Genomic DNA, 57,671 nt, shown 5'->3' on the forward strand with positions numbered 1-57,671 from the left:
TTACACGTAAATACAGAGGATGCCTTTGTAAAATGTAATGGAGAAAGTTCAGCGCGTATTACCTTCTCGGCAACGGGCGCATTGGGTAACTATCAGTACAAATTGTACAAATCAGGCGTACACTCAACTACGGCTAGTGCTACCCAAGTAAACGCGACCGACTGGGCATTTACAGGCTTGAATAAAGGTAGTTACCAAGTAGAGGTCATCAGCGTAGACTGTACTGTATCTAGAACAGTAGATGTAGATGAATCACCAGCCTTTACAGTAGCAACAGCTACAACCGATATCACTTGTAACGCAATGCGTGATGGTACCATCTCAATGACGGTAACTGGAGGTGCAGGCGATGTACAATATGCTATCAGTCCTCGATTAGATCGATTTGTATCCGAAGGTTACTTCACGAATTTAGGTAGAGGACAGTATGTAGTAAGAGCACAAGATAAGAATGGCTGTTTTGTAGATGAAGTATTTACCATCCACGAACCCGATGTATTGAATGCAGTAATCCACAAACAAACCGATGAGGTATGTTATGGAGCAGGAGATGGTACAGTATCGATTACCATTACAGGAGGAACACAGTCTTATAGCACTTCAATTGATGGAGGCGCTTGGACAGTAGATAAGACCTTGTATACAGGTTTATCGGTAGGAGTTCACACCATTACGGTAAAAGATGCACGTTCTTGTACAACAGAAGTGCCAGTAACTATCAAAGAAGGAGTAGACTTGCAAGCTACAGCAACGGTAAGCTACGGTTGTGGTAACAATACAGTAGTGAACACCATTAATGCAACGGTGAATGCTAGCTACACAGGAGCGGTAAGCTTCAGTTTAGATGGTGGAGCGCCACAAAACTCAGGTAAATTTACAGGAGTAACAGCAGGGGTTCACAGCATCACCTTTACCCACCTCAATGGATGTACCACTACCCTTACAGTCAATGTAACGGCTTACAATAGTCTTACAGCCACCACAGCAACGAAAACCGATATGAGTTGTTATGGAATAAATGATGGTACGATAACCTTTGCGGTAAGTGGAGCAACTAATAGTTACACTTATACCATTACCCCAGAGGCAGGTACGTTCGATGGAGTAAGCAAGTATACCGGTTTATCGGCAGGTATCTATACGGTGAAAGTGAGATCTAATGGCGAGATAAACTGTGAATTAGAACAAAGCTTCACAATAGAGGAACCAGAGTTGTTGAAAGCAACAGCCTCAACAGTATCCGAAACTTGTTACCAAGCCAATGATGGTAGCTTGAGCTTTAGTATCCGAGGCGGTAGAGCACCGTATAACTTTACGATTAAAACAGCCTCAGGCACCACAGTAACCAATGGTACTTTAGCTACAGCAGGAGCGGTATATACACAAACCAATGTAGCAGGAGTTTATCTCTTAGAGTACAACGATGGTAACTGTTCACAAACCTTAGAGATAACAGTGCCAAAAGCACCAAATCTCGAGATGAATGTCAAGACGATGTTCAACTGTTCAACAGTATCGACTACTTATACTACAAGTTACTTGCGCATAGAGTTCCCATACGCTGATGAAAATCAGATAAGGAATATGCAGTACTCATTAGGTGGATCACCAATGATAGCCTTTGATAGATATGAAGGTAAGTATGCTTATACGAGAACTATTCCAACGGGACAATACACCCTTACGGTACAATATCAATCTTATCCAGGAGCGCCATATTGTACAAAAGTATATGGAGAAACAGTAAGCTTGACCCGTTATCCAGGATTAGAATTAGAAGATAAGAGTGATCCACGATCTATCAATACGATAAAGGTACAAGCTAAGGGCGGAAACTCAACGCAGTACATTTATTACTTCAATGGCTTTACCAATGGTACTAACGAGTATATGTTGCGTTCAACCGATCCAACCACACGAGTGGTAGGTAATAGAGTGTACAAAACAGTAGTAGTAGAGGTAACCGATGCTAATGGCTGTAGTTCAACGCTCACTATAGAGAAAGAGTATATGAAGTCAGTACCACCAGACTTCTTCACGCCAAACGGCGACGGACAGAACGATGGTTGGGATCCAGATAGATACCGCAGTTATCCAAATCTAACGGTAGACATCTACGATCGTTACGGACGTTATATCACCACTTTGCGTTCAGGACAAACTTGGGACGGTCGTTATAACGGCAAGGAATTACCAACAGGCGACTATTGGTATATCCTCAAAACCCACGAAGAAGGCGAAGACGACCACGAATATATGGGTCACTTCAACCTCTATAGAGCCGCTGATTAACAAATAAACAAATTCCGCGAGGCACACGCCTCGCGGAATTTGTTTATTTACTAATTTGCTAATTTGCTAATTTATCTTTACCTTTGCACAACTAAAAACTAAAAAACTGATGAAATATCTAATAACTTCTATGCTATTAGTAGCTACTGCTACGCTATTTGCTCAACAGCAAAACCCCACTGATTGGGAAATCTCTGGACTTAAAGGTAAGGTCAAAACATTGCGCTCTATCCCTTATCAGATAACCGCTCAAGGAAAATCTTTCGCCAAAGGTGCGGTAGACCTCGATTTAGATACAGTAAATAAAATCGCTAACCTCGAAAACCTCCAAAAAGAGTTTAACGCTAAAGGTTATCTCAGCCAAACGCGTTTCTTCTACAAAAATGGCGACTTGTACAGCCGTATGGAATATTATTACAATCCACAAGGGCAGTTGTTTGAAACTCGCTATAATTCCGATAAAACCCTCTATGCTTATAGCCCTGAAGGTTATCTTATCAAAGATGCAACCTATTCACCTGGGGGCTTTCTCAAATCGCATTACACCTATCAAGTAAATGCTGAAGGACAAATACTTAAAGAAGAAACCTACCGAGCCAATGAATTAGAATCTGCTGTTACTTATACTTACAATAAACAAGGCGATCCCGTGGAAATGCGTTATTATGATGCTCAAAATAATTTATTGCAAATAGTAAAAAATAAGCTAAATAAACAGCATCAACTCGTGAGCAATCGCGTGTATGATAAAGATAATAACTTAGTGAGTACCACTACCAAAAAATACAACGCCAAAGGGGATTGTGTAAAACTACAAGCAGAAACTAAACTGCCTAAAAAACAAAAAAATGTAGCGACTTATGAGTATAAATATGATGCTCAAGGTAACTGGATTTCCAAAACAACTTTCATCAATGGCGAGCCTCGTCAGATTATAGAACGCACCTTCACTTATTATGAATAACCTTCACTTTTTTGGTGTACGACACTTGTCACCCTCGGCTGCCTATCACCTCTTAGACTTCTTAGAAAAGCACAAACCTAAATGCATTCTTATAGAAGGACCTGCCGATGCTACTCCTCTGATGTCTCAAATCGCTCAGAAAGGGGTAAAACCTCCCATTGCGATGTTGGGCTATACCACCGAGCTACCTATAGAAACAGTGCTCTATCCGTTTGCGTCCTATTCTCCCGAATATCAAGCAATATGCTGGGGAGTAAAGAAAAAAGCAACGCTTAGGTTTATAGATTTGCCTACCGAAAATATGCTCAAACTTCGTCAGGAACAACCCTCTGATGAAGAAGGTGAAAAAGCACGTGAGTTCTACAAGTACCACAATGCTCTCTACAAACAACTTGCTGAGCAGGTTGATGAAACCGATTACGAAAACTATTGGGAACGCCATTACGAACACAATCTCAACACCGATACTTTTGCGCCTACACTTGCCTTACAATCAGGTGAAATGCGCCAAATGGTCATAGATAAGGAATATGAAGAAGCACCTTTTGATTTCTCGTACAACCTCATTCGTGAGGCGTATATGAAACGCGAAATCGCCAAGGCTTGCACCGAGTTTAAACCTGAGGAAATAGTAGTGATTGTAGGTGCTTACCATTTGTTGGGCATCCAAAATAGCCTACCTGCAATGACCGACGACGAGCTTAAAAAGCTCCCCAAAGCTACAGCTCAGCTTACCCTGATGCCTTATTCGTATTTGCGCCTCAGCAGTCGTACGGGTTACGGAGCAGGCAATATGGCGCCTTACTACTTTGAACTGATGTGGCGTGCAATGCAAACCAATACAATGGATAAACTTGCCGCTACCTATCTCACCAAAATAGCCAAAATACTTCGCGACCAAGGGCAAAATGCCTCTTCTGCTAGTGTAATTGAAGCTGTCCGACTTGCCAATGTGCTCTCCGCGATGAAAGGCGGTACTTATCCCGTACTCGAAGATTTGCACGATGCTGTAGTAACTTGCTTTGGCGGTGGCGGACTATCCTCGGTAGCCGAAGCTATCAACAAAGTAGATATAGGTACAGCTATTGGAGCATTGCCCGAAGGGGTGAGCCAAACGCCCGTGCAGGAGGATATGAATCAGGAGCTGAAACGCTTGAAACTCACCAATTACAAATCGGCAATAGCACAAGACCTCTCTCTTGACCTCCGCGAAAACCTCAAAGTAAAAACCAAAGAAGCTGCTTTCATAGACCTGAATCGCTCTACTTTCCTCCACCGTTTGGAAGTCTTAGGCATTCACTTTGCCACTCAACAACGCGTACAGCAAGACAAAGCCTCGTGGGCTGAAAAATGGGTCTTGCAATGGAGTCCTGAAGTAGAAATAGAAATCGTTGAAGCTAATCTTAAAGGTGAAACGCTTGAAATTGCAGCTGCCTTTATACTCAAAGAACAACTGAGTGAAGCAACCGACCTTTCTGTAGTAGCCAAAATCATCAGGCAGGCTTGCGAATGTCAGCTTACACATATTTTTGGCAATGCACTCAGCACCTTGCAAAGCCTTTTGGTAGACAGTAATAACTTTGCCGAAACTGCTTTTGCTGCTCACGAACTTTCAATGCTCATTCAGTACGGTGACCTCCGCCAGTTCAACCTCGAACCGCTGAAACCTATCTTGCAACAACTCTTTTTGCGTGCCTCTTTATTGTTGATTGATGCCTCATCTTGTGATGATAAAGCCTCAAAACCAATTGTAGATGCGATGAATACAATGGAGTTCATCTCCGAACAGCAATACGAACTCGTAGATACCGAAACGTGGCAAAAAGAACTCACTCACCTTGCGTGGCGCGATGATGTAAATACCAAATTATCAGGGGTAGCCTTTGCGATATTGTTAGAACACAATTTAGCAACTGAAGAAGAATGTGCACGCGAGGTATCACGCCGCCTTTCAGCAGGTGTTCCCGCCGATTTAGGAGCTTCGTGGTTTGAAGGATTTTCTGGAAGAAATAGATACGCATTGTTATCGCGTACAATTATATGGCAAGAATTAGATAATTATGTACGCCAATTAGACGAAGAACAGTTTATGCGTTCAGTAGTGTTCTTGCGCCGTGCTTTTGCCGATTTTGAGCCTAACCAAAAGAATAGCATAGCCGAACTTTTAGGAGACCTTTGGGGTACTGGCAAAGAAGCAACAGCCGAACTTTTACAAGAAGTGCTTACGGAAGAAGAAAGTACCAAATTAGACGAACTTAACGACTTTGATTTTGATTTTTAAATATATGAAAGAAGTATTTACCTTATACCGAAAATTGCGTGAGCGACAACTCAAATTGCTCAATAGTTTCACCCCCGAAGAATTGGCAATCATTCCTGCGGGCTTTAAAAATAATATCTTGTGGAATCTTGCTCATTGTGTAGTTACCCAGCAAAATTATTGTTATGCTAATAGCGATCTGCCTACTTATCTCACCCCCGAATTTATAGAGCGTTATCGCAAAGGCTCCATCCCCGATGGACATATCCCTACTGCTGCCGAGATAGAAGAACTACAGCAACTCCTCATCCGCACAGTCGATTTACTTGAAACTGATTACCAAAAAGGAATTTTCAAACAATACAATCATTATGTAACAGGTATAGAGTATGAACTCAATACCATTGAAGAAGCGATTTATTTCAATATCTCACACGAAGGAGTGCATTTAGGAAGCGTATTGGCTTTAAAATGTGCTATCAACGCAATGAAAAACAAATAGAATTAGCTTGTGCGGCTCGCACAAAAAAACTTTGTCAAAGTCCTTAATTGCCTTTGCGGCTCGCACTTTGACAAAGTCTATAAAAATTTCTAATTGTTTGTCGTACTACTACTGAAATAAAGCATTGCTTACTTCATTGAGACTACATTCTTTTTGAGTGCCCTCTAACATATTTTTTAGTACAAAAGTACCTTTAGCGAGTTCACTTTCACCTATAATCACCACATAAGGGATATTGCGCTTGTTAGCATAATCCATTTGTTTTTTAATTTTAGCAGCATCAGGGTAGAGTTCTGCAGTTTTGCCAAGCTGACGCAAGGCTTTGAGTAGTTTCATACTCTGTAGCGCTTCAGCATCGCCAAAGTTGATACAAAGCACCTCTACAGTACTATTGAGCGATTCAGGGAAAAGATTCAATTCTTCCATCACCAGCCCGATACGGTCTAACCCAAAAGAAATACCTATGCCACTCATCCCTTTGAGTCCAAAGATACTAGTGAGGTCGTCGTAGCGTCCACCGCCTCCTATAGAGCCCATTTGTACGCCTGCTGGGGCAGCAATCTCAAAGATAGCTCCCGTGTAGTAATTGAGTCCGCGAGCAAGGGTAACATCGAGGTCTAAGATAGCCGTTTGCAAACCAAGCTGATTGATTTGTTGGGCTATAAATTCTAATTCCTCCACACCTTTCAATCCTGTTTCCGAGTTTTTGAGAATTTCTTTTAGGGCAGAAAGTTTTTCAGCGAAAGAACCTTTGAGTGCGAAGATAGGTTGCAATTTAGCAATTGCCTCCTCACTAATACCTCTTTCTTTCATTTCTTTGATTACACCCTCTTCACCTATCTTGTCTAATTTATCGAGTGCTACCGTAAAATCAGTGAGTTTATCGCTTTCGCCTATCATTTCGGCAAAGCCACTGAGGATTTTTCGGTTGTTTATTTTAATAGTTACCCCTTTGAGATTGAGGGCTGTAAACACACTGTCATAAAGTTGTACGAACTCCACTTCCTGCCACAAACTGGTGCTACCTACAACATCAGCATCACATTGATAGAACTCTCTAAATCTACCTTTTTGCGGACGATCAGCACGCCATACAGGTTGTATTTGATAGCGTTTGAAAGGGAAGGTTAGTTCGCTTTGGTGTTGCACTACATAGCGAGCAAAAGGAACTGTAAGATCATAGCGAAGGGCTTTTTCGGAGAGTTGAGGAGTGAGTTTTTGAGGGTTTTTAGCTTCCCAATCTTCTTGTTTTACTCCTTGTGTAAAGTCGCCTGAATTGAGTATCTTGAAGATAAGGCGGTCGCCTTCTTCACCGTATTTGCCCATTAGGGTATTGTAGTTTTCAAAACTTGGCGTTTCTATAGGTTGAAATCCAAAGGTATTGAAAGCATTTTTGATAGTGTTGATAATGAAGTTGCGTTTAGCTACTTCAGTAGGTGAAAAGTCACGAGTACCTTTCGGTATACTTGGTTTTTGTATTGCCATTGTTTTTTAGGTATTTTTTATATTAATATATGCATCTATATATTTCTATATGACCAAAGTCTTGATTAAGATGTCTAAATCTGTGGTCATAGTTTTATTGTTTTATAGGTTTTTGGCTTCTTGCCAATAGGTCTCCATTTCTTGTAAGGTCATATCTTTGAGTGATTTGCCTTGTGCCGTAGCTTTTTCTTCTAAGTACTGAAAGCGAGCGATGAATTTGCGATTAGTGCGCTCTAAGGCATCTTCGGGGTTTACCTTTAAAAAACGAGCATAGTTGATGAGACTAAACAGCACATCGCCAAACTCACTTTCTATATTGCTTTGCTTTTGAGCTTTTACTTCGGCGTGTAGTTCATCTATTTCTTCTTTTATTTTTGCAAAAACATCGTCGATATTGTCCCAATCAAAACCTACACCAGCAGCTTTATCTTGTATGCGAGTGGCTTTCACTAAGGCAGGCAGACTCTTGGGTACACCACCCAAAACGCTTTTGTTGCCCTCTTTGAGTTTTATTTTTTCCCAATTGCGCTTTACATCTTCCTCGTTGTTTACCTGCACATCACCGTAGATGTGGGGGTGTCGCTCAATGAGTTTTTCGCATACGCCATTGGCTACATCAGCGATGTTAAAACTATTGGTTTCACTGCCTATTTTGGCATAGAAAACAATGTGTAAGAGTAGGTCGCCTAATTCTTTTTTTACTTCTTGAAGGTCGTTGCTAAGGATAGCATCGCCTAATTCGTAAGTTTCTTCAATGGTGAGATGGCGCAAACTCTGCATTGTTTGCTTTTTGTCCCACGGACATTTGGCGCGCAGGTCGTCCATTATGTTGAGGAGTCGCTCGAAAGCTACTAATCGTTCGTCTTTCATATCAATCCGATGAATTTACTGCGAGCGAGGAGGCTAGCCCCTAAAAGACCTGCTTTTTCGCCCAATTTAGATACTTTAATTGTGGAATCTTTACTTACTAAGTTCAATGAATATTTTCTAATAGCACTTCGCAAGGGGAGCATTAGGTAGTCGCCTGCATAGGCAAGAGTTCCTCCAATAACAACCAATTCGGGGTTGAAAAGATTGATGAGCCCTGCGATGTGTTTGCCTAAAGAATTGCCTATTTCCTCGATGAGTTCGATGGCGAGCATATCTTCTTGTAAGGCAACCTCTATAATGTCGTTCAAGCTAATAGGATCATTGGGGTTGTATCCGCTTTTTTGGGTGAGCAGAGAGGAGTGTCCGCTATGTAGTTTTTCCAAGAATTTGCGGTGTAAGGCTAAGCCAGAAGCCTCTGTTTCGAGGCAACCTTTTTTGCCACAATGGCAGAGTATTTCGTTGCCAAAGGCAGGAATATGACCAAATTCTCCTGAAAATCCTGATTTGCCATAGTACAATTGTCCGCCTACGATAATCCCGAGACCTAAGCCCCAGCTAACATTCACGTACAATACGTTTTTTTCACCATTTACGCATCCTTTGATGTATTCACCATAGGTCATTGCACGGGAATCATTATCAATAGAAACATTGATGTTCAGTTCGTTTTCGAACATTTCGGTAAGGGGGCGTTCATCAAAATAGAAGCTGCTATAGCTATGTCCAGTAAGAGTATTTACACGTCCGGAAATATTGATACCCATACTGAGGATTTTGTGTTTGGGTACTTTTGAGTTATGTATAAATTGAGTGATAATTTCGCAAAGTCTTTGAAATCTTTCTTGAGGTTGAGATTCAATAAAGGGAATGGAGAGTTCATCACTGATGAGTTCACCTTTAAAGTCGGTGATGCCTATATTCACGTGAGAATGGCAGATATCTACGCCAATGAAGTAGCCAGAATTTTGGTTAAGCCCATAGATATTAGGGCGGCGACCACCTGGGGTTTCTATTTTTCCAAAATCCATTACAATGCCATCATCAATGAGTTCACCTACCATTTTGGTAACAGTAGGCACACTCAAATCTAATTCTTTACCAAGGTCGGCAAGGGTATTGTCGCCATTGTTGATGTAGTAGCAAATGATATCTTTTTTAAGCGAAGCACTGCGAATGCCCGCTTTTATATCATCTAAAAATTTAAGTCCCATAATTCGCTATTTTATTATAAATTAATTACGATGGCAAAGTTAAGTATTTTTTTTTGAATTGAAGCAAGAATTAAAGATTATTTTTTTGTGTTGAGAATAGATTATAAGTTAATTTTACTTTTTGGAAGTTAAAGTGTTTTTAAAAAGTTTTCAGCAATGATATAGCCTCCCGTCCAAGCGTTTTGAAAGTTGAATCCTCCAGTAATGGCATCGATATCAAGTACTTCACCAGCTAAGTAGAGGTGAGGGTGCAGCTTGCTCTCGTAGGTTTTGAAGTTGATTTCGGAGAGTTTTACGCCTCCAGCTGTTACAAATTCATCTTTGAAAGTAGCTTTGCCTTCTATAGGAAAACGGCATTGGGTAAGGATTTCGGCAAGGTGTCGCAATTGCGATTTGTTGAGTTCTGCCCACGACTGAGCAGGGGCAATTCCGGCGCTATCTAAAAGGGCATTCCACAAGCGTTTAGGAAGGTCAAAAAGCGCGAGATTTTGCATAGATTTGCGTCCGTTGTGTTGTTTGTAATCTTGCAAGAGTAGAAGCGTTTCGTCATAAGTAAGTGCTTCGTTGTTGTGAGCGGTGAAGTTCACTTCCATTAGGCATTGGTAGTTACATTCGGCTAACACACGAGCCCCCCAAGCCGAAGCACGCAACACCGCAGGACCACTAAAACCATTGTGAGTGAAGAGTATAGGAGCAGTTTCGGCAATTTTGAGCGATTTTCCATCTTGACTGAGTAAGCGTACAGAGGCATTTACCGCAATACCCGATAGCTCTTTTGCCCATTGGGTAGAAGTGTTGAAAGTGAAAAGTGAAGGGACAGGAGAAATAATTGTATGTCCTAAATTGGCTAATAGCTGCCATATTTTAGGGTTACTTCCGGTAGCAATTACTACATTATGAGCCTTATAGGTTGAGTTAGGTGTAGTGATTTCCCAACCTTCGGGAGTAGGGGAGAGGGCTTGCACATTTTGCTGGGTGAAGAGCTCAATGTGGTGTTTTTTGATTTCGTTGAGGAAGCAATTTACAACGCTTTCTGAAGAATTAGAAGCGGGAAATACACGACCATCGGGTTCTGTTTTGAGAGAGACGCCGTGCGCTTCAAACCATTCCATTGTATCGCCACACATAAAGCGGTGAAACGGACTGAGGAGTTCCTTACTGCCTCGTGGATAGTTCTTTACGAGTTCTTGAGGGGTGAAAGTAGCATTAGTGAGATTACAACGTCCCCCACCCGAAATTTGCACTTTGTGAAGTACTTCTTTGCTCTTTTCGAGGATAGCGATTTTGAAATCAGGACGGTTTTCGGCGGTATTAATAGCGGTGAAGAAGCCTGCAGCTCCTCCACCGATAATGATTAGGTCGTACATTCAATTAACAATTAACGGGAGGTTACTTTACCCCAATAAAATTGAAGTTTTCGTCGAATTTGAGTTCTTGATCGTCAGTAAGTTCAGCTTTATATCTCTTTTTGGTGAGATTGCGTGATACTTCTTTGATAGATTCAAAAGGGAAAGTAGCGCTTACGTGAGCCAATATTTTTTCGGGAACTACGTGATCAGGCACTTTGCCGTGACGAGCTTTGAGCTCTTTCCAATCGCCGTTGCCATTGAATTCTATTTCAAGTCCGTCGCGGAAGATAACGGTGTACTCTTCGTCGTTGTAATCGGTGTCTTTCCAAACCGAAGCAATATGATCTACCAAGAAATGCTGACGCACGAAGTTGATAGCATCGGCAGGAAGGTCGTTGAAAGTTACTTTAGAGTCTTGAGCTGAGGCTGCGCTGAAGGTAAGTGTAGCAGCAATGAGTAATAAAAAACGTTTCATATTAGTCGTCTATTTTTAAGAATTTACCATTTAAGTTAAAGATGAGTTCTACGCCATTACTAAGGTCTACTTCGTGTTTAGCGCGCCCTTTTTTGATTTCTTTAATCATCGCTTTAGGGAACTTTTTTTGTACGTACTTAGCTATTTTAGCAGGAACGATTTTAGGCGATACTTGTCCGTTGCGCGCTTTTACTTCTTTCCAGTTGCCATCTGCGAGAAATTCTACTTCAGTGCCATCGGCAAAGAGAACGGTGTAATCTTCCACTCTGCCTTTTTCAGTATCTTGCCATACTGAAACAATGCTGTTAGCCGAAAAATGCTGATTGATAAAAGTTTGTGCATTAGCGGGTAGAGCACTCGCAGGCACAAGACCATCTTCTTCTTGAGCAGTAGCTACTCCAAAAGCAAATAGAGAAAAAGCTACAGTTGATAGTGTTTTAAGTGTATTCATTTTTTATAATTAAAATATTTAGAACGACAAAGATAAGTAAAAATAGAAACAGTACAAAATGAATTACAATTTTTATTTGATATTTGATAAAAAGTTGTACATTTGCACGCAAATTTATAATGTTTTTTACACAATGAAAAAAGTAATTTTATCAGCTTTGTTTTTAACAACAATGGCAATGGAAGCTCAGCAATCGTTTGCGGGGCTTAGAGAGAGTTATTACTCGGGGGTGATACAAACCACTGCGAATCCCGCTTATATGATTAGCAGCAAGCGCTCTTGGGATGCCAACTTGTTTTTGGTAAATTTTGATTTGGCGAATAATGCTATCAAAATGGATACTGGTCTAATGAACAGTTTTAATGATTATACTCGTAGTGATGCTAATAACCCTCTACTTAATCATCGCATTAATGCTAAATTAAATATAGATGTGTTGGGTCCATCACTCTATATGAAAATTAATAACCAACACACAGTGGGTATTTTTTCTCGTGTGCGCGCTTTGGGTAACGTGAGAAATTTTGATGCGAAACTCTTACAATCAATATTTGCTGATGGAAAAGATTTAGATTTGACTCAGCCTTATAACTTGACTTTGAACGACCAAGATGTGGCAGCACATATCTTTTCGGAGATAGGTTTTTCTTGGGCAGGAGTACTCTATTTTGATGGGCATAATGCTATCAAAGGGGGGGCAAGTTTGAAAGTGATACAAGGTTCAGGAAATGTGTATGCAGGATTTAGAAATTTTGAAGGAGCAACCGCTTCACTTACAATAGATAACTCTACTAAAAGTACCATACTTAATATACAGTCTCAAAATGGGGTAGTGGAAGTACTCAATGGAGGAGCTTCTTTGGTGAGTTTTGATAACCTTAATGCAAATGATTTATACTTCAAATCAAATGCATCTACTCTAGGTTTTGATATAGGAGCTGTATATGAATATAATAAAGATGGCTGTCCTCATTGCTATAATAATTCTCACGATTTGAGAGTAGGTTTCTCTATAATGGATATAGGTAGATTGAAATATACGCCTACTAAGGATTCACAACGTTATCGTATGCCTGCTTCTGGTGTTGCTAGTCTTACTATGGATGATTTATCAGAAGAAAAATTAAAAAGTACTTTTGTTGATAGTAGAGCTGCTACCGAGAAGATAAAAGTATCTTTGCCTACTACTTTGAACTTGAGTGTAGATTATCGCGTAGCACGACCTTTCTTTGTGAATTTAGCGACTCGTTTTAACCTTACTAATAAGAGCAATGCTTATACAGCGGCTTATGCTAATGAGATTTCACTTACACCACGACTAGAATCAGAGTTTTTAGGAGCTTATTTACCTCTTACATACAATCAAATTTCTAAAACAAATGTAGGTCTTGCTTTGCGTTTAGGTCCTTTTGTAGTAGGATCTAATACTATATTGAGCAACCTTACTAAATCGGCTAAAGAATTTAATTTCTTCTTTGGGGTAAGATTTGGTCATAGAGCTTATCAAAGTATGTAATTAAAATTATTATTGAAATAAATTGGGGAGAGTTTCTCGTGAAACTCTCCCCAATTTTTATATTTAAAAATATGAATAATGTTATGAATTTACGATTACATCATTCCTGGCATTCCACCACCCATTGGAGGCATAGCCATTGCTTTGTCGTCTTTGATATCAACCAAAGCGCATTCGGTAGTGAGGATCATACCAGCTACTGAAGCAGCGTTTTCAAGGGCAACACGAGTTACCTTTTTAGGGTCGATGATACCAGCTTTAAACATATCGGTATAAGTACCTGTTTTGGCATTGTATCCGTAAGCATCTCTTGAAGCATCGAGTACACGAGCTACGATTACAGAACCTTCAACACCAGCGTTTTCTACGATAGTGCGCAAAGGAGCTTCCAATGCTTTAAGGATAATTTTAATACCAGTTTCTTCATCGGCGTTAGCAGGTTTAAGTTTTGCTAAAGCGTTTTTAGCACGGAGAAGAGCAATACCACCCCCTGCTACGATACCTTCTTCAACAGCGGCACGAGTAGCGTGAAGCGCATCGTCTACGCGGTCTTTTTTCTCTTTCATTTCTACTTCTGAAGCAGCACCTATATATAATACAGCTACTCCGCCAGAAAGTTTAGCCAAACGTTCTTGTAGTTTTTCGCGATCGTAATCGGAAGTTGTATTTTCGATTTGAGCTTTGATTTGGGCTGCGCGTGCTTTGATGTCTTCAGATTTACCTGCACCATTTACGATAGTAGTGTTATCCTTGTCGATGCTTACTCTTTCGGCAGTACCGAGCATATCTACAGTAGCGTTTTCGAGAGTAAAGCCTCTTTCTTCAGCGATTACAGTACCACCGGTTAGGATAGCGATATCTTCGAGCATTGCTTTACGACGGTCACCAAAACCAGGTGCTTTTACAGCAGCGATGCGAAGGGTACCACGCAATTTGTTTACTACTAAGGTAGCTAAGGCTTCCCCATCGATATCTTCAGCGATAATCAAAAGTGGTTTACCAGATTGAGCTACAGGCTCTAATACTGGAAGCAAATCCTTCATAGTAGAGATTTTCTTGTCGTACAACAAGATGTAAGGACGATCGAGTTCAGCTACCATTTTTTCTGAATCGGTAACGAAGTAAGGAGAAAGGTAACCGCGATCAAATTGCATACCTTCTACTACATCTACGTAAGTATCAGTACCTTTGGCTTCTTCTACGGTGATAACACCTTCTTTACCAACTTTCTCGAATGCTTGAGCGATAAGTTCACCGATAGTATCATCGTTGTTAGCTGAGATAGAAGCTACTTGTCTGATTTTTTCAGAAGAAGAACCTACTTCTTTAGCTTGTTTAGCCAAGTGTTCTACGATTTTTACAACAGCTTTGTCGATACCGCGTTTCAAATCCATTGGGTTAGCACCAGAAGCTACGTTTTTCAAACCTTCTTTTACGATAGCTTGAGCCAAAACGGTAGCGGTAGTAGTACCATCACCAGCGAGGTCGTTAGTTTTAGAAGCTACTTCTTTTACCATTTGAGCGCCCATATTTTCGAGAGCGTCTTCTAATTCAATTTCTTTAGCAACGCTCACCCCATCTTTAGTTACTTGAGGAGAACCGAATGATTTGCTAATAATTACATTACGTCCTTTAGGACCTAAGGTTACTTTTACTGCATTAGCTAATGCATCAACGCCGCGTTTAAGACCTTCGCGAGCGTCTATATCAAATTTAATGTCTTTTGCCATTTTTTTAAATTTTTAATGTTTAGATTAGATAACTGCTAACACGTCGTTTTCACGCATAATGAGGTAGTCTTTACCTTCTAATTTGAGTTCAGTACCAGCATATTTGCCATAGAGTACAGTATCACCTACTTTTAGGGTAACAGGGTTATCTTTAGTACCTGCACCTACGGCTACAACGGTACCTTTTTGAGGTTTTTCTTTTGCAGTATCAGGGATGATAATACCTGATGCAGTAGTAGTTTCTGCCACTGCGGGCTCAATCACTACTCTATCAGCTAAAGGTTTGATATTCAATTTTGCCATTATTGTTTAGTTTTTAATTATTTGTTTACTTAGAAAGTTATGGGAAAGAAGTTAGGTGTTAGAAAACTTTGACAAAGTCCTAAAACTTTGTCAAAGTTCTATTTTCAACCTTTCATTTAGTATTTAATTCCTTTTATAAAAAATCGAAGAGGATATTTCAGAAAGTGTGCCAATCTGAAATAACTGACTTTTTGTCAGTTTAGTTTCCTGTATTAGAAGATGTGGCAGGAGTAGCAGGCACTTGTTGAGTAGCGTTGTTGTTAGCGGGTGCTTGCTGATTGAGTTGGTTTATTGGAGCAGCGGGAGTACTACCGTCTAATAATTTAGAGTCGCCAGTTACACCATTACTGTTGTTGGCTATTAAGGTGTTGGCAATAAGGATAAGCACAGCTAAAGCAGTAGCAAATGTCCAAGTACTGCGTTCGAGGAAGTCGCCAGTTTTCTTTACCCCTCCTACTACTTGAGTGTTACCTCCGAAAGTAGAAGAGAGTCCACCTCCTTTAGGATTTTGAACCATAATTACCAAAGCGAGTAGCAAACATACTACCACGATGAGCACTAAAAAGATGTTAAATGTTGTCATTTTTCTTATAAATTATTTTGCTGTAGTTTTTTAATTTTTTCTATTTGGGCTGCAAAGTAAGCACTTTTTTCTGGATTTTTCAAAATTAATATTTCATAAGCTTGAATGGCTTGCTTGAATTTGCGCTGATTTACATATACTTGCGCCAATGTTTCGGTCATTAATTGTTTAGGGTCTGACTTTACTTCATCGGCTAAATTCACGTTAGAAACGTAGTCTCTTGAGGCTTCAATTTTAGGATTGTTTTCTAAAAACTTATCAATGAGTTTGAATTTCTCAGCTACTTTATCGTCTTTGTAAGCGACTTCGGCGTGTTCTTCCGAGATATTTTCCAGCCATTGAGAGATGTTGTCAGCATCGGTTTTAGGTTTTTCTTCAGGTTCTTTGGCTATAAAAACATCGGCTAACTCTTGGTGATTTACCAAATCTTCAGGAAAGATAGGATCTTCAAAAATTGATTTATTGGGTAAATCGGGGCGGTAAGGATGTGGTTCGTGGTCGATATAACTTACTTTAGGCGGTGTGTTTTCTGTTTCTTCAGCTTCTTTGCGTTCACGAGCTTTGCGAATGCGCTCAAAATCACGGCGCAGTGCTGAAAAATCAGGAATGATGCTTTTAGAGTTGATAAAATCGAACAATACTGAACGATCGGTTACATGTACCGCAGCTAATTTTAGAGCCTTGTTGTATTTGTAATTTCCTTCGGAATGTAATATTTTGAGTTGTAACACCCTTGCTGCTTGAAAATAAGGATATTCCTTCACTATCTCGTCGAGTTCATATACTTGATCATCGTTAATAGTGTAGGGATGCCTAATAATTTCTATGAATTCCTTTACAGTCAATGTGTTATTTTGTCGATTTGCTGATTTGTGGATTTACCAATCGGCGAGTGAGGCATTGAAAATATCTTGGGTGATACGTTCGAATATCTGTGGAATAGCCTCTCCTTTTACTGAACTTAACTGACTTGCAGCGGGGTAATCGTAGTAAAAAGAAAAGCGTTTTTCAAAGTCTTTTTTCTCTTCGGTATGATTGGTAAAACGTACATTTACACTTATGGTAAGGCGGTTTTGTGCAGCGGTTTGTCCTGCGGTAGCGGTCATAGGAGTAATGTTGAACTCTACAATTTCACCTTCGTATACAAGGTCGCCATTGCGGTCGGTAAGGCTGAGGTTAGTTTGGTTGTTGATTAAATCTTGCAAGGCGATGGTAAAATCGCGGTCGAGCCCTGGTTCTACTAAAGGTGCATCATTGCGGAAGAAGTTGACTTGAAAGGTTTTAGCATCGCCGGTACTACCCCCCGTAAAGTTGTAGATACCACAACTTACAGCAGTGAAAGCCAATAGTATATATAAGAGATATTTCATTCTATCAATCAATTAGCGGGCAAAGATACGAAAATAATTACGAATGACAAATTACGAATGACAAAATAGCGGTAAAAGTATTATTTTTTGTAAATTCTTTGTTTGAGTTCTTCGAGTGTTATAAAAAAATGTCCATACCCTTTTGCGGTAAGTCCTTTTTTGAGTTTCTTATCACCTGACCATATTTTGTGTTTGTATTGCAAATGAAAAGCTATAAAAGGAGCATCATCAATATCTATGTCAGCTACTATCTCTTGAGCCTGTTTGTCATTCTCTTTTGAAATATTTTTCATTGAAAGGATTTTTATCCCTTCTAAAAGATTAGCCAACTCTTTTTTAACCTCTTTCTTTGTTTTATTCAAAAATTTTGAGAGTCGAGGCAAGTGTTCTTCTACTTCATCTAATAAATATTCTGGCACTAAGAATTGTATCTTTTTCTTTTCATTAAGAACTTTTGCTACGACTCCATCAGGAGAAATAAGTGCGCTAAAAAATATATTGCTATCAGTTATTACTATCATTTTTCAGCATATTTTTTCTTCATAGTCTTGAAATATCGTTTGGCAAAACCTTTTTTCACATCTTGTGATAGTTCCATTATAAAATCACGATGTGTAATGGGCATACCATCTTCATCTTCTTCTAATATTTCTATAGAAGAAGCAGATGTTTTTTTCTTGCCCTTAGACACTTCTACTTTCACAAAAGGCAAAGACTTTACATATTCCAAAAAGGCTAAAGCCATTTCACTGCTATTGTCTACTTTGAGAATGGTTGTATTCATAGTTTTTACTGTTAAATTTACAAACGTTTGAGGGCTTGCTTGATAATTTCTTCTACTGAAAGCTCTTCATTGTTCAATTTGACAATGGTATCGACCACTTTTTCAGCTTGTTTGCGTACAAAACCTAATACCTCTAAGGCAGCAAGCGCTTCTTCTTTGTTAGTGTTTAGAGTATTGATAGAAACCTCTTCAAAATCTTGTAGTTTGAGCATTTTATCTTTTAGGTCAAGTACTACGCGCTGCGCTGTTTTAGCACCTATGCCTTTTACGGCTTGAATGGTAGCCACATCGCCATTGATAATTGCACTGCGCACGTGGGCAGCAGTGAGCGATGAGAGCATAGTGCGGGCAGTACTAGCCCCTACTCCCGATACTGAGAGTAGCAATACAAACACTTCGCGTTCGGCTTTGGTGAGGAAACCATAAAGCGTGTGGGCATCTTCTTTGATTTGCAGATAGGTATATAGTTTGATAGCTTCCCCTTCGGGTAGTGCTGAGTAAGTATTTAAGCTGATATTTACAAAATAACCTACCCCGTGGCAATCGATTACCACGTGAGTAGGGTTCTTTTCAATGAGTTTTCCTTGTAATTGTGTAATCATTAGTTTAATTTGCTAATTTGTCGATTTGCAAAAGTACAAATAATTAGAGAATTAGCAAGGTTTTTATGACTACCTGCACATCACACTAATAGCTCTTTCTTCGCCTTTTTCGTTGATGATGCGCAAGATATGGTCGCCTTTGGAGGCAAAGATATTCATTTCGTGAAAGGTTTCGGTAGTGCCGAGAAAAGCATCATCTAAATACCAAAAAACCTTGCCTTCGCGATTGGCAGCCTTCGCTGTAAAGGGTTGTTGCTCGCCTCCAAAAGTTTTAGTGGTGTAGAGTACGCTTTGGTGTTTGGGGTAAACGAAATCTAAACCTCTTTGCAGATTGCCTTGTGTGCAATCGGGACGTAGGGAGGGGAGTGGCTTGTAGTGAATATGTTGCTGTTTGTAATACCATTCCATTACGGGAGGTAATACGAACCACGCTTTGTTTACAATGTTTTGTGGAGACTCGCACGAGGTGTTTACTTGGTACTGCTCATTAAGGTCGAGATGTACGAGCTTATGATAAGGGCATTGTCCCACTTCCTTAGGAGCGAGATTGCTGAGTACTACTTGTTTAGGGCATTCGGGTTTGGCAAGGAAACCAGAATTGGCACAAACGGTTACCTCACGCAGGTCGTCTAAGGGCTGTGAAAACCAAGAAGTAGGAGGGAGGGCGTTGAAGATACTGAACATCACCGGAGCGGCGTAGGTAGCCCCTGTGAGGGTGGGACGTCCTTCGCCTGTGGCATTACCTACCCACACAGCCACCACATATTCAGGTGTAGCACCAATAGCCCACGCATCTTTGTTGCCAAAGCTAGTCCCCGTTTTCCACGCTATCTTGCGTGACGACTCGTAGTAGCGCCACGCTATATCATCGGTAGGGCGGTTCACTTCCTTCATTGCACTGAACATCTTGTAGAGCGCTCCCGCCCTGAAGGTAGGTAGTTCGCGAGTGTTTTTTCCGAAATCTAAGGGGGCAGTATCGGTATAACGCAAGTGCTGAAATTCTTGAGTACGATAGTGCTGAGTGCGCGCAAAAACTTCCGTTTCCGAAGCTAAATTGGTATACGCCTGTGCCAAATCCCACAGATTGCTCTCCGCACCTCCGAGGATAATGGAAAGACCATAATGGTCGGGGTGGCGGTTGATGTTTTTCAGTTGTAAGTGTTGTAACACATCGTAAAAACGATAGGTAGTAAATTGCTTTAAAAGCCATACAAACGGAATGTTTAGTGATTTAGCTAAAGCCATATCGGCAGCAACGGCTCCTTCAAAACTATTGCTAAAATTCTGAGGTGAATAGCCTCCTATTTGAGTAGGGATATCGGGGATTAATTGGGTAGGCAAGAGTTCTCCCTCGTGCAACATCGCTGCATAGAGAAAAGGTTTGAGCACACTACCCGTGCTGCGAGGTGCGTGAATGATATCCACATCTTTTTGATGATCGCTATCAGTAGGGGTATTGCCTACGTAGGCGAGCACTTTACGCGTTTTCACCTCTACCACCAAGGCTGCCATATTGTAGATTTCGGACTGTGAGTAGTGAGAGTAATAGCCTGCTATAAGTCTGTTAGCCTTCTCTTGCAACTCTATCGATATTGTAGAGGTTATTCGTTGCCCTTCTTGTGTTTTAGAAGCAAAAGTAAGCAGGTGAGGTGCGAGTTGAGGGATAGGGTGAGGTTCGGCAGGAAGAGGCTCGAGAAGTGCCAAATCATAAGTTTCTTTATTGATGATATTTTTGAGTAAGAGTTTGTGTAGTAACGCATTGCGTTTTTGCAAGAGGCGTTCTTGGTTCTTACCAGGGAAGATAAGACTGGGAGCATTAGGCAAGACTGCCAATGTGGCCGATTGTGCCCACGAGAGTTGGTAAGAAGCAACACCAAAGTAACGCCACGCTGCCATATCAAGTCCCACCACATTGCCACCAAAGGGTGCGTGAGAGGCGTAGAGCTTGAGGATGCTCTCCTTAGAATAGCGGAACTCCAAACGGGTAGCCCATATCATTTCAATAAGTTTCTCAAAATAAGTGCGTTGTTGGTGCTCGCGAGCGATGCGTATCACCTGCTGGGTGAGCGTACTACCCCCCCTTGTAATCTTTCCGTTGGTAATATTGCGATAGAGAGCCTTGGCTACCGATATAGGATTTACCCCCCAATGATGGTAGAAATGAGCATCTTCAAACTGCAATACCGACATTTTAAAACGGTAGGGCACACTGTCTACTTCAGGAAAACGCCACTGTCCGTCGCCCGCAATTTTAGCTCCTAACAACTTGCCCTCGCTACTTTCCAACACTGTGGCATAAGGTTGTGGGAAGAGTACGCTTGGCAAACAGAATATATACCACACGAGGCAGCATACCAATATTGCTGTTTTAATAGGGTGCTTGCGGACTTTTTGTTTTAGAAAATGAAAGGTATGTAAAAGACGTTTTTTCATAAAATCGCGCAAATATACGGAAAAGTTTTTATATTTTGCCTAAAGAGAGCACCATTGAGTGTCCGCCACCTACCACTCGCTGTGCGTTTTTAATATATCTAAAAGGAAGTATATGGTCGTTATCGCCGTGGTAGTGAACAAAATTCGTAGGGATTGCAGTGTTTTGCCACCCTATGATGGCGCTTATCGCCCAACGCAAAAAAGGAGTAGATGTCTCCTCTAAAATGCTTTTTAGAAGGGCTTTATCTTCAGAGGTGTCTACTCCAAACAGCCAATAAGTGAATGCATTAGCTCTCTTCATTAGTGAATAAGGCAAAAATTTGTGTAAGCGCAGTTTTCCTAAAAAACGGTACGATGGAGGCAATTCATCACGTGTTTTTGCTGAGGAAATCAAAATCACCTTTTCCACAGGTAATATTTTAGCGATTTCTACAGCAACCATCCCTCCGAAAGAGAGTCCCACAAGCACAGGATGAGGAGCCGTAATTCGCTGAGCGATGCGCTGGGCGTATTGAGCAAGTGTTTCAGTAGCCAAAGGCGGTATCCAGTGGATATGTTCTACTTCAGCCTCGCCAAACGATAGGTTTTTAAAAACCCTTTCATCAGCACCCAAACCACTGAAAACATAATATTTTTGAGCCATAGAAAAATGATTTAGATAGGCAAAGGTAAAGAAAAGTTTGGTAATATGCAGCCATTTATACAGATGTTTTTTGCTAATTCCTCATTATTCCCTACCTTTGCCCTCACAAAATAAACTCTTATCTCTTACCTCTTATCTAAACGAAAATGTATTTAATATTCGATACTGAAACCACGGGTTTACCCCGCCGTTGGGATGCCCCTCTTACCGATAGTGACAACTGGCCTCGCGCCGTGCAGATTGCTTGGCAATTGCACGATGAGTGGGGCGCACTCATAGAACATCAGGACTTTTTGATAAAGCCCGACGGTTTTGATGTGCCTTATGATGCCGAAAAAGTGCACGGTATTTCTACCCAATTAGCAGAAACTCAAGGCGTGCCTATCGCTGAGGTGTTCAAAGCGTTCAACGAGGCACTCAGCAAGGCAAAATACGTGGTAGGACAAAATATAGGCTTCGATATCAATATTATGGGGGCTGAGTTTCACCGCTATGGGGTGGAGAGTCCGCTTACACAGATGCCCGTAATCGATACTTGTACCGAAACAACTGCCAATCTCTGCCAGATAGCAGGCGGGAAAGGAGGTCGTTATAAGTTGCCTACCCTCACCGAGTTGCACTCTTTCCTCTTTGGTGTACCCTTTGCCGAGGCGCACAATGCCACTGCCGATGTGGAGGCAACTACACGCTGTTTCTTTGAACTGATACGTCGTGGTGAAGGCTTTCAAGAAGGTACTTTCAGTAGCGACTATATCAAAGAATTTCAAGGGTATCACACCTCACCTATAGGGCTTATTGGACTTACACACGTGAACCTCAAAGAGGCTTCCGAAGCCTTGCGAAAAAGCAGTAGCACTGCGCAATCTTCTGAACCTCACGCCGATGCTTCACTATTAGAAGAGGCGGTGTTTGCCCACCTACACAATCACACACAACACTCTATATTACAATCTACTACGTCTATAAAAGACCTTGTAAAAGTTACCGCCAAAGAGAAGATGCCTGCCGTAGCGCTTACCGATAGTGGCAATATGATGGCTGCCTTCCACTTTGTGCAAGCCGTACAAGGGCATAACAAAGAGGCGGAAGCTAAAAACAAAGAGGCTGAAGAAAAAGGTGAAACACCTACTGAAACGCTTATCAAGCCTATTATAGGTTGTGAGTTCAATATCTGTGAAAATCACTTGGATAAAACCCGACAAGACAATGGCTACCAAGTGGTGATTTTGGCTAAAAACAAACAGGGCTATCACAATCTTACCAAAATGGCTTCTATCGCTTCTACCAAAGGCTTTTACTATGTGCCTCGTATAGATAAGACGATTGTAGAGCAGTATAAAAGCGACTTAATGGTGCTCTCAGGAGGTATGAATGGTGAAATTCCGTCCAAAATACTGAATATCGGTACCAAGCAAGCGGAAGAGGCGCTTTTGTGGTGGAAAGAGCAGTTTGGCGAGGATTTCTATTTGGAAGTGATGCGCCACAACCAAGAAGATGAAAACCGCGTAAACGAAACCCTTGTAGAGTTTTCTAAGAAATATGGGGTGAAACTCATCGCCACTAACAATACCTTTTATCTCCATAAAAAAGATGCCAATGCCCACGATATTCTGTTGTGTGTGAAAGATGGCGAAAAGCAGAAAACACCTATCGGGCGCGGTCGTGGCTATCGTTTTGGAATGCCTAACAACGAGTATTATTTCAAAACTTCAGCCGAAATGAAAGCGCTCTTCAAGGATATTCCTGAGGCGATTCTCAATATTCAAGAGATTATCGACAAGGTAGAACCCTACGGATTGGCGCGTGATATTCTCTTGCCTAAGTTTGATATTCCTGAAGAATTTCAAGTAAGTGATGATCTCACAGGTAAGAAAGGTGAAAATAACTATTTGCGTCATCTCACTTATGAAGGAGCTAAACGCAAATACCCCGAAATTACCGATGAAGTGCGCGAGCGTTTGGATTTCGAGCTTTCCATTATCGAAAAAACGGGTTACCCAGGCTACTTCCTTATTGTGCAAGACTTTATCGCAGCAGCGCGACGTATGGGGGTATCAGTAGGACCTGGGCGGGGGTCAGCCGCAGGGTCGGCAGTGGCGTTTTGTTTGGATATTACCAATATGGATCCCATTAAGTACGACCTCCTCTTTGAGCGTTTCCTCAACCCCGATCGTGTGTCTATGCCCGATATCGATATTGACTTTGAGGACTCTGGTCGCCAAGATGTCATCAACTATGTGATTGATAAGTATGGCGAGAGTCAGGTTGCGCGGATTATCACCTATGGCAAAATGGCTGCCAAATCGGCTATCAAAGATACGGCTCGCGTGCTGGATGTACCTCTGCAAGAGTCAAATAGATTAGCGGGCTTAGTGCCTAATGGAGTGTCGTCTTTAGGGAAGATGTTCGGTTGGGACGATAAAACCCTTAAAGAAAAAGTGCGCAGTGAAGAATTGCTAAAAGTAGATGAACTGAAACGCCTTTTAGCAGGAGAAGGGGAGGAGGAGAGTACCCAAACCATTCAACAAGCAAATATTATTGAAGGTTCAGTGCGCAACACGGGTATCCACGCTTGTGGGGTAATTATCACCCCCGACGATATCACCAACTTTGTGCCTGTAGCTTTAGCCAAAGATTCCGACTTATTTGTGACTCAGTTCGACAACTCGGTAGTAGAGAGCGCTGGATTGCTGAAAATGGACTTCTTGGGACTCAGTACCCTCACACTTATCAAAGATACTATTGAAAATATCAAACAAACGCATAATATAGAGCTCGATGCAGAGGCTTTCCCGCTCGACGATAAAAAGACTTATGAACTCTTCCAGCGCGGTGAAACGGTCGGGATTTTCCAGTACGAGTCCACTGGTATGCAGAAATATATGCGAGAGCTGAAACCTACGGTCTTTGCCGACCTGATAGCGATGAATGCCCTCTATCGTCCAGGACCATTGGAGTACATTCCTAGTTTTATCAAGCGCAAACACGGTATTGAGCCCATTGAGTACGACCTCCCCGATATGGAGGAATACCTCAAAGAAACTTATGGAATTACTGTCTATCAAGAGCAGGTGATGTTGCTATCGCAGAAATTGGCAGGTTTTACCAAAGGTGAAGCCGACGTACTCCGTAAGGCGATGGGTAAGAAACAAATAGCCGTACTAGCTAAGATGAAACCTAAGTTCATTACCCAAGCCTCCGAAAAAGGTCACGATGCTCAAAAACTCGAAAAGATATGGGCAGACTGGGAGAAGTTTGCGGCTTATGCGTTCAACAAATCACACTCCACTTGCTATGCTTGGGTGGGTTATCAAACAGCCTTTTTGAAAGCCAATTACCCTGCCGAGTATATGGCAGCAGTATTGTCTAACAATATGAATGATATCAAAACGATTACTTTCTTCTTAGAAGAGTGCCACCGTATGGGAATCAAGGTATTACCTCCTGATGTGAATGAATCGTTGTACAAATTTACCGTAAATAAAAACGGCGATATACGCTTCGGGATGGGGGCTGTGAAAGGGGTAGGAAAAGCTGCTGTCGATACGATTGTTGAACAACGCCAAGAGCGTCCTTATACCTCTATTTTCGATTTGGCAAAACGCGTAGATTATAAGAGCATCAATAAGAAAGCCTTTGAAAGTATCGCCTTGGCAGGAGGTTTTGACTCGTTCACCAATGTGCACCGCGCTCAGTATTTCCACGCCGAAGCCGATGGTATTCCATTCCTTGAAAAAGCCATTCGTTTTGGCACCAAATATCAAGAGAGCAAGAACTCTGCCCAGATGAGTCTCTTTGGGGGAGAGAGTGAAGTAGATGTCCCTGAACCTGCAGTACCTAAGTGTGAAACTTGGGGCAACCTCGAGCAGTTGCGCCGTGAGAAGGAGGTAGTAGGTATCTATATCTCAGGGCATCCATTAGACGATTTCAAACACGAATTGCACAATTTCTGCAATATCAGTCTGTCACAATTGCAAGACTTGAATTCTTTTATCAATCGCGAACTCACAGTAGCGGGTATGGTAGCCGATTTGCAGCACCGCACTAGTAAAAATGGTAAAGGATTTGGCTTCCTCACCCTCGAGGATTACGATGGCTCTTATGAGTTTAAACTCTTTGGAGATGATTATTTGAACTATCAGAAATATATGATTCCTGGGGCGTTTTTGTATGTCAAATTTAAAGTAGTAGAAGGATTCCTTAATAGAGAAACCAACCAAAGAGGAGAGCCTCGCATACAGTTTATGCAGGTAATGCAGTTACAAGATGTAATGGAAAGTCTTGCTAAGAAACTTACTTTGCACGTAAATATTAAGGATATCACCCCAAAATTCATTACCGATTACAGAGATTTACTGCAAAAACACAAAGGGAGTCAACCTATTTATTTTGTAGTGCACCATCAAACGGAGAATATCCATCTCAATATGGAAAATGGCAATTTAAAAGTAGCAATTACCAAATCTTTTTTAGACGATTTAGACAATTTATTAGCTCAATACAATCTCAACGATCGCCGTATCGAGAAAATTGTAGCTAAAAAAGCTGAAGAGACTCAAGATGATGAAGAAATGGCAATGGAAGATTTAGGACTTTCTGATTAAAAAAATCTTCCTCATTACTTGTTAATTGTTAATTATTTTGTACCTTTGCGCTCAAATTAAGGAAATAGCACAATGAAGTATCAACAAAAGAAAAAAGCAGTATTACTCCTTGCCGATGGCACTGCCTTTTATGGCAAAAACGTTGGTTATGAAGGCACTGCTTTTGGTGAAGTGTGTTTCAATACAGGTATGACGGGCTATCAAGAAATTTTTACTGATCCCTCATACTTTGGTCAGATTATGGTTACTGCCAATGCTCATATTGGTAATTATGGCATTGCCGCCGATGATTACGAATCAAGTGGTATGAAAATTGCAGGGCTGGTTTGCAGAAATTTTAGTTATGATGCCTCCCGCTCCCTTGCTGAGGAAACCTTAAAAGATTTTTTAGACCGTAACCACTTAGTAGCTATTTGCGAAGTTGATACACGTGCTTTAGTCAGCTACATTCGCGACAATGGCTCAATGAATGCTGTTATTTCCACTGAAACTGATGATTTAGCACTACTCAAAGCTCGTTTACAAGAGGTTCCCAATATGAAAGGTTTAGAATTGGCATCGAAAGTGTCAGTTACTGAACCTTATTTTTTTGGCAATCCAGAAGCGAAGTACAAAGTAGCAGCACTCGATTTTGGTATCAAGCGAAATATCTTGCGCAACTTGGCAGCTCGTGATATGTACATCAAAGTATTCCCGTACAACACGCCTTTAGCTGAGCTCAAAGCGTGGAATCCCGATGGTTATTTCTTGTCTAATGGACCTGGCGACCCCGAACCGCTTACTGAGGTCATCACTCAAGTAAAACAAATGATTGCTGAGAATTTACCTATCTTTGGTATTTGCTTAGGACATCAAATTATTGCATTAGCCAACGGTATTAGTACTTATAAAATGCATAACGGTCACCGCGGTATCAACCACCCCGTGAAAAATCTGCTTACCGGAAAAGATGAGATTACCTCACAAAACCACGGTTTTGCAGTGAATAGGGCAGAGGCAGAAGCTAATCCTAATGTAGAAATCACTCATACCCATCTAAACGATAATACCGTGATGGGCTTGCGTGTAAAAGGCAAGAAATGTTTCAGTGTGCAGTATCACCCCGAAGCCGCTCCAGGCCCCAACGATGCTACCTATTTGTTCGACCAATTTGTAGAAATGATAACTAAAAAATAATAATGAAAGAATTACTTACACCACAAGCACTGCTCACTAATCTAAAAGATGTGCGTGCCCTCACCCGCAAAGTGATTGAGGCTTTCCCCGAAAAAGACCTCTTTGAGTTCAGTATAGCTAATTTGCGACCATTTTCGCAAATGGTAGAAGAGTTTTTGAGAGTTATGGACTATCTTTTCAAAGAAAGATTTCAGGAGCAACACACGCTTTTCTTAGAAGGAGACTTTCCTACTACCAAAGCGGAAGTATTGGCTTTGTGGGACAGAGCTACTGAAATTCTCGACCGTGAATGGCAAAAAGTAGGCGATTATACCCAATCACTTACTATCTATCAAATGACTTTTAGCTTTGCCCAATGGATATTATACTTCATTGAAAATGAGAGTCACCACCGCGGACAAGGGTATACTTACCTCCGCGCTTTAGGCATCGAACCTCCTTCCTTTTGGGGAAGAGAAAGCTTTAACAGTTAATAATTAGCATTATTAACTCAGATAAGTCAGACAGGTCAGAAATGTCCCCCTAACCCCTGACCCCTAAACAAAGTAAATAATTAAATAACAAAATATATGAGTATTATTGTAAGCGTGCACGCACGTCAGATTTTGGATTCAAGAGGAAATCCAACCGTAGAAGTAGATGTAGAAACTGAAAATGGTTTCCTTGGTAGAGCTGCTGTTCCTTCAGGAGCTTCAACAGGTGAATACGAAGCTGTTGAATTGCGCGACGGCGGTAAAGATTATATGGGTAAAGGTGTACTTAAAGCCGTTGCCAATGTAAACGATATCATCGCTGAAGAAATCGTAGGTATGGACGTTTTCGAACAAAACCTTATCGACCAAACTATGATTGCTCTTGATGGTACTCCTAACAAATCTAAATTAGGAGCTAACGCTATTCTTGGTGTATCATTAGCGGTTGCTAGAGCTGCTGCCGAAGAACTCGGTTTGCCTTTGTACCGCTACGTAGGTGGGGTAAGTGCTCACACTTTGCCAGTGCCTATGATGAACATCATCAACGCTGGTGCTCACTCCGATGCCCCTATCGCTTTCCAAGAGTTTATGATTATGCCTGTGAACGCTAAGGATTTTTCACACGCTATCCAAATGGGTGCTGAAGTATTCCACAACCTTAAAAAAGTATTACACGACAAAGGTTTAGGAACTGCTGTAGGTGATGAAGGTGGTTTCGCTCCTAACTTCAAAGACATCGAAGATGCACTTGATTCTATCAAAGAAGCGGTAAACAAAGCTGGTTACAAATGGGGTGAAGATATCAAAATCGCCTTAGACTGTGCTTCTTCTGAGTTCTACAAAGATGGTAAATACGACTATACTATCTTCGAAGGCGCTAAAGGTAAAGTACGTACTTCAGCTGAACAAGCTGACTACTTGGCTGAGTTAGTAGCTAAATATCCTATCATCTCTATCGAGGACGGTATGGATCAAAACGACTGGGATGGTTGGAAACTCCTTACTGATAAAATCGGTAACCGCGTTCAATTAGTAGGTGACGACTTGTTCGTTACTAACGTATCTATCCTTGAAAGAGGTATTGCTAAAGGTATTGCAAACTCTATCCTTATCAAAGTAAACCAAATCGGTACTTTGTCTGAAACTATTGCAGCCGTAGATATGGCTAACCGCGCTGGTTATACTGCTGTAATGTCTCACCGTTCAGGTGAAACTGAAGACAATACTATTGCCGACTTGGCTGTAGCTTTGAACACCGGACAAATCAAAACTGGTTCTGCTTCACGTTCTGACCGTATGGCGAAGTACAACCAATTGCTCCGCATCGAAGAATCTTTAGGTTCAGTAGCTTACTATCCTAAAGAAAAAGCCTTCAATGTGAAGAACTAATAACCTCGCAGACTTTGCCAAAGTTTCAACACTTTGGCAAAGTTTATAAATATTGATAGTTCTGATAATCAATTATCACACCTTAAAAACCTCTTTTTTACCCTTAAAAAGAAATAATTATGATGAAGAAGATATTGTGGTTTTGTATGTTGTTGTTTGTAAGTACGCTGGTAGCTCAAGAAACTGAGTTGCACGGTCACGTGTATAGTGTGCAGAACAACAAGCCAATGGCTAATGTACATATCTTGAATCTCAACAAAGTACGAGGAACCACAACTAATGAAAAAGGAGATTTTACCATTAGAGTAACTGCTAATGATACGCTTTATATATCTTTTTTGGGGTATAAATCTACTAAAATAAGGATTACCAATGATATGATAAAATTCCAAGGACTTAAAATAGGTATGACCGAACTCGCCTACGCCTTGGAAGAGGTCGTGGTTACCCCTTATAAACTCACCGGATACTTAGATATCGATGCTAAAAATGCTCCTATCAACAACAATACACGCTATAGCGTTTCGGGCTTAGAAATAGGTTATGAAAGCCGTTCTAGTGCTAGTGCCGTAGGGCGCGTGCTCAGTGCTGTAATGAACCCCGCCGATTTGCTCAGCCGCTCTTTCAGTGCTAAAGGAAAGGAAATGCGCAAACTCAGAGAGATGCGCAAAGATAATCAATTAAGTGATGCCCTTTCCACCCGTTACGACCGCGAAACTCTATTAGAACTTTTGCAAGTAGACCGCTCTGAACTCGAAGAAATCATCCGTTCTTGCAATTATTCTAACGACTTTATAATGACCGCAAACGACCTGCAAGTGCTTGAAGCTATCAGTCAATGTTACGAAGAGTACAGAGTCTTACACAAGAAAAAATAAAGAGGTGTAATAATAAATTTATTTCAATTAAATCATTGTAAAATAAATATTTAACCGTTTCTTACCTCTTACCCTTTACCTTTTACCTATAAAAAATTTTGTCATTCCAAAAAAAAGATGTACTTTTGCCCCGCTATTGATAAAATAGAGAGACAAAGTATCATTTTTAATAAGATTTTAAAGATTAACAAGCAATGAAAAGAACATTTCAACCTTCAAAAAGAAAAAGAAGAAATAAACACGGTTTTAGAGAACGTATGGCAACTGCCAATGGTAGAAAAGTATTAGCACGTCGTCGCGCTAAAGGACGTAAAAAACTCACTGTATCCTCAGAACCACGTCATAAAAAATAAACCTTTTTTTACAAGGTAAAAAGTAAGAGGTAAGAAGTAAGAGCTAAAGTTCTTATTTCTTACCTCTTATCTAATACCTGACACCTGATACCTGACACCTGAAAATGAAGATTACTTTCCTCGGTACAGGTACTTCTCAAGGAGTCCCTGTAATAGCAAGTGACCACCCCGTTGGTAAAAGCACCAATCCTAAAGACAAACGCTTGCGCACTTCGGCTCTCATCAGTTGGGAGCATACTAATATTGCAATAGACTGTAGCCCCGATTTTAGACAGCAAATGCTCACTAACGATGTGCAGCATTTAGAGGCTATCCTTTTTACTCACGAACACGCCGATCATACCGCCGGTATGGACGACATACGCCCTTTTGTGCGCCTCCAAGGTGATATGCCTATCTATGGACTCAAACGCGTAATTAACGAGTTGAGAGTCCGTTTTGCTTATATCTTTGCTACCGAAAATAGATATGAGGGCGCTCCCTCAGTAATTGCTCACGAAATAAATAGCACGCCCTTTAGCCTACACGGAAAAATAGTGCAACCTATACACGTGATGCACGGCAATTTGCCCATTATAGGCTACCGAATTGAAAATTTCGCTTACATCACAGATGCTAAATATATAGAAGATAAAGAAATAGAGAAACTGAAAGGGGTAGATACCTTAGTGTTAAATTGTTTGAGAGAACAAGCGCACCCTACACATCTCAATTTATCAGAAGCATTAGAAATTATAGAACAAGTGAAGCCTAAACGCACTTTTCTCACACACGTGAGCCAAACCTTTGGTTTTCACGATGAAATTCAACAAAATTTACCCAAAAATGTATTTTTAGCCTATGATAATTTAGTGATAGAATGTTAATATTTAGTTAATTGTTGTCGAAGTTATCAATAAAAACTGTATTTTTGCGCCCAAAACAAAAATATTTATCAAGATGAGAAAAATTGCACTTCTATTTGTAATGGCAGCATTGGTGATGGCTTGTAAGAGCTCTAACTCTATGACTGCTAAACCTAAAGAAACAAATGTAGCCGACAAAGCTATCAAAGGTGAATGGACTCTACAGTCTATTACTTATAGTGAACAAGGTAAGTTTGATGTTACCTTATTGAACGATACCTCAAAAGAATGTTTTGAAGGTAGTACTTGGAAATTTGTTCCTAACAACAACCGCGGGCACTATACTATCAATGCAGGTGGTTGCTCTACAGGACAAAGAAACTTCATTTTCGTAGTACAACAAATCGATAAATCTACTGGATATTACGATTTCTTGTTGAAACCTACCAATGAAAAATACAAATCTGAAACCAATGCAGGTATTCGTTTGCACTTAGCAAGCATATCAGAAAATGCAATGGTATGGGAACAAACCGTAAGAGTAGATGGCAAACCTTTTGTAATCTCAATGAATTTTGTAAAATAATTAAAACCATAAGAAATAATGAAGAAATTCGTAGTTTTAGCCTTGTCAGCAGCCGTATTGCTTACTGGTTGTGAGGCATACAATAACACAAACAAAGCACAACGCGGAGCTGTAGTAGGTGCAGCAGGTGGAGCTTTATTAGGAGCTATCTTAGGTAACAACGTCGGTAATGGTCAAAATAGCGAACTCGGCGCAGTACTTGGTACTGTAGTAGGTGGTGCAGCTGGGGCTGTTATTGGTCACCAAATGGATAAACAAGCTAAAAAAATTGAAGAAGAAATCCCTGGTGCCGATGTAAAACGCGTAGACGATGGTATCGTGGTTACTTTTGACGAAAACAACGGAGGTGTTTACTTCGATACTAACAAGTACAACATCAACGAAAAATCAAAACAAACCTTAGATAAGTTAGCAGCTATCCTCAAAGAATACCCTGATACTAATGTGTTAGTAGCTGGTCACACTGATAGCGTAGGTAAAGATGAGTATAACTTAGGTCTTTCACAACGCCGCGCACAAGCTGTTACTAACTATTTTAAAAGTAAAGGTTTAGCAGGCAGTCGTTTCACTACCAAATGGTATGGTGAAAAAAATCCTATAGCAAGCAACGATACTGCTGAAGGTCGTGCTAAAAACCGCCGTGTGAATGTAGTAATCGTTCCTAACGAAAAAATGAAAGCCGAAGCTAAAAAACAAGCTGGACAATAAAAACATAACACATCAATAGAATAAGCGTTGAGTACCCCTCAGCGCTTATTTTTTAGTTATAGATATAACAACAAATTATCTAATTGACTTTTTTCGCATTTCTCTTTTCTATTTTCATTAAAATGCACTACTTTTGCCTTGTCAATTTCGGTAAAAGGCTTTAGATATAACTCTTACCTCTTACCTCTTACCTAATTAAAATGCAGATATTCAAATTTGGAGGTGCCTCAGTGAAAGACGCTGCAGGCGTGCGCAATGTCGCTAAAATATTAGAAAATGTAGGCTATGCCAATACCCTCATTGTGATTTCGGCTATGGGGAAGACTACCAATGCTTTGGAAGTGGTAGTGAACAGTTATTTTAAAGAACAAGAAAAACTCACCGAAAGTATTCAAGTAATAAAGGATTTTCACTATCATATCATTCGCGAGTTATTCACCGATGAAAATCATCCTGTGTACTGGAAAGTCGATGGACTTTTTGCCGAACTCACTTCCTTTTTAGAACGCAACAAGTCACCGAAACACAGTTTCGTGTACGACCAAGTAATTTGTTTTGGCGAGCTCATTTCTACCACTATTATCAGTCAGTTTTTGAATGATAATGGTATTAAAAACACTTGGATAGATGTGCGTAATCTCGTGAAAACCGATAGCAACTATCGCGATGCCTCTATTGATTGGGAAGAGACACAAAGTAATATCCGCACCCATATCAACAAATCACTGCTAAATATTACTCAAGGATTCTTGGGCAGTGATGCCAATTTCTTCACCACTACTTTAGGGCGTGAAGGCTCTGATTATACCGCTGCAATTTTTGCTTATTGCCTTAATGCCGAGAGTGTAACAATATGGAAAGATGTTCCAGGGGTGCTCAATGCCGACCCTCGTTATTTTGAACATACCGAGCTCTTACACAAAATCCCGTATAAAGAGGCTATAGAACTCGCTTTCTATGGAGCTTCGGTAATTCACCCTAAAACCTTACAGCCTCTACAGCAAAAGGAAATTCCACTCTATGTACGCTCGTTTATAAATCCTACAGCCGAAGGAAGTGCCGTGTGCAATGTTCCTGAATTAGAGCCTAAAGTACCTTGCTTTATCCTCAAAAAAGACCAGATATTACTCTCGCTCTCCTCTCGTGATTTCTCGTTTATAGTGGAAGAAGGTATTAGTTATATTTTCAAGAGTTTGCACAAAGCACAAATGAAAGTGAGTGTGATACAAAACTCAGCGATTAGTTTCTCGGTATGTGTAGACAACAAGTTTGATACCTTATCGGAACTGTTAGAAAAATTGGAAGAGCGTTTTAAAGTCTCAGTAACCGAAAAAGTAACACTTTATACCATTCGCCACGCCACCCAAGCAGCTATACAAACAGTAGAAACAGGAAAAACCGTATTACTCAAACAAGTAGCTGCCGATACAGTACAAATAGTAGTAGCATAAATAAAGTAGTATAGCATAAATAAAGAGGCTGCCCCTAATGCAAGGGCAGCCTCTCCTTTTTATAAAGTAATTTTAAGTAATTACCTATCAATATTTATAGGAGAAAATTTATTCTTACTTGTTAATTCTTAATTAATTCGTACCTTTGCCCAAATTATAGATCATAAACGAATAAAACTAATGAAGAATTTTATAGAAGAATTGCGTTGGCGCGGTATGATTCAGGATATTATGCCAGAAACCGAACAACACCTTATGGAAGGTTTACGCGCAGCTTATGTGGGAATCGACCCTACTGCCGACTCGCTGCACATCGGTCATTTAGTGGGCGTGATGATGTTGCGCCATTTCCAAAATTGCGGTCATAAACCTTATGCACTCGTAGGAGGTGCAACAGGTATGATAGGTGACCCTTCAGGTAAATCAGTAGAACGCAATTTGCTCACCGAAGAAGTATTAGCACACAATATAGCAGGTATCAAAAAACAATTAGCAAAATTTCTCGATTTTGAAAGCACTGCACCTAATCGCGCTGAACTCGTGAATAACTACGATTGGATGAAAGAGTTCTCATTCCTTTCATTCATTCGCGATATCGGTAAACACATCACCGTAAACTATATGATGGCTAAGGATTCAGTAAAAAAACGCTTCGACCCTAATGAAAATACCGATGGGATGTCGTTTACTGAATTCTCATACCAACTCTTGCAAGGTTATGACTTTTTGCATCTTTATCAAGAGAAAAACCTCACCTTGCAAATGGGTGGGTCAGACCAATGGGGAAATATTACCACTGGTACCGAGCTCATTCGTCGCATTGCAGGAGGAAAGGCGTATGCCCTCACTTGCCCACTGATTACCAAAGCCGATGGTACTAAATTCGGTAAAAGTGAAGGTGGTAACGTATGGCTTGACCCCGAGAAAACTTCGCCCTACAAGTTCTACCAATATTGGATTAATATCTCCGATGCTGATGCTGAGCGTTATATCAAAATCTTTACAATGCTTAGTAAAGAAGAAATTGATGCTCTCATCGCGCAACACGCCGAGGCGCCTCATTTGCGTCTATTACAAAATAAATTAGCTGAAGAACTCACTGTATTAGTACACGGACGTGAAGAACTTGAGAAAGCTAAAAAAGCATCACAAATCCTCTTTGGTAACTCTACCTCTGCCGATTTGCGTACTTTAGACGAAAAAACTTTCTTAGAAGTGTTTGATGGTGTACCTCAAGCCGAAGTAAGTGCAGCCGATATTGCTGGAGGGCTTGATATGATTGCCATTCTTTCAGCAAAAACAGGTTTTATCAGTTCTAATTCCGAAGCACGTCGTGCCTTGAAAGAAAATTCTATTTCGGTGAATAAAGAAAAAGTAGGTGAAGACTACCAAATAGCTGAAAAAGACCTTGTAGATGGTAAATTTATTCTACTACAACGCGGAAAGAAAAACTACTTTATAGTAAAGAAAGTATAACTCTTTATAATATCCGACTTTGCCAAAGGTGCGAGCCGCACAGGCAGAAAAACTTTGGCAAAGTCTATTATTCTTCACTTTTTACTTTTCACTCTTCATTTTTCACTATGAAAACATTCCTCCCCCTTATATTATGTTTTTTATTTATCGCTTGTAAAACAGTAGATATGACCGTGCTAAATGATGTGTCTTTTTATGCTTTTTCTAAAGAAAAGGAAGAAGATAATGAACGCAAATTTCCTTTTGTACCTTTGGAATACCAACAGCAAAAGGCAGCAGTGAATAGTTTTTGGTTGCATTTTAAAAAAGATTCTTTGTTTGTGACTTACGACTCAATTGCTAATGGCTCAACTATTCCTATAGTAAGAGGTTTTAAAGGCAAACAAAAAAGGCGTTTTTGGCGCTATTATGCCGCTCGTGAAATAGTGCCTTATTTTCCTATTTATATGAGAATTTATATTCACCGACTGCGTTTGCGCCCTACTGAAGAAGGGAATTTGAGAGTAGATACTTATATAGATAGAGAGGGAGCTGTATTAGCTGTATTAGGATCTGGTTATTCCTATAAATTAAAGCATATTTACAAGCGTATCAATGATGAAGAGCTGATGATTCCTTTTTTTGAAAATGGTAAATATGGTATCAACAAGGGAGGAAAGTTGCTTATACCTGCTCAATATGATTATATCAGTGCCTATACCGATGGTTTTTTTATTGTAGAACGAGAAGGGAAATGGGGTACCATTGATAAAAATGGTCAGATGATCATTCCTTTAGAATACGATGCTTTGCAGTATGACAAATCAGTAGATAGTCACCCTTTGTTTATAGCACAAAAAGAAAGACGATACGGATTTTTAGAACCTTCAGGAGTGCCTATATTGCCTCTTATTTATAGTTATATAGAAAAACAATCTAATGAGAGAAGTTACATTTTAGGGATAGGTAATAAAGTAGGGTATTTTACTTACAATACTAATTCCCCATCTCAAATGCCTTATTTATTTATTCCTGCTGTATATAGCAAAATAGAAATGCGCACTCTTAATTCAGATCATATATTAGTATACGATGGACTAACACCTCTTTTTATAGATCACAAAGGTAATGAATATGATTTGCAAATAGTTCATCTAAGCAAGTGGGAAACTTTTATGGGGGAAAAATTGGGGAAGGAATGCATAGTAAAGATTGATAATAGTTTTTATAAACCTAACTTAGAGACTAAGCGCCCCGCAATGCAATCTGAAAAACCTATAAATATTCAAGAAAAATGAAAAAACTCTTTTGCCTTATTCCCTTTCTCTTAATAGTAGCTTGTAGTAGCTCTAAGATGGATATGTCCGCGCTAAACAATCGCACTTATTACGCTTATTCTTATGAAACAAATGGTAGTAAAGGCAATTGTTTCACCTTTTTGCCTTATAGTTATTTAGATAAAGAGAAAATTCCAATGCGTTTCAAACTGCAGTTTAAGGGTGATTCGCTCCACGTGAATTATGAGATTTTTAAAGAAGGAAAAGTACTTACAGAAACTAAAAGTATCAAAGGAAAACTTAAAAAAGACGGCTGGAAGTTTGTATCGCGTAGATTGCTGCCTTTCTTTCCTATATATTTCTATTCCTCAGTTTACAAGGTGTTGATATATCCTAATATTGAAAACGATATGCGTGTGGATACTTATAGTAGTAGTGGGGGCTGTCTGTTCTTCTTTTGTGCAGGTGGAGCAGGATATTCATCGCTTAATACATATAAAAATGAAGAAGATATTCAAATAGCTATTCCTTATATAGAAAATGGTAAATTTGGACTTAAACGTCAAGGGAAAATCATCGTCCCTGCTAGTTATGATCACATTGATATTTTTGATAAAGGAGTCGCCAGAGTAAAAAAGGATTCACTATGGGGAACGATTGATAATGACGGAAAAATTGTGATTCCTATTGAATATAAGGTGTTAGAAAAAGAGAATTACACTACTCCTAAATTATTTTTAGTGCAAAAAGATAAGCATTGGGGCTTTTTAGATGAGCAAGGAAACACAGTCTTGCCCATTATTTATGATGTAATTGAGAGATCAGGCTCTAACTTCAACTTGTACTTAGGTGATAAAAAAGGATATTTCAAATATTATAAAGGCAAAGATGATGAAAGTAGATTTATACCTGCTTGCTATACAGTTATAGACCAATCAACTTTATGGAGCAACTACATTTTAGTTTACGATGGTGATACTATATTATTTGTAGATAAAGAAGGCAATGAGTATGATGCAGTAACCAATGAAGTGAGAGCTATAGATGCTTTCTTTGGTTACCCACAACGTGATAGTGAAGTAAAAATAGACGGTAAATACTATCGCCCTAATATAGAGAGCAAACGCCCTCCAAGAAAAGAATAGGGGCGTTTTGCAAAACGCCCCCTGTGCATATTTATAATTCTTTAAACGAATTAATAATCTCCTTCATTTGTTGGTAATGTTTTTCTTTTTTGTTAGCCAATGTCCACGTAAAGATTTGGTAGTACGTTTTCTTTGTTTGGATAATTGCTACCACATAAAACACTCCCATACCATTCACTTCTTCTGTAGTTTCTACTACAATAGCAGGATACTTGTTAATGGTCGTCTCGGTGATTTGCTTAGCAGTAGGGCGCATCATATTAGCTTCAGCCCAACCTTTTCTGCAAATCTCAAAGTAATTTCTGAGTTTAAACTTTTTGGCAAAAGCCTTTTTGCTGCGAATGCGTAGCGAATCTTTCAAAACCTCATAAAGCAAATCATTCACTTCCTCTCGATTTTCATCAATTACAGCTACAAAAAAATCTGTTTTGCGGTCACCATACTGCAGAGAGGCTTGCTCGTAGAGGTTGTTCTGGTTAGTAAGAGAGTTAGGTAGTTTTACTTCATACTTGTCTTCTATGTTCACTACTTGAGAAGGTTCTGTTGAATTTTCACTTACTCTACAAGCAGTAGTCAAAAGAAAGAGCGCGATGAAGTGTAGTTTGCTGAAACGTTTCATCTCTTGCTAATTTAGTTTTTTCCGCTACAAAAGTAGATATAAATTTTCAATAAATCAATTTTTGTTAAAAAAAATAGTAAAAATGTTTTTTTTCTTCAGAAAAAAGATGGAATTTTGTGCCCAAAAATAACATAATGCTACCGCTGAAAGACACATTAAAACACCAAGGATTACGCAATCAATTAGCTGATTTACTCAAAGAAAAAGGAATTAAAGATGAACGAGTGTTAGCTGCTATTCGCGCTATTCCTCGCCATTTGTTTATGGATAGCAGTTTTGAAGATCATGCCTATCAAGATAAAGCCTTCCCAATAGGTGAAGACCAAACCATCTCTCAACCCTATACTGTCGCTTTCCAAACCGAATTACTACAAGTAGCTCCACATCAAAAAGTATTAGAAATAGGTACAGGTAGTGGTTATCAGTCTAGTGTACTCTTGTATTTAAATGTAAAACTCTACACAATTGAGCGCCAACAAAAACTCTTCAAGCAAGCCCAAATGCTGTTGCCTAAGCTCATCAATAAACCAGTGCGTATGTATTTTGGTGATGGTTACAAAGGCTTGCCTAACGACGCTCCCTTCGATCGTATTTTAGTAACCGCAGGAGCGCCTTACGTACCCAATGCACTTCTATCACAATTAGCTATTGGAGGTCGTTTAGTGATCCCCATAGGTAATGATACTCAAACAATGACACTCTACGAACGCATTTCAGAAAAAGAATTTCACAAAACTGATTATGGTACTTTTCAATTCGTACCAATGTTAAAAGAAAAAAATTAGCAAATTGATAAAAATAAGCCCAAAATTATGAAATATATACTTCCATTACTGTTCTGCTCTTTGAGCGTTTTGGCACAAAACAAAGATATACAAGGAGTCTACAAATTTAATTTACAGGATACTGGTGAGTTGCATCTCAATAGCGACAATACCTATAATCTTACACTCTTCTCAGGGAGTTATTCCCTTGAAGGTGATAAAATTACCTTCACATCGGCACCTAATCCTTCATTTGAACTCCATAAAGAAGAGGGAAAATCATCCCAATTAGAACTTACATTTTATGTAGCTAATGAATTGGGAAACTATATCTATGTGGGTTATGAAAATGCTAAAGGTGAAGTGACCTATACTGCTCTAACGGCTTTACACCCAGTAAAATACTCAGAAGCCTTACGAGTAACCATTCCCCGCACCGAATATCTCTATTTGGTAGATACCCAAACGGCTGAATATGTACAACAGTTTATGGAACGCCAAAGCAACACTAAGGTGAAAGTAGAAAAGTTTGCCATAGGAAAACAAACCAATGCACTGAAAATAAATTACCTCTCTCGTCCTCACAATATGTTAGAAGAGGTCGACTTTGTATACGATGCTCCTACCCAAAGTTTAATAATCGCCGATGCACATATAGGTTCCATAGCCCTATTCAAAAAGAAAAATAAAGCCACTTCTTCTCAGTTTCCTTTAGTGAGCATCAACCCCTTGCCTAATTGGCAACAGCAGCTTCATAAAGCCTCTGCCGAATTAACAATTACTCCAGAAAAGACTCTAAAAGAAGCCTTACAGAAAGCTAAAAAAGAGCAACAACTCTTGGTAATACTCACGGATGCTGAGGGTTGGAATGAGAAATTAGTGAATTATCTCACCGATAAATATAGCAAAGATTGGGAAGAGGAGGATGATAGCGAAGAAACACCTCAAATCACTCTGCCTTATGTTTATTATGTAGCGAGTCGTAAAGACCATAAATGGTTGAAAAAAAACGGATTCTCAACCACAACTCCCCAGCTGATAGTAGTAGGTGAGAACGAAACTATTGTCTATTCACAACCGATAGACCCTGAGGCTGAATATTTCAATAATGCTATGGATGCCGAGGTGTATCAGGCTATAGAGCTCGCACGCAAAGTGGATAAAACACTCACCAATCCACAAGCACCCATCGCCGAAGTGCTACAAGTGATGAATGAAGTGTTTCAAGCTAATTACAAAGTGAATTTGTACTATTTGCTCCCTAAAGTTGCCGAAACAGATGAAGAGGATCAAACCGACTATTTTTTAGGCTTACAACCTGAACGCATCTACCGTTTGCAACTTACTCCTGCACAACTCGCTACTCAGTGGGAGCGTTTAGTAGCTCACTACAACGAAAAGAAACCTCTAAATCAATCTTATTACAGTTTGTTGGCGCGCAACTTTGGGGCAGCCTCCCTCTCACATAAAATATTCAACACTCCCAATCCATTAAGTCTTACCGATTATAAAGCAATTTGCTATTTGGTCGAAAATTACTCTGCTGTAAAAGACGAAAAAATAGATGTATACACTACCTCCCTCTACCGCACGATTAAAGAATTAGCAACTAATAAAGTTGTACCTTTTAAAGAATTGCAACACACACTTTTAGAAGCTGAAAAACAACAATTGTTATCTCTTAATAACTTAGTAGATTTCTATGAAAAGTACACCCCTAATGAGCTTACATCTTTCTTTGTAACCTACTTCAATACACTGAAAGCTGAAGGAAGTGGAAGTGTGCTTGCAGCCTTAGACAAGCGTTTTGAACAGCAAAAAGAGAATAACGATTGGAAGCGCTACAAATATCAATTTGCTTTAGTAGACAATAATATAGCGTGGAAAGTTTTTGAAGAAGAAAATACCGATGTTTCTAAAGTAAACCAAGCTGTAGAATGGGCAAAAATAGCAGCAGACTTAGTCCCTGAGAACCCTTTTATGCTTGATACTCTGGCTTGTTTGCTCTATACTCAAGGTGATAAGGCTACCGCTTCATCTATTCAGCAAAAAGCAGTGAAACTGATGAAAATATTGGTAGAAACCGAAGAAGAGAGTGTTTCTGACCTCAAAGAAATGGAAAAACACCTTTCTATCTTCAATGCAAAATAACGGACTTTTGATAAAAAATATACTCCTTTTTGCTGTTAAATAAAAATAATTATGTACTTTTGCCCAAAATTTAATACAATGGAGAAAATAACCGCTGCCATTACGGCTGTCGGAGGTTATGTACCTGAAGATGTTCTAACCAATGAAATGTTAGAAAAAATGGTAGATACTAACGACGAGTGGATTTACACCCGTACAGGCATCAAAGAAAGACGCATACTCAAAGACCCTAACAAAGGTTCATCATTTTTAGGAATTGAAGCCGCTAAAGACCTAATTCGCAAAAAAGGTCTCGACCCTAAAGAAATAGATTTAGTTATTTTAGCAACTGCTACCCCCGATATGCCTGTAGCTCTAACAGCTCCTTATGTAGCTTCACAAATAGGTGCTGTAAATGCTTTTTCATTCGATTTGCAAGCAGCTTGCTCAAGTTTCTTGTTCGGCGTTTCGGTAGCTGCTAAATACATAGAGTCAGGTCGTTATAAAAAAGTTCTCTTGGTAGGTGCCGATAAAATGTCATCTATTATTGATTATACCGACCGCGCTACCTGCATCATCTTTGGCGATGGAGGAGGAGCTGCACTCTTTGAACCTAACTATGAAGGTTTAGGTGTGCAAGACGAATTGTTGAGAAGTGATGGTATAGGGCGTAATTACCTATACATAAAAGCAGGTGGATCTCTCTGCCCTACTACAGCCGAAACAGTAGCTAACAAAGAGCATTTTGTCTTCCAAGATGGTAAAACTGTCTTCAAATATGCCGTTACTGGAATGGCCGATATAGCCGAAGAACTCATCAAACGCAACGGCTTAACACGTGATGATATACAATGGCTCACTCCTCATCAAGCTAACAAACGTATCATCGATGCCACTGCCGAACGTATGGGCTTACCTGCCGAAAAAGTAATGCTCAATATCTATAAGTATGGCAATACTACTTCTGCAACCATTATCTTAGCCCTTAATGATTACGAACAACAACTCAAAAAAGGTGATAATATAGTATTAGCCGCCTTTGGAGGTGGTTTCACTTGGGGAGCTGTTTACCTCAAATGGGCTTATGATGGAGCCCTTTATCACAAATAAAGAACAACCATAGAGAAAAATACAATATACGTATGGATTTAAGAGACATTCAAAATTTAATTAAGTTTGTTGCCAAGTCAGGGGCAAGCGAAGTGAAATTGGAAATGGAAGATGTAAAAATCACCATTAAAACAAACCCTGATGAAAGTGGCAAAGAGCAAGTGTTTGTACAACAATTGCCTATAGCACAACAACTACCTCAGTTGCCTTTGCAACAGTCAATACCTGTACAACAGCTCCCTGCAGCTGAACCTGCCGACAGCAAACCTGCAACACCTGCCGATGACGATAGCAAATATATTACTATCAAATCGCCAATGATTGGTACTTTTTATCGCCGTCCTGGTCCAGACAAACCTTTATTCGTAGAAGTAGGCTCTACCATATCAAAAGGTAGCGTGATTTGCATTATCGAGGCAATGAAACTCTTCAACGAAATAGAATCAGAAGTTTCTGGTAAGATTGTTAAAATATTGGTTGATGACTCTTCTCCTGTAGAGTTTGACCAACCTTTGTATTTAGTGGATCCATCCTAAACCAAACAACTATGTTTAAAAAAATATTAATTGCCAACCGTGGAGAAATTGCCTTGCGCGTCATACGTACGTGTCGCGAAATGGGTATCAAATCGGTAGCCGTGTATTCTACTGCCGATGCCGATAGCTTGCACGTACGCTTCGCCGATGAAGCTGTGTGTATAGGCCCTCCACCAAGCAAAGATTCATACTTAAAAATACCTAATATTATTGCTGCTGCCGAAATTACCAATGCCGATGCCATACACCCTGGCTATGGCTTCCTTTCGGAAAATGCTAAATTTTCTAAGATTTGTGCAGAACACGGCATTAAATTTATAGGTGCATCACCCGAAATGATTGAAAAAATGGGGGATAAAGCATCTGCCAAAGCTACTATGAAAGCTGCTGGGGTGCCCACAGTACCTGGTTCCGACGGACTTGTAGAATCATTAGAACACGCTAAAAAAATAGCCGCTGAAATCGGTTATCCTGTGATGCTAAAAGCTACTGCCGGTGGAGGTGGTCGTGGTATGCGCGATGTATGGAAAGAGGAAGACCTCGAAAAAGCCCTCAATAGCGCAATGCAAGAAGCAGGAGCTGCCTTTGGTAACGATGCTATGTATATGGAAAAACTTATCGTAGACCCTCGCCATATCGAAATTCAAATCGTGGGCGACCAATATGGTAAGGCTTGTCACCTTTCTGAACGCGATTGCTCTATCCAGCGCCGCCACCAAAAACTTACCGAAGAAACACCATCGCCTTTTATGACCGATGATCTTCGCAAACGTATGGGGGAAGCTGCTGTAAAAGCTGCCGAGTTTATTAAATACGAAGGAGCAGGAACAGTAGAATTCTTGGTAGATAAAGATCGTAATTTCTACTTTATGGAGATGAACACTCGTATACAAGTAGAACACCCTATTACCGAACAAGTAATTGATTACGACCTTATTCGCGAACAAATATTAGTAGCAGCTGGAGTGCCTATTTCAGGCAAGAACTATACACCTAAGTTGCACGCTATTGAGTGCCGTATCAATGCCGAAGATCCTTACAACGATTTCCGTCCATCACCAGGTAAAATTACTACCTTGCACGCTCCAGGAGGTCACGGGGTACGTCTTGATACTCACGTATATAGTGGCTATGTAATTCCACCTAACTACGATTCTATGATAGCCAAGCTTATCACTACAGCACAAACTCGTGAGGAGGCGATTGCCAAAATGAAACGCGCTTTAGATGAATTTGTAGTAGAAGGAGTAAAAACCACAATTCCATTCCACTTGCAACTAATGGACGACCCCGATTACTTAGCTGGCAACTACACCACTAAGTTTATGGAGGACTTCAAAATGAAACCTCAAGTGGCAGAATAAGCAACTCAAAAATGAATGTATTAATAAAAGGGACTGTCTAACTCACAAGGAAGATAGTCCCTTTTATACCATTTTAAAACCATAACACAATGAACGATAATATCAAAAACATCGACACTACTTTTGAGCTTACCCCTGGGCTCAAAAAGCTACAAGGAGCTACTACCTATTTTGAGAAGCTCAAAGAAATGACCCTCTTAGGGGTAACCTCTGGAATGAAATCTTCAGGGAATATCATAGCACTGTTCTTACTGAATTTTTTATTCCTCATTATAGCGGGCTGTATAATAGGCTTTTCAAGTAAATTTGAATACAAACAATTAGTTTATTTGGCTGTTGTAGTACTTTTAGGAGGACTTTTTGTGTTTTTGGCGGTAAAGCGTATGCTTTCCCTCTTACAATTAGATTATACGTTGTATGTTTTTAATCAATTTGAACCTTTTATTCGTAAAATATGCGCAGCTATTGTAGATAAAGCTGAAAAAAGTACTGAAAAAATAGTAACTACCGACCAAGTGAAAGGGGTTTTCAATACGTACATTTCTAAAATACCTCCTGTATTTCAACAAGTATTGTGGCTACTGCTCTCTCAAGTACCCGTAGTGGGCTTTGTAGCCGAAATCTATCGTACCCCTCTGCTCGATACTTATGAGAAGCGTAGTGATAGATTGGTAGCACGTGTAAAACAATACATACAGCACAATATAGAGATGCGTCGCAAAGCTAAATTTTTAGCTTGGGTACTCCCACTAAATATACTTTTGCAAATTATAGTAATATACTTATTGTCAAGATAAAATATGAAACTCATAGCAATGATACCTGCCCGTTATGGGGCAACTCGTTTTCCAGCCAAACTGATGCAAGATCTCTGTGGCAAACCCGTGATTGTACATACTTATCAGCGTGTAGCTGATACAAACTTGTTTGACCAAGTATATGTCGTAACCGATGACGACCGCATCGAAAATGCTATTCACGAGGTAGGAGGTAAGGTAATTCGCAGCCAGAAAGAGCACAATAGTGGTAGTGATCGTTTAGCTGAAGCATCGAAGGATTTAGAGGTAGATATCATTGTAAATGTACAAGGAGATGAACCTTTCACCGATAAGGAAAATCTACAAAAAGTAATAGATATTTTTGCTAATGACTCTCAAAAAAATATAGCTGTAGCGAGCCTAATGGAGCGTATTACCCACCCCGATGATATTGCGAACCCTAACAATGTGAAGGTAGTCGTAAATAAATTTAATGAAGCCCTCTATTTTTCTAGAAGTGTAATTCCTTTCCCACGGGATACCAATACTAAAGTGCCTTACTACAAGCATATAGGTATTTATGCTTATCGCAAAGACGCTTTGCAACAATTCACTCAGTTGCCTCCCTCCTTGTTAGAAGAGACCGAGAAATTAGAGCAACTTCGCTACTTAGAAAATGGTTTTAAAATACGCCTCGCAGTTACTGATATTCCCACTATAGGCATTGACACCCCCGAAGATTTGGAAAAAGCTCGCCAAAGACTCTCAAAATAGAGAATAAAAAGTTATTAACAGATTTTTTAACATTTTCTTTAACAATGATTTTCAAATACTTATAAGAATGTTGATAACTTATTGATAAAAAACTACTATACAAATTGCTTTTTTTATTTATCTTTGCTACCTGCAAGGCATAGTTATGGATAAAACTGCCTAATTCCTTAAGACATATAATAACAAAACAAACAAAAAATTATCAATCTCATATAGATATGGGATTGTTTTATGTGAAAAAATGAAATATAAAAAGTATTACGTAGGGTTGGATATCGGTACTACCAAGATTGTAGCTATGGTAGGTGCCAGAAACGAATATGGTAAAATTCAGATCTTAGGATATGGGCAAGCAAAAAGCGAAGGAATAAACAAAGGAGTGGTGAATAATATTGCCCAAACTTCTCAATCCATAATGGATGCTATCCAAGATGCAAAAGAAAAAACTGGTTTAGAAATCGAAAATGTAGTGGCTGGTATTGCAGGACAAAATATCATCAGTCGCTCTCATTCCGATTATATTATACGTGAAGACCCCGATAAACTTATAGATTTTGAAGACTTAGAACGCCTCAAAAATCGTGTTGATTCTATCCCCTTATCTCCAGGGCAGGAAATTATTCACGCTTTACCTCAAGACTATAAAGTAGACAACAATCTCGATGTGAAAGAACCTATTGGAATGATGGGCTCACGTTTAGATGCTACTTTCCACTTAGTTATTGGGCAAGTCAATGCTATAAGAGCTATTTCTCGTTGCGTGGTGATGGCTCATTTAAAACCCGTAGGGCTCACCTTAGAACCCATTGCTTCAGCAAGTGCTGTTCTTAGTGATGAAGAAAAAGATGCTGGAGTTGTGTTAGTAGATATAGGAGGTGGTACTACCGATGTAGCTATTTTTAAAGATGGTATTATTCGCCATACAGCAGTGGTGCCTTTGGGTGGAAATATCATTACCGAAGATATCAAAGAAGGTTGTGGCATATTGGCACGCCAAGCCGAAATGTTAAAAGTACAATACGGATCCGCTTGGCCTGGTGAAAATCGCGACAACGAAATCGTTTCTATACCAGGGATTAGAGGTAAAGAGCCACGCGAAATATCTCTTAAAAACCTCTCTAAAATTATCCACGCCCGCGTAAGCGAAATTATCAATTTGGTCTTCAACGTAATCAAAAGTTATGGACACGAAGAACCTAAAAAGAAACTTATTTCAGGCATCGTGCTAACTGGTGGTGGTAGCCAGCTCAAACATATTGTACAATTAGTAGAGTATATCACCGGAATGGATACCCGTATAGGTTACCCTGATGAGCACTTAGCAAGCAATTCTGATAACCGACTCACTTCTCCTATCTATGCTACAGCTATAGGATTGGTGATGAGTGCTATTGAAAATGAAGCTGAAGAACAATTCAAAAAACGATTGGAAGAACTTAAAGTTCAAGAAGTAGAAGCTGCAAAAAATACAGAAACTACCCTATTCCAAGAAAAACCAATAGACCCTGTAGCTCAAAATATTACCATAGTAGATGATACTGTTACTACTACTAAAGAAGAACTACAACCTATAGAAGAATATAATGATGAAAAACCTAAAACAAATGAAGGTTTTTTAGCAAAAATCAATAAATTTATCTCTAAATATATAGGAGAAACGGACGACGAGTAAAGTATAAAACAAATAATTATGATTTAGATATGGAAGAGAACTATCAATTTAACTTTCCTAAAAACAACAGTAACTATATCAAGGTTATTGGTGTAGGAGGTGGAGGATGTAACGCCGTGAATTTTATGTATAATGAAGGCATAAAAGGCGTAGATTACGTAGTATGTAACACCGATGCTCAAGCTTTAGAGTATAGCCCTATTTCTAATCGTATTCAGTTGGGTGTTACCCTCACCGAAGGATTAGGAGCAGGTGCTAATCCTGAAATCGGAGAGCAAGCTGCTCTTGAAAGTATTGAGGATATTAAGCGCGCTTTGGAAGGAAATACCCAAATGGTATTCATCACCGCAGGTATGGGAGGTGGTACGGGTACAGGTGCTGTGCCTGTAATCGCTAAACAAGCTAAAGATATGGGAATCCTTACAGTTGCCATTGTTACTACCCCTTTCAACTATGAAGGTCTAAAAAGAAGCCGACAAGCTCAAGCGGGAATTAAAAAATTACGCGATTGTGTAGATTCACTTCTCGTAATCAATAACAATAAAATAAGTGAAATTTACGACGACCTTACCGTGGAAGAAGGATACGGTAAAGCCAACGAAATCCTCCTCAAAGGAGCTAAAGGTATGGCAGAGGTAATCAGTAAACACTACCTTGTAAATATTGACTTACGTGACGCCCGTACAGTATTAGAAAATGGAGGTACAGCTATTATGGGGTCAGCAATGGCTGAAGGTGATAATCGCGCTATCGATGCCGTAGCAGGTGCTTTGAACTCCCCTCTGCTCAACGATAACAAAATTGTAGGTGCTAAAAATGCTCTTGTCCTTATTACTTATGGAGATAAAAAAGCCACTCAACGTGAGGTGAATGAGATTATGGGCTACATTCAAGAAAAAGCTGGAGATGATATGGCTGACCTTATCTATGGTATAGGAGTAGACGAAAGTTTAGGAGATGCTATCTCAGTAATCGTGATTGCCACTGGTTTTGATGCCGAACAACAACAAGAAATCGTTAATTCCGAACCTCGCCGCGTGATTCACGTACTCGAAGAAAACCAAACTATCATTCGTGATTTAACTGAACAAAAAGGAACAGTAGTTAAAACCTCTATCTCCCCTGAGAGTACAACTTATCCTACTCCTGCAGTTCCAGAAATTAAAAAAGAACTTTCTCTTTCAGATTTATTCAATATTTGGACAGATTGCGAAGTTGTAACCGTTGATGATACTTTTGTGATTGTTGATAAAACAGCTCCTGCTCAGTTCGATGACAATTTTCAAACACAATCTATAGTTCAACAACGACCAACTCAACAACAGTCAATCCAACAACCACCACAAACTAAAGCTCCTGATGCTCCTATTATTCATACTTTGAGAGATGAACCTTATGAGTTTTCTTATGCAACAAAATCTCCTATAAAAGAGGAAGAAATGTTTGATATGTATGTAAGAGATATCGAGTTTGAAGAAAAATATACTCAGCCTGTGGTAGAAAAGAGAAGCCAATCTGAGTTTGTAAGTAATAAAGGTAGTGAAGCTCCTCAACCTTACAATCCTAATACTTCTGTAGGGGTACAAACAAGAATGTTTGCTGAAGATGAAGAACAAAAACTCAGCCCTATGGATGCTCCCATCTCTGATGTGCTTAACAAGCGTTCATCTAACCTAAAGACCTACAATCACACTTTTGGTAATGCAGGTCAGTCACGTACTACAGTAGGTAAAGATAGCGCTGGAGAAATGCAAATAAGGCGTAACAATTCTTTCTTGCACGATAATGTAGACTAAAGTTAAATATCCTTAAAAAGAAAAAATCTGAAAGCTCATAGTGAACTTTCAGATTTTTCTGTTGTTATAAATCAGTTGTTAAATATTTCTGTTCATATCCCATTTTTCGAGATATTCGGCAACGCGTTGTACAAACATTCCGCCTAAAGCACCATTTACCACGCGATGGTCATAACTGTGGGAGAGCATCATTTTGTAACGGATACCTATCACATCACCTTCAGGAGTTTCTATTACAGAAGGGACTTTGCAAATAGCGCCAATTGCTAAAATTCCCACTTGTGGCTGATTGATAATAGGAGTGCCAAATAAAGTGCCAAAAGAACCTATATTAGTAACTGTATAAGTGCCGTCTTTTACTTCATCAGGTTTTAACTGACCTGCACGTGCTCGTACGGCAAGATCATTTACAGTTTTTACCATTCCACGTAAGTTAAGGGCATCAGCGTTTTTAATTACAGGTACAATGAGGTTACCGTCGGGGAGGGCAGTTGCCATACCTATATTGATGTGTTTCTTCTTGATAATTGTATTGCCTTCTACCGAAATGTTCATCATCGGGAAATCTACCAAGGCTTTGGCTACTGCCTCCATAAAGATAGGGGTAAAGGTAATTTTCTCACCTTCACGGGCTTCAAAGGCTTTTTTTACTTTGTTGCGCCATTGCCAAACACGAGTAACATCTACTTCAGTAAAACTTTGTACGTGTGCTGAGGTTTGCTTGCTCATCGTCATGTGTTCAGCGATGATTTTGCCCATACGACTCATCTCTATGCGCTCATCTCCTTCAACAAAAGAAGAGGTAGGCGTTGCAAAAATTGATGATTTTTGAGTTCTATGTGCTAAATAACCTAAAATATCGTCTTTGGTAACGCGGTTATTCAAACCTGTACCTTGTATATGATTTAGTTCATCGAGGGTGATACCTTCTTTTTTAGCGATATTCTTCACCAAGGGCGAATAAAAGCGTTCACTACTGCTAAAATCAATGGGTGCAGCAAGTGTTTCTTTTATCTCAGCGATTTGCTGTGTTAAGTTTTTAGCTTCATTTTCAGCATCATCTTCATTTCCATTTTCAGCTTCAATTTCAGCATCATTTTCAGTTTCTATGATAGCCATTACCTCACCTACTTTCACTACTTCATCTACTTTGAAGAGTATTTCGGCTACTATGCCCGATACATCACAGGACACTTCGGAGTCTACCTTATCGGTGGCTACTTCTGCAATAGTTTCTTCGGCTTCAATAGGATCGCCTACTTTTTTAAGCCAATTGGTAATAGTAGCTTCAGCTACACTTTCGCCCATTGAGGGCAATTTCAATTCATATTTTGCCATTTTGTGCTACTTTAGGTCTTTCACCTCTTGAGGGAGGTTCATATTTTTGGTTAATACACCTATCTTGTTCAGGTTGATGTCACCTGTGAGTGATAGAACAACGGTTTGTTTAGAGGTTTCTGAGGGTTCTACTAACATTAGGAGTTCGGCTACATTGTTTGCATCTTTTCCTCCTTTGGTGTAGAATTTCACGTTTTGAGCTTTGTCTTTCACGCGCATCAATTCTGATAGTGCAGCGGTTTTTACATAAGCTAAGGCTTCAGTTTTCATTTGGGCAGCCGCTGTACTATTCTCGGTAGTGAATATTTTCATTCCTTTGAGTTTGTTGGCTACTTCCATAAATTCTTTAGCATCGGCATCTTTACTATCTATTTTAGAGAGCATTTGAAACATTTTTTGAGACACTACTACTGTGTTAATGTCTTTATTAGCTTCTAATTTCTCAAAAGAGGCTTGAGCACTTACGCTCATTGATACAAAAGCTGCTGATAGAATTGCTAAACTTTTTATTTTCATAAGATTATTATTTAGGATCTTCTTTTATTATTTTGAGTTTTGCTTCCTCATATTGCTGGAGGAGTTCTACTTTTTCAACGCCTTTGTTGTATTCTTTAGAAATCATCAGTAAGCCTTGTTTTACTTCGTTGTACACTTTTTGAGCGGCTTGCTGTTCTTCTTGGCGTTGTTTGAGGAAATAGCCTATACCTGCTACTACAAGTACGACTATTAAACTTATCAGTATTGTTTTTTTCATCAGTTACGTTTGAATATAGATAGGTCGAAATCAAGGAAATAGAGCGTAATGAGTATGAGTATAGCCAGTATAATCCAAAAGGTTTTATTTACTCCTGCATTTTTTTTGTTCCTACTCTCATTGCGGATAGTGCGCCATTCTTCAGTGAAATGGTTGGTTACTGTTTCGCGGTCTCTGCGGATACGTGACCCCATTTCAAAAGCGTTGCCTTGTTCCTTTCCTTCGTAGTAACGAGGGGTATAGTTGAAACGTTTATTCTTCTGTAATTGAAATAGTTTAATCTTCATAATGCGCAAAGGTAAAAAAATATTGAGAATTAACAATGAACAAATTACAAAAATTATTCCAATAGGCTATCCATTTGGGAGATAATATCTCTAACGATATGATTTTCATCTATTACATTTTCAAATAGTTCAGTTTTGTTTTCTTGTAGTTTGATGATTTTTTCTTCTATACTATCCTTGCTTACAAATCGGATGACGTTCACTTTGTTTTCTTGTCCTATGCGGTGGGCGCGTGCAATGGCTTGGCGTTCGGAAAATGGATTCCACCAGGGGTCTAATAGCAATACATACGAGGCTTTGGTGAGGTTGAGCCCTACTTCACCAGCTTTGAGTGATATGAAAAAGAAACTCACATCTTCTTGGTTTTGAAAAGCTTCTACTTGGCTTTTTCGTTCGTGAGTAGCGGTAGCTCCCGTGAGTTTGCTATACTTTATTTTATGGGTTTTGCACCACGCTTCAAAGAGTTCTAAATGTTTTACAAAACTACTGAATATAAGAGCTTTGTGCTGTGCAGTGTGGAGAGTTTCCATATAGCTAATTACCTCTTGATACTTGCCTGAAGGGATAGTGCTTTCGGCATCAGCTAATACAGGGTGGTTGCTTATCTGTCGCAATTTGGTGAGCATTTGCAGAGCATTGAACTCGCTGATGGGTTCTGAGGCTTCTAATAGCTGGTTGCGTACTTTAGATTTTTCTCTCTCGTACCATTGGGCTTGGGCTTCACTCATCGGGCAGTAGGCGAGTTGTTCTTCTATATCGGGTAAATCGCTGAGTACTTGTTCTTTGGTACGGCGCAAAATGTGTTTGCCTACCAAAGTTTTGAGTTCTTCCAAGGCTTGCGGATTCTTTTTCTTGCTGATTTCTACCTCATAATGTTTGTAAAAGAAAGGATAAGTCCCTAATTGATTAGGGTTGATAAACTGCATTTGCGCCCATAAATCGCTGAGGGCGTTCTCTATAGGCGTGCCACTGAGAGCGATGCGATGCTCAGCTTTCAAAGCGTTGATTGCTTTAAAGGTCTTGGAATTCTTGTTTTTAATACGCTGACTCTCGTCTAAAATGATATACCTAAATTCGAGTTTTTCGAGTTCTTTGCCGTCGCGTTCCACAATGGGGTAGGAGGTGAATACCACATCGTAATTGGTAAGCCGGCGTACTTTTGTTTTGCGTTCACTGCTACTGCCTATGTATTGGGTGCATTTGAAATGAGGGGCAAAACGTTTGGTCTCGTCGTACCAATTGAAGAGCAAAGACGAGGGCAATATTACTAATACTTTTAGAGCTTCTTTTTGAGGCTCGGTAGCTGAAAAAAGATCGGTGAAGTTGTTTTCTTTTAGGGGGAGAGTATCGTGAATGGCAACTAATAAAGCTATGGTTTGCAAGGTTTTACCCAATCCCATATCATCGGCTAAACAAGCGCCTACCCCGTTGTGATAGTGTTGCAAAAGCCATTCTACGCCTTCCACTTGGTAAGGTCGCAAGGTTGCGCGTAGGTTAGGGGAGGGGGTATAGGTTACCTTTTCGACAATATTTTGCGGTTTGAGTTCAGGAATAGCCTCTAAAAGAACATAATTATTCTTTGCTAATTGCAGTTTTCCGCCTTGTTGCTTGCTGTGTTTGGCTATACTGCTAAATTTACTAAACCATTCTTGCGGAATAATAAAGATTTTTCCGTTAGGAAGTGTGTAAATAGGATTATTTTCCTTGATATTACCGATTAAATCCTTAAAATGGAAGCTGTTTTCACCTTGTTTTACCTCAATAGAAAGGTCAAACCAGTCGTTTTGGGAGCTAGTATTGCTATAAATAAGCTCTGAAGTGCTCATATTCACCTCTTTTCCGTCTACCAAAAACAGGCGAAAGGTAAATCCTTGTTCACTAAGCCTTTGCTGGTGGTGTAACAAGTGAAAATAAGCTGCAAAAGAGTCGGTGTTTTGTAGTGAAAAAACACCGCTTTCCTCACAGAAGTCTATATCGGTGAGGTGTTGTTTCATTTGAGCTTCTTCCTCGCTATTTCTCTTGTATTTGTAGATAGTAATACGGTTGTTTTTATCAATTTTTAGTTGAGAATGTATATTTTTATTTTGATTGCTTTTAAAAGTATAGCCATCGTAATCAAAATGAAGTACAATTTTGTACTGATTGGCAAAAAAATCGTTGATAAGTTCTATTTCAGTGTTTTTTAGACTTGTTTTTTCGATGATTTCAAAGCCAATAGCTTCTACTTGAGCATTGCGCAGAATTTTTTGAAGAAATTTGTCAAAATATTCTTGTAGATTTCTTTCAGGAATAAAAGTCTCCTCTTTGTTGAGGAAAGGTTTCAAGTGAGACGCTTTGATATGAGCGATACGCACCACTTTTTGGTTTAGAGTAATCCACGTGTGAGTGTTGTTGAGCAGTTCAATTTGGCACTGATGAGGCAAGTGTTTTTGTCCGTTTTCTTCTATATACAAGCGGTAGGCAATACCCTCTTCTTTTTTCTCGAAAACTAATAGAGGTTCGAGTATTTCTTTAGTTATAAAGCGCCTTTTTTTGGAAATATCGTCCTTAGGGGAATAGTTGATGGTTAAAAATAGCTCTTTTTCAGCAATAAGTAAAAGCAATTGGTGAGTTTGTTCCTCTATTTGCTCTTGGATATACTTTTTGGTAGCAGGATTTTGGAATAGTTTTTCAAAAGTCTCACCTTTTTTAGCGTATTTGTTGTAAAGAACATTGGTTTGCAGATTGTTTACTAACGCTAAAGCCTCTTTTTCGGCAGATGATAATTGCCAATTGGTTAAACTTTGGAGTACTTGAGGAGTAGCTTTTTTGTAGAAAGAAAGGAATCCGTTTTGCGTTTCACCTATATAGGCAGTGGGCAAATGGAGTTCTAAGAGAGGCGTATAGGAAAGGTCGAAAAATAGAAACATTTCAAATATTTATATTGTAAAGTGTTGATTAATAATAAGGTTCTTCTTCGTCTTGATATTGTCCCCAAATACGCATACATTGGAATTGTGAACAAATTTTTTTCAAATACTCTTCAAATTCTTGTGTACTATCTTCCTTGTTTAATAACAAAATAGGTAGATATTCTAATTCATCTATAAGGTTATAAAGTTCTCTATGAGGTAATTCTTGAACGATATTTATTTTTAAACGAATCATCAAATTATGTATTGCTTTTATAGCTCGTCTGTTTTTTTCAGGGGTTATCATATTGTAGTGTTGTGAATATTGGTTATGATGTTGTGACAGCCTAATTTGTCAAGCACTTCTTCAATCGTATCAAAAGTTTGTCCGTATAAATCGTTTTGATTGTAATGTTCTACATAAGCATATTTTTTCCGATTGCTAAAAAAGAGTTTTGATTCTAAATAGCTGTAAATGTTAGCACTAAACTTAAAAAATTCATACCTTAACTCATAAGCGGGGTATGGCTTTTCTTTTACAAAAAGGATAAATTTGTTAAGCGTTTCGTACATAGCAATATATCTCAATTTAATTTCTTCTTGCTGCGTCTTTTTCTTCAATAAACGTTGAGCATATAGGTAATATTTCATTCTTTCTGCAAAAAAAGAAAAGTACGCCTCTTTTTCTGCGTCATTAACCCTTTGTATTGAGAGGTATATTTGCCTAAATACTACCGCTAAAAATTTTATTTCTTCTTTTGTCATTTTGGCAAAAAATTTATCTAAATGCCAATTGACATCCATTTTTCCGTTTTCTTGATTTGTACTATAACTTGGAGATATTTTTATGCCACAATGAAAGATGAGTCTTTCTGAAAGTTTGTAACTAAACCAATTCTTTTTCTCAGTAAATATCAAGCAAGCTAAAACTACTGTTTTTTCAGCAGAGGAAAAATACAAATTGAGATCTACCTCATTGAGATATTTCTGATGCTTTTTAATTTCGGTTACTAATTGTTCAGCAGTAAGGAATTTTCCTTTTTTATAAAGTTGAAAAGTATTTCTGTCAGTCTCTTCAAAACCTTCTTTTTTTTGTTTTTCCTTAATCAGCCTTGTAAAATAAACAACCTTGCGAGAAATTCTGTTATAACAAATATCATCTGCCATACGCAATAAGGCAGCAGTCATTTCTTCTATAGATTCTTTAATGTTGATATTCATTTATTTACTTAGGATATGCGATATCTTCTAATTTTGACTTACAAATAAAACTTCGGTTTTCTTGATTTTTAATCTTCATAGCAGCACTTAGTTCAATAGGTTCTTCGAGCAAAGGAAAATTGTTTAACGAGAACCATTCATTTTTATAGCATATACTAATAGCATACAAACAATCTTTAGAAAAATCATAACTTGCTGAAGCTATCAAATCGTTATGCCCCTTTACGTAGAAGGTAATGATGGGCTCGGCAAAATTGTTTTCTAAATTGTCAATACCCAATACAGGTACTTGGTAATCTTCGGGATATTCTTCTTCGAGGTTTGCTTCCCAAACCCAAACCCATAATTTGTTATCAATTACATCTTTGGCAGTAATTGTATCTAAACTTTTAGGTTCTCCAAATCTATACATAGCGCTATGAGATATAATATTCGTGCTGCAAAGGTAGCAATTATTTTTTAGAAGAATGAGAGAAAAGTTTTTTCGTTAAGAGATGGATTGAAATTTGCTAATCAACAAATTGGCTAATTTGTTAATTATTTATATCTTTGCCGCGATTTTTAAACTACAAAAAGAAATGTCTGCAGTTAGAAAAGAATACAAACGCGTAACTACCAAATCGGTAGTAGAGATGAAAGCCAATGGCGAAAAGATTTCAATGCTTACCGCCTACGATTATACTTTTGCAAAATTATTAGATTCCGCTGGTATCGATGTACTTTTGGTAGGCGACTCAGCCAGTAATGTAATGGCAGGACACGAAACAACCTTGCCTATCACCTTAGACCAGATGATTTATCACGCTTCATCTGTAATAAGAGGGGTTACTCGTGCTTTGGTAGTAGTAGATTTGCCTTTTGGTACATATCAATCTGACCCTAAAAAGGCATTGCGTTCGGCTACGCGTATAATGAAAGAAAGTGGGGCTCACGCTATTAAATTAGAGGGAGGCAAGGAAGAAGCCGAAAGTATCAGACGCATTGTAAATGCAGGAATTCCTGTAATGGGACACTTGGGGCTTACCCCTCAGTCAATTCATCAGTTTGGTTCTTTTGCTCTGCGTGCTAAAGAAGAAGCTGAGGCGCAAAAGCTCAAAGAAGATGCAAAATTGCTCGAACAATTAGGCTGTTTTGCTATTGTATTGGAAAAAATACCCGCTAAATTAGCTGAAGAAGTAGCTAAAAGTGTGCATATACCTATCATTGGAATTGGCGCAGGTAGTGCTGTTGATGGTCAGGTACTTGTAATGCACGATATGCTGGGAATGAGCAATGAGTTTCACCCTAAATTTTTGCGCAAGTATGCTAATTTGCAAGAAATCATCAACGAGGCTGTAACTCATTATATCCAAGATGTGAAAGCCGTAGAATTTCCTAATGAAAATGAACAGTACTAATGTTCCGTCATCAAGGTAAAAAGCGTACCGCTAAACACAATTTACAAATAGCCGTAGTGCTCTCATTCGTTGCAGGAATGGTGAACGTTACGGGCTT

The 57,671-nt window shown here is 39.4% G+C and carries 54 protein-coding genes (1 of these 54 running past the window's edge); 29 read left to right on the forward strand and 25 right to left on the reverse strand.

All coding sequences use genetic code 11. The features are described from left to right. From DR017_RS11365 to DR017_RS11380, 4 genes are all read left to right on the forward strand, one after another. A partial coding sequence (locus DR017_RS11365) for a T9SS type B sorting domain-containing protein (protein ID WP_146741541.1) occupies positions 1 to 2,292 on the forward strand: 2,292 nt, incomplete at its 5' end. Positions 2,293 to 2,401: 109 nt separating this feature from the next. Next, positions 2,402 to 3,256 carry a hypothetical protein gene (locus tag DR017_RS11370; RefSeq protein WP_040361552.1) on the forward strand — a complete coding sequence of 285 codons (855 nt, stop codon included), beginning with the start codon at positions 2,402 to 2,404 and terminating at the stop codon, positions 3,254 to 3,256. Next, positions 3,249 to 5,537, forward strand: a complete 2,289-nt coding sequence (locus DR017_RS11375) for a DUF5682 family protein (RefSeq protein ID WP_002680733.1) — start codon at positions 3,249 to 3,251, stop codon at positions 5,535 to 5,537. Before DR017_RS11370 ends, DR017_RS11375 begins: the two co-directional genes overlap by 8 nt. Before the next feature lie 4 nt (positions 5,538 to 5,541). After that, complete coding sequence (locus DR017_RS11380) at positions 5,542 to 6,018, forward strand: DinB family protein (RefSeq protein ID WP_002680758.1); 477 nt, start codon at positions 5,542 to 5,544, stop codon at positions 6,016 to 6,018. Positions 6,019 to 6,126: 108 nt separating this feature from the next. Here DR017_RS11380 and hisS read toward each other — a convergent pair whose 3' ends face one another. From hisS to DR017_RS11410, 6 genes are all read right to left on the reverse strand, one after another. Continuing rightward, positions 6,127 to 7,503 (reverse strand): histidine--tRNA ligase, encoded by a 1,377-nt coding sequence (gene hisS / locus DR017_RS11385; protein ID WP_002680764.1) that lies wholly within the window; start codon positions 7,501 to 7,503, stop codon positions 6,127 to 6,129. A gap of 102 nt (positions 7,504 to 7,605) precedes the next feature. After that, positions 7,606 to 8,373 carry a nucleoside triphosphate pyrophosphohydrolase gene (mazG, locus tag DR017_RS11390; RefSeq protein WP_002680700.1) on the reverse strand — a complete coding sequence of 256 codons (768 nt, stop codon included), beginning with the start codon at positions 8,371 to 8,373 and terminating at the stop codon, positions 7,606 to 7,608. Then, entirely contained in the window at positions 8,370 to 9,584 is a 1,215-nt protein-coding gene (locus tag DR017_RS11395) for an ROK family transcriptional regulator (RefSeq protein ID WP_002680680.1), read from the reverse strand. Before DR017_RS11395 ends, mazG begins: the two co-directional genes overlap by 4 nt. Before the next feature lie 128 nt (positions 9,585 to 9,712). Next, complete coding sequence (locus DR017_RS11400) at positions 9,713 to 10,951, reverse strand: BaiN/RdsA family NAD(P)/FAD-dependent oxidoreductase (RefSeq protein WP_002680708.1); 1,239 nt, start codon at positions 10,949 to 10,951, stop codon at positions 9,713 to 9,715. 22 nt (positions 10,952 to 10,973) lie between these two features. Then, complete coding sequence (locus DR017_RS11405) at positions 10,974 to 11,408, reverse strand: PepSY-like domain-containing protein (protein WP_002680780.1); 435 nt, start codon at positions 11,406 to 11,408, stop codon at positions 10,974 to 10,976. A 1-nt stretch (position 11,409) separates the two neighbouring features. Next, complete coding sequence (locus DR017_RS11410; protein WP_002680805.1) at positions 11,410 to 11,859, reverse strand: PepSY-like domain-containing protein; 450 nt, start codon at positions 11,857 to 11,859, stop codon at positions 11,410 to 11,412. Between the two features lie 133 nt (positions 11,860 to 11,992). On the opposite strand from DR017_RS11410, the gene DR017_RS11415 reads away from it, so the two are divergent. Beyond that, positions 11,993 to 13,375, forward strand: coding sequence for a DUF5723 family protein (locus DR017_RS11415; protein ID WP_040361556.1), 1,383 nt, complete (start codon positions 11,993 to 11,995; stop codon positions 13,373 to 13,375). Positions 13,376 to 13,470: 95 nt separating this feature from the next. On the opposite strand, the gene groL is transcribed toward DR017_RS11415, so the two are convergent. The 10 genes from groL to DR017_RS11465 form a co-directional block, all read right to left on the reverse strand. Beyond that, a complete protein-coding gene (groL, locus tag DR017_RS11420) occupies positions 13,471 to 15,105 on the reverse strand; it encodes a chaperonin GroEL (RefSeq protein ID WP_002680738.1) in 1,635 nt (544 codons plus the stop codon). A 24-nt stretch (positions 15,106 to 15,129) separates the two neighbouring features. Next, positions 15,130 to 15,408 (reverse strand): co-chaperone GroES, encoded by a 279-nt coding sequence (locus DR017_RS11425; protein WP_002673428.1) that lies wholly within the window; start codon positions 15,406 to 15,408, stop codon positions 15,130 to 15,132. A gap of 199 nt (positions 15,409 to 15,607) precedes the next feature. Then, on the reverse strand, positions 15,608 to 15,991 hold the full coding sequence (gene secG, locus DR017_RS11430) for a preprotein translocase subunit SecG (RefSeq protein ID WP_040361559.1): 384 nt from the start codon (positions 15,989 to 15,991) through the stop codon (positions 15,608 to 15,610). Positions 15,992 to 15,996: 5 nt separating this feature from the next. Further along, on the reverse strand, positions 15,997 to 16,836 hold the full coding sequence (locus DR017_RS11435) for a DUF8458 domain-containing protein (RefSeq protein WP_002680724.1): 840 nt from the start codon (positions 16,834 to 16,836) through the stop codon (positions 15,997 to 15,999). A 33-nt stretch (positions 16,837 to 16,869) separates the two neighbouring features. Further along, positions 16,870 to 17,361: an LptE family protein gene (locus DR017_RS11440; protein ID WP_002680675.1), complete on the reverse strand. Its 492-nt coding sequence runs from the start codon at positions 17,359 to 17,361 to the stop codon at positions 16,870 to 16,872. A gap of 80 nt (positions 17,362 to 17,441) precedes the next feature. Then, complete coding sequence (locus DR017_RS11445) at positions 17,442 to 17,882, reverse strand: PIN domain nuclease (RefSeq protein WP_002680735.1); 441 nt, start codon at positions 17,880 to 17,882, stop codon at positions 17,442 to 17,444. After that, positions 17,879 to 18,145, reverse strand: coding sequence for a hypothetical protein (locus DR017_RS11450; protein ID WP_002680737.1), 267 nt, complete (start codon positions 18,143 to 18,145; stop codon positions 17,879 to 17,881). Before DR017_RS11450 ends, DR017_RS11445 begins: the two co-directional genes overlap by 4 nt. Positions 18,146 to 18,162: 17 nt before the next feature. Then, a complete protein-coding gene (ruvA, locus tag DR017_RS11455) occupies positions 18,163 to 18,747 on the reverse strand; it encodes a Holliday junction branch migration protein RuvA (RefSeq protein WP_002680801.1) in 585 nt (194 codons plus the stop codon). A 69-nt stretch (positions 18,748 to 18,816) separates the two neighbouring features. Next, positions 18,817 to 21,180 carry a penicillin-binding protein 1C gene (gene pbpC, locus DR017_RS11460; RefSeq protein ID WP_040361561.1) on the reverse strand — a complete coding sequence of 788 codons (2,364 nt, stop codon included), beginning with the start codon at positions 21,178 to 21,180 and terminating at the stop codon, positions 18,817 to 18,819. 28 nt (positions 21,181 to 21,208) lie between these two features. Then, positions 21,209 to 21,823 (reverse strand): alpha/beta fold hydrolase, encoded by a 615-nt coding sequence (locus DR017_RS11465; protein WP_002680683.1) that lies wholly within the window; start codon positions 21,821 to 21,823, stop codon positions 21,209 to 21,211. Between the two features lie 146 nt (positions 21,824 to 21,969). Between DR017_RS11465 and dnaE the strand changes: the two genes are divergently transcribed. From dnaE to DR017_RS11530, 13 genes are all read left to right on the forward strand, one after another. Beyond that, a complete protein-coding gene (gene dnaE / locus DR017_RS11470; RefSeq protein WP_002680664.1) occupies positions 21,970 to 26,427 on the forward strand; it encodes a DNA polymerase III subunit alpha in 4,458 nt (1,485 codons plus the stop codon). Positions 26,428 to 26,499: 72 nt separating this feature from the next. After that, a complete protein-coding gene (gene carA, locus DR017_RS11475; RefSeq protein WP_002680746.1) occupies positions 26,500 to 27,603 on the forward strand; it encodes a glutamine-hydrolyzing carbamoyl-phosphate synthase small subunit in 1,104 nt (367 codons plus the stop codon). A gap of 2 nt (positions 27,604 to 27,605) precedes the next feature. Beyond that, positions 27,606 to 28,076, forward strand: coding sequence for a DinB family protein (locus tag DR017_RS11480; protein WP_002680687.1), 471 nt, complete (start codon positions 27,606 to 27,608; stop codon positions 28,074 to 28,076). Between the two features lie 96 nt (positions 28,077 to 28,172). Further along, on the forward strand, positions 28,173 to 29,465 hold the full coding sequence (eno, locus tag DR017_RS11485) for a phosphopyruvate hydratase (protein ID WP_002680771.1): 1,293 nt from the start codon (positions 28,173 to 28,175) through the stop codon (positions 29,463 to 29,465). A 119-nt stretch (positions 29,466 to 29,584) separates the two neighbouring features. Next, complete coding sequence (locus DR017_RS11490) at positions 29,585 to 30,343, forward strand: carboxypeptidase-like regulatory domain-containing protein (RefSeq protein WP_002680774.1); 759 nt, start codon at positions 29,585 to 29,587, stop codon at positions 30,341 to 30,343. Between the two features lie 194 nt (positions 30,344 to 30,537). Then, a complete protein-coding gene (rpmH, locus tag DR017_RS11495; RefSeq protein ID WP_002669412.1) occupies positions 30,538 to 30,696 on the forward strand; it encodes a 50S ribosomal protein L34 in 159 nt (52 codons plus the stop codon). 104 nt (positions 30,697 to 30,800) lie between these two features. Then, positions 30,801 to 31,562: an MBL fold metallo-hydrolase gene (locus DR017_RS11500; RefSeq protein ID WP_002680784.1), complete on the forward strand. Its 762-nt coding sequence runs from the start codon at positions 30,801 to 30,803 to the stop codon at positions 31,560 to 31,562. A 73-nt stretch (positions 31,563 to 31,635) separates the two neighbouring features. Beyond that, positions 31,636 to 32,127: a lipocalin family protein gene (locus DR017_RS11505; protein WP_002680690.1), complete on the forward strand. Its 492-nt coding sequence runs from the start codon at positions 31,636 to 31,638 to the stop codon at positions 32,125 to 32,127. A gap of 18 nt (positions 32,128 to 32,145) precedes the next feature. After that, a complete protein-coding gene (locus DR017_RS11510) occupies positions 32,146 to 32,835 on the forward strand; it encodes a YiaD family glycine zipper/OmpA-like lipoprotein (RefSeq protein ID WP_002680688.1) in 690 nt (229 codons plus the stop codon). 200 nt (positions 32,836 to 33,035) lie between these two features. Continuing rightward, positions 33,036 to 34,286, forward strand: a complete 1,251-nt coding sequence (locus DR017_RS11515; protein WP_002680662.1) for an aspartate kinase — start codon at positions 33,036 to 33,038, stop codon at positions 34,284 to 34,286. 180 nt (positions 34,287 to 34,466) lie between these two features. Next, on the forward strand, positions 34,467 to 35,762 hold the full coding sequence (gene tyrS / locus DR017_RS11520; protein WP_002680671.1) for a tyrosine--tRNA ligase: 1,296 nt from the start codon (positions 34,467 to 34,469) through the stop codon (positions 35,760 to 35,762). 107 nt (positions 35,763 to 35,869) lie between these two features. Then, positions 35,870 to 37,039 carry a WG repeat-containing protein gene (locus DR017_RS11525; RefSeq protein ID WP_081450879.1) on the forward strand — a complete coding sequence of 390 codons (1,170 nt, stop codon included), beginning with the start codon at positions 35,870 to 35,872 and terminating at the stop codon, positions 37,037 to 37,039. Next, positions 37,036 to 38,163, forward strand: coding sequence for a WG repeat-containing protein (locus tag DR017_RS11530; RefSeq protein ID WP_002680787.1), 1,128 nt, complete (start codon positions 37,036 to 37,038; stop codon positions 38,161 to 38,163). Before DR017_RS11525 ends, DR017_RS11530 begins: the two co-directional genes overlap by 4 nt. Before the next feature lie 31 nt (positions 38,164 to 38,194). Here the strand turns inward: DR017_RS11530 and DR017_RS11535 are convergent, their stop codons facing one another. Next, complete coding sequence (locus tag DR017_RS11535) at positions 38,195 to 38,782, reverse strand: hypothetical protein (protein WP_002680766.1); 588 nt, start codon at positions 38,780 to 38,782, stop codon at positions 38,195 to 38,197. 134 nt (positions 38,783 to 38,916) lie between these two features. Between DR017_RS11535 and DR017_RS11540 the strand changes: the two genes are divergently transcribed. The 9 genes from DR017_RS11540 to ftsZ all read left to right on the forward strand — a co-directional run bounded on the left by DR017_RS11540 (position 38,917) and on the right by ftsZ (position 49,686). Next, positions 38,917 to 39,567 carry a protein-L-isoaspartate(D-aspartate) O-methyltransferase gene (locus DR017_RS11540; RefSeq protein WP_002680772.1) on the forward strand — a complete coding sequence of 217 codons (651 nt, stop codon included), beginning with the start codon at positions 38,917 to 38,919 and terminating at the stop codon, positions 39,565 to 39,567. Between the two features lie 27 nt (positions 39,568 to 39,594). Continuing rightward, the gene (locus DR017_RS11545) at positions 39,595 to 41,697 is read left to right on the forward strand and encodes a hypothetical protein (RefSeq protein ID WP_002680745.1); all 2,103 of its coding nucleotides are present in this window, start codon (positions 39,595 to 39,597) and stop codon (positions 41,695 to 41,697) included. A 78-nt stretch (positions 41,698 to 41,775) separates the two neighbouring features. After that, positions 41,776 to 42,786 carry a beta-ketoacyl-ACP synthase III gene (locus DR017_RS11550; protein ID WP_040361565.1) on the forward strand — a complete coding sequence of 337 codons (1,011 nt, stop codon included), beginning with the start codon at positions 41,776 to 41,778 and terminating at the stop codon, positions 42,784 to 42,786. Positions 42,787 to 42,818: 32 nt separating this feature from the next. Continuing rightward, entirely contained in the window at positions 42,819 to 43,322 is a 504-nt protein-coding gene (accB, locus tag DR017_RS11555; RefSeq protein ID WP_002680803.1) for an acetyl-CoA carboxylase biotin carboxyl carrier protein, read from the forward strand. Between the two features lie 11 nt (positions 43,323 to 43,333). Next, entirely contained in the window at positions 43,334 to 44,686 is a 1,353-nt protein-coding gene (gene accC / locus DR017_RS11560; RefSeq protein WP_002680793.1) for an acetyl-CoA carboxylase biotin carboxylase subunit, read from the forward strand. 89 nt (positions 44,687 to 44,775) lie between these two features. Continuing rightward, entirely contained in the window at positions 44,776 to 45,483 is a 708-nt protein-coding gene (locus DR017_RS11565) for a hypothetical protein (protein WP_002680789.1), read from the forward strand. A gap of 3 nt (positions 45,484 to 45,486) precedes the next feature. Continuing rightward, complete coding sequence (gene kdsB / locus DR017_RS11570; RefSeq protein WP_002680704.1) at positions 45,487 to 46,218, forward strand: 3-deoxy-manno-octulosonate cytidylyltransferase; 732 nt, start codon at positions 45,487 to 45,489, stop codon at positions 46,216 to 46,218. Positions 46,219 to 46,459: 241 nt separating this feature from the next. Continuing rightward, the gene (gene ftsA, locus DR017_RS11575; protein ID WP_002680702.1) at positions 46,460 to 47,890 is read left to right on the forward strand and encodes a cell division protein FtsA; all 1,431 of its coding nucleotides are present in this window, start codon (positions 46,460 to 46,462) and stop codon (positions 47,888 to 47,890) included. Between the two features lie 29 nt (positions 47,891 to 47,919). Then, positions 47,920 to 49,686 carry a cell division protein FtsZ gene (ftsZ, locus tag DR017_RS11580; RefSeq protein ID WP_002680756.1) on the forward strand — a complete coding sequence of 589 codons (1,767 nt, stop codon included), beginning with the start codon at positions 47,920 to 47,922 and terminating at the stop codon, positions 49,684 to 49,686. A 78-nt stretch (positions 49,687 to 49,764) separates the two neighbouring features. Here the strand turns inward: ftsZ and DR017_RS11585 are convergent, their stop codons facing one another. From DR017_RS11585 to DR017_RS11620, 8 genes are read right to left on the reverse strand one after another with little or no spacing between them, the layout of a single operon-like run. Beyond that, positions 49,765 to 51,024, reverse strand: a complete 1,260-nt coding sequence (locus DR017_RS11585) for a dihydrolipoamide acetyltransferase family protein (protein ID WP_002680760.1) — start codon at positions 51,022 to 51,024, stop codon at positions 49,765 to 49,767. A gap of 6 nt (positions 51,025 to 51,030) precedes the next feature. Further along, positions 51,031 to 51,540: a GFO_1090 family protein gene (locus DR017_RS11590; RefSeq protein ID WP_002680673.1), complete on the reverse strand. Its 510-nt coding sequence runs from the start codon at positions 51,538 to 51,540 to the stop codon at positions 51,031 to 51,033. Between the two features lie 7 nt (positions 51,541 to 51,547). Next, on the reverse strand, positions 51,548 to 51,778 hold the full coding sequence (locus DR017_RS11595; RefSeq protein WP_002680660.1) for a hypothetical protein: 231 nt from the start codon (positions 51,776 to 51,778) through the stop codon (positions 51,548 to 51,550). After that, complete coding sequence (locus tag DR017_RS11600) at positions 51,778 to 52,065, reverse strand: hypothetical protein (protein WP_002680739.1); 288 nt, start codon at positions 52,063 to 52,065, stop codon at positions 51,778 to 51,780. The genes DR017_RS11595 and DR017_RS11600 overlap by 1 nt, the downstream gene beginning before the upstream one ends. Positions 52,066 to 52,118: 53 nt before the next feature. Next, positions 52,119 to 54,974, reverse strand: coding sequence for a DEAD/DEAH box helicase (locus DR017_RS11605; protein WP_002680796.1), 2,856 nt, complete (start codon positions 54,972 to 54,974; stop codon positions 52,119 to 52,121). A 28-nt stretch (positions 54,975 to 55,002) separates the two neighbouring features. Then, a complete protein-coding gene (locus tag DR017_RS11610) occupies positions 55,003 to 55,263 on the reverse strand; it encodes a hypothetical protein (protein WP_002680736.1) in 261 nt (86 codons plus the stop codon). After that, positions 55,260 to 56,177 (reverse strand): hypothetical protein, encoded by a 918-nt coding sequence (locus DR017_RS11615; RefSeq protein ID WP_002680666.1) that lies wholly within the window; start codon positions 56,175 to 56,177, stop codon positions 55,260 to 55,262. Before DR017_RS11615 ends, DR017_RS11610 begins: the two co-directional genes overlap by 4 nt. 4 nt (positions 56,178 to 56,181) lie before the next feature. Beyond that, on the reverse strand, positions 56,182 to 56,589 hold the full coding sequence (locus tag DR017_RS11620; RefSeq protein WP_002680748.1) for a hypothetical protein: 408 nt from the start codon (positions 56,587 to 56,589) through the stop codon (positions 56,182 to 56,184). A 166-nt stretch (positions 56,590 to 56,755) separates the two neighbouring features. Here DR017_RS11620 and panB point away from each other — a divergent pair, with 166 nt between their 5' ends. Together panB and DR017_RS11630 are read left to right on the forward strand one after the other, a co-directional pair. Further along, entirely contained in the window at positions 56,756 to 57,574 is an 819-nt protein-coding gene (panB, locus tag DR017_RS11625; protein WP_002680694.1) for a 3-methyl-2-oxobutanoate hydroxymethyltransferase, read from the forward strand. Beyond that, positions 57,574 to 57,671, forward strand: partial view of a YoaK family protein gene (locus DR017_RS11630; RefSeq protein WP_002680741.1) — the beginning only. The gene runs 742 nt beyond the window's last position; 98 of the gene's 840 nt are visible here — the first part of the coding sequence; it begins with the start codon at positions 57,574 to 57,576; its stop codon lies off the right edge, out of view. The genes panB and DR017_RS11630 overlap by 1 nt, the downstream gene beginning before the upstream one ends.

The sequence above is a fragment of the Capnocytophaga sputigena genome (genome assembly GCF_900446695.1).
In the GTDB taxonomy this organism is placed as follows: domain Bacteria; phylum Bacteroidota; class Bacteroidia; order Flavobacteriales; family Flavobacteriaceae; genus Capnocytophaga; species Capnocytophaga sputigena.

Excerpts from the sequence above, each read along its gene's own strand:
- DR017_RS11370 (WP_040361552.1), top strand. The coding sequence starts at position 2,402 with ATGAAATATCTAATAACTTCTATGCTATTAGTAGCTACTGCTACGCTA.
- DR017_RS11375 (WP_002680733.1), top strand. The coding sequence starts at position 3,249 with ATGAATAACCTTCACTTTTTTGGTGTACGACACTTGTCACCCTCGGCT.
- DR017_RS11380 (WP_002680758.1), top strand. The coding sequence starts at position 5,542 with ATGAAAGAAGTATTTACCTTATACCGAAAATTGCGTGAGCGACAACTC.
- hisS (WP_002680764.1), bottom strand. The coding sequence starts at position 7,503 with ATGGCAATACAAAAACCAAGTATACCGAAAGGTACTCGTGACTTTTCA.
- mazG (WP_002680700.1), bottom strand. The coding sequence starts at position 8,373 with ATGAAAGACGAACGATTAGTAGCTTTCGAGCGACTCCTCAACATAATG.
- DR017_RS11395 (WP_002680680.1), bottom strand. The coding sequence starts at position 9,584 with ATGGGACTTAAATTTTTAGATGATATAAAAGCGGGCATTCGCAGTGCT.
- DR017_RS11400 (WP_002680708.1), bottom strand. The coding sequence starts at position 10,951 with ATGTACGACCTAATCATTATCGGTGGAGGAGCTGCAGGCTTCTTCACC.
- DR017_RS11405 (WP_002680780.1), bottom strand. The coding sequence starts at position 11,408 with ATGAAACGTTTTTTATTACTCATTGCTGCTACACTTACCTTCAGCGCA.
- DR017_RS11410 (WP_002680805.1), bottom strand. The coding sequence starts at position 11,859 with ATGAATACACTTAAAACACTATCAACTGTAGCTTTTTCTCTATTTGCT.
- DR017_RS11415 (WP_040361556.1), top strand. The coding sequence starts at position 11,993 with ATGAAAAAAGTAATTTTATCAGCTTTGTTTTTAACAACAATGGCAATG.
- groL (WP_002680738.1), bottom strand. The coding sequence starts at position 15,105 with ATGGCAAAAGACATTAAATTTGATATAGACGCTCGCGAAGGTCTTAAA.
- DR017_RS11425 (WP_002673428.1), bottom strand. The coding sequence starts at position 15,408 with ATGGCAAAATTGAATATCAAACCTTTAGCTGATAGAGTAGTGATTGAG.
- secG (WP_040361559.1), bottom strand. The coding sequence starts at position 15,991 with ATGACAACATTTAACATCTTTTTAGTGCTCATCGTGGTAGTATGTTTG.
- DR017_RS11440 (WP_002680675.1), bottom strand. The coding sequence starts at position 17,361 with ATGAAATATCTCTTATATATACTATTGGCTTTCACTGCTGTAAGTTGT.
- DR017_RS11445 (WP_002680735.1), bottom strand. The coding sequence starts at position 17,882 with ATGATAGTAATAACTGATAGCAATATATTTTTTAGCGCACTTATTTCT.
- DR017_RS11450 (WP_002680737.1), bottom strand. The coding sequence starts at position 18,145 with ATGAATACAACCATTCTCAAAGTAGACAATAGCAGTGAAATGGCTTTA.
- ruvA (WP_002680801.1), bottom strand. The coding sequence starts at position 18,747 with ATGATTACACAATTACAAGGAAAACTCATTGAAAAGAACCCTACTCAC.
- pbpC (WP_040361561.1), bottom strand. The coding sequence starts at position 21,180 with ATGAAAAAACGTCTTTTACATACCTTTCATTTTCTAAAACAAAAAGTC.
- DR017_RS11465 (WP_002680683.1), bottom strand. The coding sequence starts at position 21,823 with ATGGCTCAAAAATATTATGTTTTCAGTGGTTTGGGTGCTGATGAAAGG.
- dnaE (WP_002680664.1), top strand. The coding sequence starts at position 21,970 with ATGTATTTAATATTCGATACTGAAACCACGGGTTTACCCCGCCGTTGG.
- carA (WP_002680746.1), top strand. The coding sequence starts at position 26,500 with ATGAAGTATCAACAAAAGAAAAAAGCAGTATTACTCCTTGCCGATGGC.
- DR017_RS11480 (WP_002680687.1), top strand. The coding sequence starts at position 27,606 with ATGAAAGAATTACTTACACCACAAGCACTGCTCACTAATCTAAAAGAT.
- eno (WP_002680771.1), top strand. The coding sequence starts at position 28,173 with ATGAGTATTATTGTAAGCGTGCACGCACGTCAGATTTTGGATTCAAGA.
- DR017_RS11490 (WP_002680774.1), top strand. The coding sequence starts at position 29,585 with ATGATGAAGAAGATATTGTGGTTTTGTATGTTGTTGTTTGTAAGTACG.
- rpmH (WP_002669412.1), top strand. The coding sequence starts at position 30,538 with ATGAAAAGAACATTTCAACCTTCAAAAAGAAAAAGAAGAAATAAACAC.
- DR017_RS11500 (WP_002680784.1), top strand. The coding sequence starts at position 30,801 with ATGAAGATTACTTTCCTCGGTACAGGTACTTCTCAAGGAGTCCCTGTA.
- DR017_RS11505 (WP_002680690.1), top strand. The coding sequence starts at position 31,636 with ATGAGAAAAATTGCACTTCTATTTGTAATGGCAGCATTGGTGATGGCT.
- DR017_RS11510 (WP_002680688.1), top strand. The coding sequence starts at position 32,146 with ATGAAGAAATTCGTAGTTTTAGCCTTGTCAGCAGCCGTATTGCTTACT.
- DR017_RS11515 (WP_002680662.1), top strand. The coding sequence starts at position 33,036 with ATGCAGATATTCAAATTTGGAGGTGCCTCAGTGAAAGACGCTGCAGGC.
- tyrS (WP_002680671.1), top strand. The coding sequence starts at position 34,467 with ATGAAGAATTTTATAGAAGAATTGCGTTGGCGCGGTATGATTCAGGAT.
- DR017_RS11525 (WP_081450879.1), top strand. The coding sequence starts at position 35,870 with ATGAAAACATTCCTCCCCCTTATATTATGTTTTTTATTTATCGCTTGT.
- DR017_RS11530 (WP_002680787.1), top strand. The coding sequence starts at position 37,036 with ATGAAAAAACTCTTTTGCCTTATTCCCTTTCTCTTAATAGTAGCTTGT.
- DR017_RS11535 (WP_002680766.1), bottom strand. The coding sequence starts at position 38,782 with ATGAAACGTTTCAGCAAACTACACTTCATCGCGCTCTTTCTTTTGACT.
- DR017_RS11540 (WP_002680772.1), top strand. The coding sequence starts at position 38,917 with ATGCTACCGCTGAAAGACACATTAAAACACCAAGGATTACGCAATCAA.
- DR017_RS11545 (WP_002680745.1), top strand. The coding sequence starts at position 39,595 with ATGAAATATATACTTCCATTACTGTTCTGCTCTTTGAGCGTTTTGGCA.
- DR017_RS11550 (WP_040361565.1), top strand. The coding sequence starts at position 41,776 with ATGGAGAAAATAACCGCTGCCATTACGGCTGTCGGAGGTTATGTACCT.
- accB (WP_002680803.1), top strand. The coding sequence starts at position 42,819 with ATGGATTTAAGAGACATTCAAAATTTAATTAAGTTTGTTGCCAAGTCA.
- accC (WP_002680793.1), top strand. The coding sequence starts at position 43,334 with ATGTTTAAAAAAATATTAATTGCCAACCGTGGAGAAATTGCCTTGCGC.
- DR017_RS11565 (WP_002680789.1), top strand. The coding sequence starts at position 44,776 with ATGAACGATAATATCAAAAACATCGACACTACTTTTGAGCTTACCCCT.
- kdsB (WP_002680704.1), top strand. The coding sequence starts at position 45,487 with ATGAAACTCATAGCAATGATACCTGCCCGTTATGGGGCAACTCGTTTT.
- ftsA (WP_002680702.1), top strand. The coding sequence starts at position 46,460 with ATGAAATATAAAAAGTATTACGTAGGGTTGGATATCGGTACTACCAAG.
- ftsZ (WP_002680756.1), top strand. The coding sequence starts at position 47,920 with ATGGAAGAGAACTATCAATTTAACTTTCCTAAAAACAACAGTAACTAT.
- DR017_RS11585 (WP_002680760.1), bottom strand. The coding sequence starts at position 51,024 with ATGGCAAAATATGAATTGAAATTGCCCTCAATGGGCGAAAGTGTAGCT.
- DR017_RS11590 (WP_002680673.1), bottom strand. The coding sequence starts at position 51,540 with ATGAAAATAAAAAGTTTAGCAATTCTATCAGCAGCTTTTGTATCAATG.
- DR017_RS11595 (WP_002680660.1), bottom strand. The coding sequence starts at position 51,778 with ATGAAAAAAACAATACTGATAAGTTTAATAGTCGTACTTGTAGTAGCA.
- DR017_RS11600 (WP_002680739.1), bottom strand. The coding sequence starts at position 52,065 with ATGAAGATTAAACTATTTCAATTACAGAAGAATAAACGTTTCAACTAT.
- DR017_RS11605 (WP_002680796.1), bottom strand. The coding sequence starts at position 54,974 with ATGTTTCTATTTTTCGACCTTTCCTATACGCCTCTCTTAGAACTCCAT.
- DR017_RS11610 (WP_002680736.1), bottom strand. The coding sequence starts at position 55,263 with ATGATAACCCCTGAAAAAAACAGACGAGCTATAAAAGCAATACATAAT.
- DR017_RS11615 (WP_002680666.1), bottom strand. The coding sequence starts at position 56,177 with ATGAATATCAACATTAAAGAATCTATAGAAGAAATGACTGCTGCCTTA.
- DR017_RS11620 (WP_002680748.1), bottom strand. The coding sequence starts at position 56,589 with ATGTATAGATTTGGAGAACCTAAAAGTTTAGATACAATTACTGCCAAA.
- panB (WP_002680694.1), top strand. The coding sequence starts at position 56,756 with ATGTCTGCAGTTAGAAAAGAATACAAACGCGTAACTACCAAATCGGTA.